Origin of the sequence: Mesorhizobium sp. (assembly GCF_017306585.1) — a bacterium.
In the GTDB taxonomy this organism is placed as follows: domain Bacteria; phylum Pseudomonadota; class Alphaproteobacteria; order Rhizobiales; family Rhizobiaceae; genus Mesorhizobium.
The window spans coordinates 1-41,108 of sequence record NZ_JAFKIC010000144.1 but is presented as its reverse complement, the minus strand read 5'-3'; the positions used below and the strand labels follow the sequence as shown (position 1 = coordinate 41,108).

33 protein-coding genes and 1 pseudogene are annotated in these 41,108 nt (G+C 64.1%); 27 read left to right on the top strand and 7 right to left on the bottom strand.

Translation table 11 applies throughout. The features are described from left to right. From J0I79_RS15615 to J0I79_RS15605, 3 genes and pseudogenes are all read right to left on the bottom strand, one after another. Window positions 1-413: pseudogene (locus tag J0I79_RS15615) on the bottom strand (spermidine/putrescine ABC transporter); the annotation flags it as partial. Window positions 414-441: 28 nt separating this feature from the next. Continuing rightward, entirely contained in the window at window positions 442-1,263 is an 822-nt protein-coding gene (locus tag J0I79_RS15610) for an ABC transporter permease (RefSeq protein ID WP_292860206.1), read from the bottom strand. Continuing rightward, a complete protein-coding gene (locus J0I79_RS15605) occupies window positions 1,260-2,144 on the bottom strand; it encodes an ABC transporter permease (protein WP_292860203.1) in 885 nt (294 codons plus the stop codon). The genes J0I79_RS15610 and J0I79_RS15605 overlap by 4 nt, the downstream gene beginning before the upstream one ends. A gap of 317 nt (window positions 2,145-2,461) precedes the next feature. Here J0I79_RS15605 and J0I79_RS15600 point away from each other — a divergent pair, with 317 nt between their 5' ends. From J0I79_RS15600 to J0I79_RS15570, 7 genes are all read left to right on the top strand, one after another. After that, entirely contained in the window at window positions 2,462-3,622 is a 1,161-nt protein-coding gene (locus J0I79_RS15600; protein WP_292860200.1) for a fumarylacetoacetate hydrolase family protein, read from the top strand. Between the two features lie 115 nt (window positions 3,623-3,737). Then, on the top strand, window positions 3,738-5,267 hold the full coding sequence (locus J0I79_RS15595) for a sugar ABC transporter ATP-binding protein (RefSeq protein ID WP_292860197.1): 1,530 nt from the start codon (window positions 3,738-3,740) through the stop codon (window positions 5,265-5,267). Next, complete coding sequence (locus tag J0I79_RS15590; protein WP_292860194.1) at window positions 5,264-6,298, top strand: ABC transporter permease; 1,035 nt, start codon at window positions 5,264-5,266, stop codon at window positions 6,296-6,298. The genes J0I79_RS15595 and J0I79_RS15590 overlap by 4 nt, the downstream gene beginning before the upstream one ends. Before the next feature lie 225 nt (window positions 6,299-6,523). Beyond that, entirely contained in the window at window positions 6,524-7,459 is a 936-nt protein-coding gene (locus J0I79_RS15585) for a substrate-binding domain-containing protein (protein ID WP_292860191.1), read from the top strand. Window positions 7,460-7,573: 114 nt separating this feature from the next. Next, a complete protein-coding gene (locus J0I79_RS15580; protein WP_292860211.1) occupies window positions 7,574-8,560 on the top strand; it encodes an ABC transporter permease in 987 nt (328 codons plus the stop codon). 3 nt (window positions 8,561-8,563) lie between these two features. Further along, window positions 8,564-9,355 (top strand): ATP-binding cassette domain-containing protein, encoded by a 792-nt coding sequence (locus J0I79_RS15575; RefSeq protein ID WP_292860188.1) that lies wholly within the window; start codon window positions 8,564-8,566, stop codon window positions 9,353-9,355. Between the two features lie 125 nt (window positions 9,356-9,480). Further along, window positions 9,481-10,503 (top strand): LacI family DNA-binding transcriptional regulator, encoded by a 1,023-nt coding sequence (locus J0I79_RS15570; RefSeq protein WP_292860185.1) that lies wholly within the window; start codon window positions 9,481-9,483, stop codon window positions 10,501-10,503. 309 nt (window positions 10,504-10,812) lie between these two features. Here the strand turns inward: J0I79_RS15570 and J0I79_RS15565 are convergent, their stop codons facing one another. Continuing rightward, window positions 10,813-11,403: a TetR/AcrR family transcriptional regulator gene (locus tag J0I79_RS15565; RefSeq protein WP_292860182.1), complete on the bottom strand. Its 591-nt coding sequence runs from the start codon at window positions 11,401-11,403 to the stop codon at window positions 10,813-10,815. Between the two features lie 245 nt (window positions 11,404-11,648). Between J0I79_RS15565 and J0I79_RS15560 the strand changes: the two genes are divergently transcribed. Genes J0I79_RS15560 through J0I79_RS15550 form a run of 3 tightly spaced genes read left to right on the top strand, consistent with a single transcriptional unit; the run spans window position 11,649 to window position 16,240 of the window. Beyond that, window positions 11,649-11,897 carry a hypothetical protein gene (locus J0I79_RS15560; protein WP_292860179.1) on the top strand — a complete coding sequence of 83 codons (249 nt, stop codon included), beginning with the start codon at window positions 11,649-11,651 and terminating at the stop codon, window positions 11,895-11,897. Then, window positions 11,882-15,067: a multidrug efflux RND transporter permease subunit gene (locus J0I79_RS15555; RefSeq protein WP_292860176.1), complete on the top strand. Its 3,186-nt coding sequence runs from the start codon at window positions 11,882-11,884 to the stop codon at window positions 15,065-15,067. Before J0I79_RS15560 ends, J0I79_RS15555 begins: the two co-directional genes overlap by 16 nt. A 15-nt stretch (window positions 15,068-15,082) precedes the next feature. Next, a complete protein-coding gene (locus tag J0I79_RS15550; protein WP_292860173.1) occupies window positions 15,083-16,240 on the top strand; it encodes an efflux RND transporter periplasmic adaptor subunit in 1,158 nt (385 codons plus the stop codon). Between the two features lie 21 nt (window positions 16,241-16,261). Here the strand turns inward: J0I79_RS15550 and J0I79_RS15545 are convergent, their stop codons facing one another. Beyond that, the gene (locus J0I79_RS15545) at window positions 16,262-17,194 is read right to left on the bottom strand and encodes a LysR substrate-binding domain-containing protein (RefSeq protein WP_292860170.1); all 933 of its coding nucleotides are present in this window, start codon (window positions 17,192-17,194) and stop codon (window positions 16,262-16,264) included. Window positions 17,195-17,294: 100 nt separating this feature from the next. Here J0I79_RS15545 and J0I79_RS15540 point away from each other — a divergent pair, with 100 nt between their 5' ends. The 9 genes from J0I79_RS15540 (at window position 17,295) to J0I79_RS15500 (ending at window position 29,504) form a co-directional block, all read left to right on the top strand. Further along, complete coding sequence (locus tag J0I79_RS15540; protein ID WP_292860167.1) at window positions 17,295-18,083, top strand: 2OG-Fe(II) oxygenase; 789 nt, start codon at window positions 17,295-17,297, stop codon at window positions 18,081-18,083. A 112-nt stretch (window positions 18,084-18,195) separates the two neighbouring features. Beyond that, complete coding sequence (locus J0I79_RS15535) at window positions 18,196-18,888, top strand: GntR family transcriptional regulator (RefSeq protein ID WP_292860164.1); 693 nt, start codon at window positions 18,196-18,198, stop codon at window positions 18,886-18,888. Window positions 18,889-18,921: 33 nt separating this feature from the next. Continuing rightward, the gene (locus J0I79_RS15530) at window positions 18,922-20,028 is read left to right on the top strand and encodes a mandelate racemase/muconate lactonizing enzyme family protein (protein ID WP_292860161.1); all 1,107 of its coding nucleotides are present in this window, start codon (window positions 18,922-18,924) and stop codon (window positions 20,026-20,028) included. Between the two features lies 1 nt (window position 20,029). Further along, the gene (locus J0I79_RS15525) at window positions 20,030-21,214 is read left to right on the top strand and encodes a mandelate racemase/muconate lactonizing enzyme family protein (RefSeq protein WP_292860158.1); all 1,185 of its coding nucleotides are present in this window, start codon (window positions 20,030-20,032) and stop codon (window positions 21,212-21,214) included. 240 nt (window positions 21,215-21,454) lie between these two features. Next, window positions 21,455-23,116, top strand: coding sequence for an ABC transporter substrate-binding protein (locus tag J0I79_RS15520; RefSeq protein WP_292860155.1), 1,662 nt, complete (start codon window positions 21,455-21,457; stop codon window positions 23,114-23,116). Window positions 23,117-23,250: 134 nt separating this feature from the next. Beyond that, entirely contained in the window at window positions 23,251-25,611 is a 2,361-nt protein-coding gene (locus J0I79_RS15515) for a molybdopterin guanine dinucleotide-containing S/N-oxide reductase (RefSeq protein ID WP_292860152.1), read from the top strand. Between the two features lie 2 nt (window positions 25,612-25,613). Next, the gene (locus J0I79_RS15510) at window positions 25,614-26,567 is read left to right on the top strand and encodes an ABC transporter permease (protein ID WP_137934112.1); all 954 of its coding nucleotides are present in this window, start codon (window positions 25,614-25,616) and stop codon (window positions 26,565-26,567) included. Continuing rightward, on the top strand, window positions 26,564-27,439 hold the full coding sequence (locus J0I79_RS15505; RefSeq protein WP_292860149.1) for an ABC transporter permease: 876 nt from the start codon (window positions 26,564-26,566) through the stop codon (window positions 27,437-27,439). The genes J0I79_RS15510 and J0I79_RS15505 overlap by 4 nt, the downstream gene beginning before the upstream one ends. After that, window positions 27,432-29,504 (top strand): ABC transporter ATP-binding protein, encoded by a 2,073-nt coding sequence (locus J0I79_RS15500; protein WP_292860146.1) that lies wholly within the window; start codon window positions 27,432-27,434, stop codon window positions 29,502-29,504. The genes J0I79_RS15505 and J0I79_RS15500 overlap by 8 nt, the downstream gene beginning before the upstream one ends. 27 nt (window positions 29,505-29,531) lie before the next feature. Here J0I79_RS15500 and J0I79_RS15495 read toward each other — a convergent pair whose 3' ends face one another. After that, window positions 29,532-30,434, bottom strand: a complete 903-nt coding sequence (locus J0I79_RS15495) for a LysR family transcriptional regulator (protein ID WP_292860143.1) — start codon at window positions 30,432-30,434, stop codon at window positions 29,532-29,534. A gap of 113 nt (window positions 30,435-30,547) precedes the next feature. Between J0I79_RS15495 and J0I79_RS15490 the strand changes: the two genes are divergently transcribed. The 7 genes from J0I79_RS15490 to J0I79_RS15460 all read left to right on the top strand — a co-directional run bounded on the left by J0I79_RS15490 (window position 30,548) and on the right by J0I79_RS15460 (window position 38,948). Beyond that, on the top strand, window positions 30,548-32,203 hold the full coding sequence (locus tag J0I79_RS15490; protein WP_292860141.1) for an ABC transporter substrate-binding protein: 1,656 nt from the start codon (window positions 30,548-30,550) through the stop codon (window positions 32,201-32,203). Between the two features lie 2 nt (window positions 32,204-32,205). Next, complete coding sequence (locus tag J0I79_RS15485; RefSeq protein WP_292860139.1) at window positions 32,206-33,096, top strand: DUF427 domain-containing protein; 891 nt, start codon at window positions 32,206-32,208, stop codon at window positions 33,094-33,096. A 445-nt stretch (window positions 33,097-33,541) separates the two neighbouring features. Next, window positions 33,542-34,516, top strand: a complete 975-nt coding sequence (locus tag J0I79_RS15480; protein ID WP_292860137.1) for an ABC transporter substrate-binding protein — start codon at window positions 33,542-33,544, stop codon at window positions 34,514-34,516. Between the two features lie 77 nt (window positions 34,517-34,593). Next, window positions 34,594-35,679, top strand: a complete 1,086-nt coding sequence (locus J0I79_RS15475; protein WP_292860135.1) for a glycine betaine/L-proline ABC transporter ATP-binding protein — start codon at window positions 34,594-34,596, stop codon at window positions 35,677-35,679. Further along, entirely contained in the window at window positions 35,676-37,655 is a 1,980-nt protein-coding gene (locus tag J0I79_RS15470) for an ABC transporter permease subunit (protein ID WP_292860133.1), read from the top strand. Before J0I79_RS15475 ends, J0I79_RS15470 begins: the two co-directional genes overlap by 4 nt. 77 nt (window positions 37,656-37,732) lie before the next feature. Further along, window positions 37,733-38,533 (top strand): hypothetical protein, encoded by an 801-nt coding sequence (locus J0I79_RS15465; protein ID WP_292860131.1) that lies wholly within the window; start codon window positions 37,733-37,735, stop codon window positions 38,531-38,533. Between the two features lie 37 nt (window positions 38,534-38,570). Continuing rightward, entirely contained in the window at window positions 38,571-38,948 is a 378-nt protein-coding gene (locus tag J0I79_RS15460; protein ID WP_292860129.1) for a GFA family protein, read from the top strand. Window positions 38,949-38,963: 15 nt separating this feature from the next. Here J0I79_RS15460 and J0I79_RS15455 read toward each other — a convergent pair whose 3' ends face one another. Further along, complete coding sequence (locus J0I79_RS15455; protein WP_292860127.1) at window positions 38,964-40,322, bottom strand: NAD(P)/FAD-dependent oxidoreductase; 1,359 nt, start codon at window positions 40,320-40,322, stop codon at window positions 38,964-38,966. A gap of 261 nt (window positions 40,323-40,583) precedes the next feature. Here J0I79_RS15455 and J0I79_RS15450 point away from each other — a divergent pair. Continuing rightward, window positions 40,584-41,108 (top strand): helix-turn-helix transcriptional regulator (locus J0I79_RS15450; protein ID WP_292860125.1); only part of this gene is annotated, 525 nt, incomplete at its 3' end.

The following is a 41,108-nucleotide window of genomic DNA, read 5'->3' as shown; positions in this document are numbered from 1 at the left end:
CAGTCCCACGGCACCATCCAGACCTTGCCGTCGCCGGCCTGCAGGTCGGGCAGGTTCTTGAACACCGGGAAGATCGAATCCCAGTTCTTGATGCGCTTGGTGTCGATCGGCTGCAGCAGGCCTTCCTTGTTCCAGCGCGCCACCTTGTCGTAGCAGGGATGCGCGATATCGGGGCGGAAGCCGGCCTTGACCTTGGTGAAGGCGTCGTCGTCATCACCGAAGATCGAGGCCTCGACGCCATCGGGGTGAGCTGCGAGGAAACTCTTGTTGAAGTCCGGCAGTTCGTAGCCCGACCAGGTGAAATACTGCAGCTTTTCAGCCGCAAGCGCCACGGTCGACGACAGCGCGAGCGCCAGCGCGGCGAGCCCGGCCCGGGCCCCTTTCCCGGTGAGCGATTTCAGATGCAATGTCATTTCGGTTCTCCTCTTTCTTTGTTGTGGTTCAGGCTGAAACGCGGCGCGCGGCGCCGAGCCCGCGATGACGCAGGATCTCGGCGGAGCCGGCGATGATGAAGGACACGGCCAGGATTACCGTCCCCAGGGCCATGACGGTCGGCAGCGAGCGGGGAAAGCGCAGCTGACTCCAGATGTAGAGCGGCAGCGTCGGCTCGGTGCCGGCGAGGAAGAAGACGACGATGAACTCGTCGAAGGAAATCAGGAAGGCGAGCATGAAGGCCGACAGCACGGCCGGCAGGCTGAGCGGCAGCATGACACGCCGGAACGTCGTCCAGTCGGAGGCGCCGAGATCGAGCGCCGCCTCGCGCACCGTTCTGGGAATGGCGGCGAAGCGGCTTCGCATCACGACCACGGTGGTCGGCAGCGCCACCAGTATATGTCCGAACACGATGGCGACGCGCGACGGACCGAGCCCGACGAGATTGACCAGGATCAAAAGGGATATGCCGACGATGACGCCCGGAATGAGGATCGGCAGCCGCGCGATGGTGCTGATGGCGGTGGCCAGCGGCGAGCGCCCATAGAGGTCCATATAGGAGACGGTGATGCCGCACAGCGTAGCGCCTGACGCCGCGATGATGCCGATGACGAGACTGTTGGCAAGCGCGCCCGACAGCGCCGGATTGCCATAGAGCGTGGCGTACCATTGCAGCGTGAAGCCCTGCAGCGGAAACGCCGCCTGGATGGAATCGTTGAAGGAAAACAGTGGGATCAACAGAACGGGAAGATAAAGGAAGACCAGATAGCCAAGCACGTAGAGGCCGAGCCAGCTTCCATCCCTGTTCATGCCGGCGCGCTCGGCTTTCATGTGCGGCTGCCAAACCGGCGGTCGGCGCCGCGCGCGACCAGCACCACCAGAAGGATGACCAGCATGACGCAGACCGAAAGCGCAGCCCCGAACGGCCAGTCATTGGCCTTGCCGAACTGCGACTGGATCAGCGTGCCGATCATGGTGCTGGCCGGGCCGCCGACCATGGCCGGGGTTACGTAGTCGCCGACGGTCGGCACGAACACGACGAGGGCGGCTGCAAGAACGCCCGGCATCGAATTGGGCAGCACGACACGACGGAACGCGGTGAACGGACGCGCGCCGAGATCGGATGCGGCCTCCAGCAGCGATTTCGGGATCGTGTCCAGCGCCACATAGATCGGCAGGATGGCGAAGGGCGCGTAGGCGTGGGCGAGTGTCACAACCACCGCCGCCGGCGTGTTGAGGAAGGCCAGCGTCGGCTCCGACCAGATGCCGCTTTCGATCAGGGCCGAATTCAGTACGCCATTATAGGCGAGGACGATTTTCCAGGCGAAAACGCGCAGGAGATAGCTGGTCCAGAACGGCAGCGTCACCAGGAACAGCAGCAGCCCGCGCCGCCGCCCGGCGTGGAAGGCCAGGTAGTAGGCGACGGGATAGGCGGTGACGACCGTGGCCAGCGTGACCAGGCCGGCGATGATCAGTGAGCGCAGCGTCACTGTCCAGTAGAGCGGGTCGGACACGACGGTGAGGAAATTCGCCAGGCTGAAACCGGCGCCGAGCAGCGAGCCGTCGTTGGCGCGGAAGGCGAGAAAGAGCACCAGGCCAAGGGCGAACAGGATCAGCAGGAAGGTGACCAGCGCGCCCGGCAACAGCATGACAAACCGGAAGCCCGATGAAGACCGGGCTTCGGGCGCTTGTGCTGCGATCAGGGTCGACATCGACCAGCCTGCCAGAATTTTGAAATTGGCTGAGATTTTTTCATATTCGTGAAACTGTCAAGCGGAATCCCGCTGTTGGGACTGGTTTTGAGCGGCGCCGTGTCCTCAATGGCTGCTGAGACAGCATCCGGCCAAGCCGCATGAAAATCATGTCCGGGATTTCACACCTTTGAAAGCCTTCCCTTGAGGCTTGTTGGTGGGCCACAGACGAGCCGGAAGACAACACTTGGGATCGCGGGATAGACGTTTCATCGGAATCCGGTGAAAGTGCCGCGCCGAACCGGCAACCGCATCTCGCTGACCAGAGGATCTCAGACATGACCAACCCGACGCATCTGCCCGCCGAAGGCCTGTTTGTCGGGCGCGCCAGAAGCGGCGAGGCCTCGCATCCCCTGGTGGTCACGGTCCGCGACGGCACCGTCTTCGACATCACGTCGAGCGCGGCACCGACCGTGCGCGACCTCTGCGAGATGAAGGATCCGGCCGGACATGCGCGCGCGGCCAGGGGCAAGCCGATCGGTTCGCTCGACGACATCGCCGCCAACAGTTTCGAAGCCAAGCGCGATCCGGCGAAGCCTTATCTGCTCTCGCCGGTCGACCTGCAGGCGGTCAAGGCGTCGGGCGTGACCTTTGTCGTCAGCCTGCTCGAGCGGGTGATCGAGGAGCAGGCGCGCGGCTCGGCGGAAAAGGCCGATGCCATCCGCGCCGACATTGCCGGGCTGATCGGCCATGACCTGTCCAAACTCAAGCCAGGTTCGCCGGAAGCCATGGAAATCAAGGCCAAGCTGATTTCACGCGGCGCCTGGTCGCAATATCTGGAAGTGGGCATCGGCCCGGATGCCGAGATCTTCACCAAGTGCCAGCCGATGGCGTCGGTCGGCTTCGGCGCCGATGTCGGCCTGCACCCCGTGTCGACCTGGAACAATCCGGAACCCGAAATCGCCATGATCGCCGCCAGCACCGGCAATATCGTCGGCGCCACCATCGGCAACGACGTCAATCTGCGCGACGTCGAAGGGCGTTCGGCGCTGTTGCTCGGCAAGGCCAAGGACAACAACGCCTCGGCATCGCTCGGGCCTTTCATCCGCCTGTTCGACGACACGTTCTCGATCGACGACGTAAAGCAGGCCGTCGTGCGGCTGAAAGTCGAGGGCGATGACGGGTTCTCGCTCGAGGGCGCAAGCTCGATGGCCGAGATCAGCCGCTCGCCGGAAGAACTGGTCGCCGCCGCCATGGGGCCGCATCATCAGTATCCGGACGGGCTGGCGCTCTATCTCGGCACCATGTTCGTGCCGTCCAAGGATCGCGGCGAAAAGGGCAAGGGTTTTACGCACAAGGTCGGCGACATCGTCATCATCTCGTCGGAAAAGTTCGGCGCGCTGGTCAACAGGGTACGGCTGTCGCCGGATTGCCCGCACTGGACCTACGGCGCCAGCCATCTGATGCGCGACCTCGCCAGGGCTGGCCTGCTCCAGTGATCCCTTGAAGCTGCCTTTGCGCCGAAGGCCGCCATCAACACAATTTTATGTGGAATCCGGGTGACTGCGGACGCAATCCGCTTCAAGATCGCAGCGCGGTCGGGGGGCCGTTGCGATGTCCGATTCGCCGATATTGTTCGTGCGCACGGTCGCCAAGCGCTTTGGCGGCACGGTTGTGCTCGAAGACATGAACCTCATGGTCGAGCGTGGCTCGATCCACGCCTTGGTCGGCGAAAGTGGCGCCGGCAAATCGACGCTGGTCAAGGTGCTGGCGGGAATCGTGCGGCCAGACGGCGCCACCATCGAGTTCGACGGCAAGAAAGCGATCATCGACAGCCCTAGCGCCGCGCGAAAACTGGGCATCAGCGTGGTCCTGCAGCAGCCCGGGCAGTTTCCTGAGCGACCGGTCCTCGCCAATCTGTTCGTCAACCGTGAACCGGTTCATAACGGGCTGATCTCCCGGCGCGAGATGGAGGCGCGCAGCCGTGACCTGCTTCGGCAGCTTGGTCTCGCCGCCAATGTCCATGCTCCTCTCGGCGAGCTCGGGCCGGGCGACCGGCAGCTTGTCGCGATCGCCCGCGCGCTGCTGGAAAGCCCGAGACTACTCATCCTCGACGACCCTAATTCAGGACTCGACCAGCAGCAGAACGAGCGGCTGTCCTTGGCCCTGCGGGGGCTGAGGGCCAGGGGGATGAGCGTGCTCTACGCTTCGAACCGGCTGCAGGATGCGCTCGCCATTGCCGACCAGTTGACAGTGATGCGCAACGGCCGCGACGTGCTGACCAAGGCGCGGCAGGACCTGACGGCCTCCGAGGAAGCGATGATCGGGCAGTTGCGCCAGTCGCTGTTCCCGCTGCCGCTGCGGGCCTTGTCGCAGCATGCAGGCACGTTGCGGCCGCAGATCACCATTGATGGGCTCGGCGGCGGCCAGCTTTCCGGTGCCAGCTTCATCGCCCGTGCGGGCGAAATTCTTGGTATTGCCGGCGCCGGAGCGCAGGATCTGCTTGCCCTGCTGTTCGGGCTGAAAAAACCGCGCCAGGGCAAGGTGCGTTTTCCCGACGGAGACGGCTTGCCGAGGGCGCGGGTGGAAGCGGCCCAGCGCAACATCTGCATGATATCGGGCGATCGCGGCAACGGGCTGATGCCGGAAAAGTCCATCGCCTTCAACATGGCCAACGTCGTCGTCGGCGCGCGCAGCTGGGGCCCGCGCTGGTATTCGCAGAGATCGGCGATCGACCGCGCCGCGCGGCAGATCGAGGCGCTGCGCATCAGGAGCACGCCGGAGATGCCCGCGGGCTCGCTTTCGGCCGGTGGTCAGCAGAAGGTCGCCATCGGCAAATGGCTGGAAATCGGCCCGCAAGTGATGCTGCTCGACGAGCCGGCCCGTGGCGTCGACATCGGCAGCAAGCAGGAGATCTACGCCTTGATCCGCCAGATGGCGGCCAGTGGCTGCATCGTCATCCTGCATTCAAGCGAGCTGTCCGAACTGACAGGACTTTGCGATCGGATTCTTGCTTTCCACCAGGGCAGGCTGGCCGGTGAAATGGCCGGAGAGCACATGGACGCAGGCAAGCTGCAGAAGCTGCTCGCGGCGGGAAAGACCGCCGGCGATGAACGCCAGGCCAGCCGGGAGAGCGCGGCATGACCAAGACCGATGCCGCACCTTCGCTTGCCGGGTCGGCGAGCCATCAAACCGGGCACCGTATCCGGCTGCCGGCGGAGACCGGCGCCGTGATCGCGCTCGCCATACTGGTGGCGATGCTTGGCTGGCTGAGCCCCTCCTTCCTCGAACCAGCCAATCTGCTTTCGATGCTCGGGCAGGCCGCCCTGCCCGGCCTGCTGGCGATCGGCATGGTGTTCGTGCTTGCTGCCCGCCAGATCGACCTTTCGGCAGGTGCGGCCTTCCATCTTTCGGCGACCTTCGCGGCGCTGCTGATGGTCGACGGAATGGACCCATGGCCCGCCGCGCTGGCCGGCGTGGCGGCCGGAGCCTGCCTTGGCCTCATCAATGGCCTGCTGGCGATCACGCTGCGCCTTCCGGCCCTGGTGGTAACACTCGGTACGTGGTGGATGATCCAGGGTCTGTCGCTGGTTGCCGGCAAGGGCCAGGCAGTCGTGCCGCCCAAGGCGGATGGAAACTTCTTTGCGGGTCTGTCGGGCAAAGCATTTGTCATTGTGCCGGTAGTCGCCATCGTCTTCGTCGCGCTGGCGCTGGTCATGCATGTCGTGCTTCACCGCACCCGCTTCGGCTACCGGGTCCAGGCCGTGGGCAGCAACCCACAGGCCGCCGACTATGCCGGCATCCCTACGGGCACGGTAAGGCTGCTGACGTTGATGCTGATGGGCGCGATGGCGGGACTTGCCGGCGTCATCCATGTCGGCGCTCACGGCACGATCGCTCCCGGGGATGGCAGCACGTTCACGCTGCTGGCGATCGCCGCCGCCATCATCGGCGGTACTGCTCTTTCGGGTGGCCGTGGCAGCGTTGTCGGCGCTGCGATCGGAATGCTGATCCTTCAGCTGATCCTGAGCGCCATGGCCCTGTTCGGCGTGGATCCCGTCTGGAACAGCTTCGCGACAGGCGCGCTGCTGGTGCTTGCCCTGGCGGTCGACCGGCTGGGCCGGTGGTGGCGCAACCGGGACGGCGCGCGCACCGGAGACAATCCTGTCGGCTGAGCCTCGAAGCCCATCATCCGGCTGCCCGGAAAATCACCGCAACTGATGCAATCTGATGGACCCACTGATGGCGCTGCATCGGGCGCCAACTACATCTGCATATGGAGGCTTGCCATCCGTCGAAAAAGGGAATGCTCTTGGGCATCCGAGCGGCGCTGGCAAAAGACGCAATCCGGCGGAGGCCGGAACAAGGGACGGATCATCTTTCAACCGGGAGGAAATCAAATGCTGACAAGACTGAGACTTGTACTCTACGGCCTGCTGGTCGCGCTGACCGTCATTCCGGCGGCGGCGCAGGCCAAGACCTTCTACTGGGTTTCGCATGGCGGGCCGGCCGACCCGGTCTGGACCTATTTCCTGGCTGGCGCCAAGCAATGGGCCAAGGACACCGGCAACACCGTCAACACCTCTTTCCACAATGGCGACGTCGCCTCGCAGCAGGAGGCTGTCCGCGCGGCCATCTCGGCCAAGGCCGACGGCATCGTCACCACCAGCCCCGATCCGGGCAGCCTGGTCGAGATCGTCAAGGAAGCCCGCGCGGCCAACATCCCGATCATCAACTTCAACACGCCCGATCCCAAGGCCAATTTCAACGCCTATGTCGGCGGCGACAATGTCACCTTCGGCAAGCACTGGGCGCAGTATCTGGTCGACAAGGGTCTGGTGAAGAAGGGCGACTTCGTCTGGATGCCGGTCGAGATTCCCGGCGCCACCTATGGCGTGCAGGAAGAAGAAGGCATCAAGAGCGTCTTCGGCCCGCTCGGCATCACCTATGAGGTTACCGAAGCGACGCTCGACCAGGCCGAAGTGATCAACCGTATGGTCGACTACCTCACCGCCCATAAGGGCAAGGTCAACGCCATCATCGGGCTCGGCGATCTCGTCACCGGTTCGATCAAGCGCGTGTTCGACCAGGTCGGCGTCAAGCCGGGCGAAATCCCTGTCGTCGGCTGGGGCAACTCGCTCGACACCACGCAGGAAGTGCTGAACGGCTACGTCAATGCCGGCCAGTGGCAGGACCCGCAGGCGACCAGCTATGTGGCGCTGTCGCTCGCCAACATGGCGGCCAGCGGCATCCCTCCGGGCTTCAACGTCATCACCGGCGCGCTCTATGAGAAGGACACCGCCGGCATCTACGACAAGATCCTGTCCGGCAAATAATCCGCGATCCCTGGCGCCGCGCATTGTCGCGCGGCGCCAGACATTTTCTTGCGCCGCGACCAGTCCGCCGATGCGGTGGAGATCGTGGCCTGCTCCAACCATGTCGCGGGTTCAATGGAAAACCGTTCGCTCATCCAACGCCTGATCGGCCGGCCGGAATTCGGTCCGCTGGTGCTGCTCATCATCGAGCTCGCCGTCTTCTGGGGCATCAACCCCGATTTTCTGTCGCCGCAGAACATCTCCAACATCCTCGCCTTCACCGTCGAGCTCGGGCTGATCGCGCTGGCGATGACGCTTTTGATGACATCGGGTGAATTCGACCTCTCGGTCGGTTCGCTGTTCGGCTTCTCGCCGGTGCTGATGTGGACGCTTTTCAACGCCGGCGTCACCTCGCTGGAGGTGGGCCTGCTTGTCGCGCTGGTGGTCGCGGCGATCATCGGACTGGTCAATGGCTGGTTTGTCACCCAGCTCAAGATTCCATCCTTCCTGGTCACACTCGGCATGCTGCTCGTGGTGCGCGGCAGCGCCCTGTTCATCACCGACGGCTTTCCGCAGCGCACATGGAGCGCGGAAGGCAGCTGGCTGGCGAACCTTTTGGTCGGCGATTTCTACATCGGACCGTTCCGCGTCTATGCCTCGCTGTTCTGGTTCATCGGCGCGGCGATCGTGCTCGGCTATGTGCTGACGCAGAGCCGCACCGGCAACTGGATCCAGGCGGCCGGCGGCAATCCGCTCGCCGCGCGCGCCCGCGGCGTCAATGTCAGCCGCGTCAAGATCGGCCTGTTCGTCCTGTCTTCGGTGATGGCTTCGCTTGCCGGCGTCATCTCCTCGCTGCGTACGTCCGCCGCCAACCCCAACAGCGGCACGGGCTACGAGCTCGAGGTCATCGCCATGGTGGTCATCGGCGGCACGGCGCTGACCGGCGGGCGCGGCACCATCATCGGCACCGTGCTCGGCATCCTGATCCTGCGCGTGATGCGCAACGGCATCGTGCTGATCGGCGTGCCGGGACTGGCCTACAACATCTTCATCGGCGCCATCATCCTTGGCATGATGGCCTTGCATTCATGGCTGGAACGCCGGCACCAGGCAGGGACTTGAACCATGGCCGAGCCATTGATCCGCATGCAGAACATCCGCAAGTCCTACGGGCGCGTGCAGGCGCTGGTGGACGCAAATTTCCATGTCAACGAGAAGGAAATCGTCGGCCTGCTCGGCGACAACGGCGCCGGCAAGTCGACGCTGATCAAGGTTCTCTCGGGCGCCGTGCCGCTGACCAACGGCGACATCTTCATCCGCGGCAAGAAGGTGACGCTGCGCTCGACCAGCGACGCCATCGCGCACGGCATCGAGACGATCTATCAGGACTCCGCGCTGGTCACGCAATTGTCGATCGCCCGCAATCTGTTTCTCGGGCGCGAGCCGATCAAGCCGCCGCGCTTCCTCAACCGCATGGATCAGGAAGCGATGAACACGGTTGCCCGTGATCTGCTGAAAGAGGTCGGCATCTCGAAGAACATCCCGCCGACGACGCCGATCGGCTCGCTGTCGGGCGGCGAGCGGCAGGCGGTGGCGATCGCACGCGCCATGCATTTCGACAGCGACCTCATCATCCTCGACGAGCCGACCAACAATCTCGGTGTCGCCGAGACACAAGGGGTGCTGAGTTTCGTGCGCAACGCCCGCGATTCCGGCCATTCCTGCATCTTCATCGCCCACAACATCCATCACGTCTTCCAGGTGGTCGACCGCATCGTCGTCATGCGCCGGGGCAAGGTGGTCGCCGACGACATCGATCCCAAGAAGACCACCGTGTCGGAAGTCGAACGCATCATCACCGGCATGTCGGACAAGGAAATCCGCGACGCGGTCGCCGACGGCAAGCCGGCCCATTGAACACGGACGGAATCCATCTTGTCGACGCAAGCTGATGCCGATTGCGATGACGGGTTTCGATCAGCCGTCACCCGGATCACATCAGTTCCGTGGCGTGGCGTCGCATCGACGGATAGGGTCGCGGCATGAAGGCCACGGTCTCTGATATCGCCAGGAATTGCGGACTGTCGACCGCGACGGTCGACAGGGTGCTCAACAACCGGCCGGGCGCGAGCGCCGCCAACCGGCAGCGGGTGCTGGAAGCCGCCAAGCAGCTCGGCTATCTGCCGGTCGCCGACCAGGTGACGCTTCCCTCCAAGCCGGCAAACCTCGAATTCTTCCTGCCTATCGGTCGCAATGTCTTCATGCACGACCTCGCCAAGCATATCGAGGACTATGCTTCGCGCCTGCCGCTGGTGGCCTCCTGCCGGATTCACAATCTGGCGGGCATCTCGCCGAACGCGCTGCAGATGGCGGTTGAAAAACTGTCGCTGCGGGCCAACGGCGTCGGCGTCATCGCCGTCGATCATCCCAGGACACGCAACATCCTGCGCGACATCGTCGACGCCGGCATCCGCCTGGTGACGCTGGTGTCGGACATTCCGGCCGCGCCGCGCTCGGCCTATGTCGGCATAGACAACCGGGTGGCGGGACGGACGGCGGCGCTGTTGATGGGGCGCTTCCTCGGCGGACGCGAAGGCCGCCTGGCGATGGTCGTCGGCTCCCGCTCCTATCGCGGCCATGAGGAGCGCGAGATGGGCTTTCGCTCCGTGCTCGGCGAGGAGTTTCCCAACCTCACCGTCAGCAGCGCCGTCGAGATCAATGACGAGCCCGATGCCAGCTATGCCGAAACCATGAAGGCTCTGCGCAACGAGCCGGAACTGCTCGGCATCTACTGCGTCGGCGCCGGGCGCTCCGGCGTCGCCAGGGCGATCCGGGAAGCCAGGCCCAACCGCAAGCCGGTCTTCATCTGCCATGACCTGACCAGGGAAACGCGCGGCTATCTCGTCGATGACCTTGCCGATGTCGTCATCGACCAGAACGCCAGGCTGATCGCCGAGCAGTCGGTCATCCAGTTGCTCGGCTCGATCGCCTCATCGGCGCCCTATCTGACGCGCAAGTTCATCGAGCCGCGCCTGATCTTCAGGGAAAACGTGCCGGTCCAGTGAGGCGGTATTTCGCGGGTTTTCACGGCGACACGGCAAATCTGCACAGCTGCCATGCACAATTCATCGTTGCCGAATCATTGGGCAACCCGTAGCTTCTGGGTGTCGGCCATCTACTCCTCCCAGATGCGATGCCGGCCCTGAATGGGGTGCACCTCCTCCCGCGCCACATTCGAAATCGAGCCCGCTGCCACCTCCTCCCGGCAGCGGGCTTTTTTCGTTCAGCCTCGGGAATGGCGATATTCGCGGCACGCCGAAAATGGCGCGCTGGACGTTACCTCAGATGGGCCGCGCAGATAGAAGCGGGCAGATTTAACCAGCCGCGCTGCCGCGGAAGGAGACGATCAAACCCTCGGCCATGCGCACGAACTGCGTGCTGGGGCCTTCGGCGCCCACGGTCTGCACGCTGACGCGCGCGCCCTCGAACAGCAGCGACAGCGTGTCGGCAAGAAGCTCGGCCTGGCCGATGCCGGCATCCCGGCACAAACCCACCAGCCGCTCGCGCTGGGCTTCCTTGAGTTCCTTGATCACGCGCCTTGCCGGATGGTCGGGTTCGGTCAGTTCAGCGGCGGCGTTGGCCATGTCGCAGCCGCGGCCGTCCGTGTTGAGCATGGCGGCCGCCTTGCGAACCCAGGCATGAAGCTGCGCGAGCTTGTCGCCGGGGAATTCAGCTTCGAAGGTGTCCCACATCGCGCCGGCCTTGGCGGCATTGGCGCGCAGGCACTCGACGATGAGATCGTCCTTGGATTCGAAGTGACGATAGAGCGTCATCTTGTTCGTGCCGGCGGCTTCGGTGATGGCATCGACGCCGACACCCTTGATGCCGTGCTTGTGGAACATGTCGCGCGCTGTCTCCAGGATCCGATCCCGGGGACGAGAGCGCTCCACGACGCCGTCTGTCATCATGATCTCCTTTCGTTTCCAAAAAACCCTCGGCCACCTCTTGACTAGGGTGTTACCGGTCTGTAACTTCCAGAATGTTACTTACTGGTAACACCTATATCATCCGTCGTCAATAACAAGGCCGTGAACTGGTCCTGCCAGATCGAGACGGGTGAGAAAACTGCCAATCATGCGGCCTCGGCCGGTGAAGAGATGAAAACGGTTCGCGAGCAAGGGCTGCGAATCGACAGACAAGGAGCCGGCCAATGCCACAGCGCCGCGATCTTACCATAGATGAGGCCGTCCGGGATCCGATGATCCGGCTGGTCATGAAAGCAGATGGGGTCGACCCCCGCGCCTTCGAGAAAATGCTTCGCTCGCTTGCCGAGGAGCGTCGCGAGGTGCCGCTGCTTCGTTCAGGCGAGCAATCGCCTGACGGGCACGGCCAGTTGTCCAAGGTTGCCAGCGCCTTCGGGCGGGCAAGAGCAGCCGGCGAGGCATGCGTGTCGTGGTAAACTTCTTCATCCACCGTCCGATCTTCGCCTCGGCGATCGCCATCATCATGGTGCTCGCCGGGACGATTTGTTATTTCCTGCTGCCGGTCTCGCAATTCCCCGACATCACGCCGCCCCAGGTCGTGGTCAGCGCCCACTATCCAGGCGCCAGCGCGCAAGTGGTGGCGGACACGGTGACGACGCCGCTGGAACAGCAGATCAACGGCGTGCAGGGCATGACCTACATGTCGTCGACGAGCTCCAATGACGGCTCCTCGACCATCACCATCACCTTCGATGTAGGCTATTCCCTGAGTACCGCCGCCGTCGACGTGCAGAACCGCGTCAGCCAGGCGGCATCCTCGCTGCCGGCGATCGTCAACCAGGGCGGGGTGACGATCAAGAAGCAGAATCCGAACTTCGTCCTGATCGTCAACCTCACCTCGCCCGACAATTCCGTCGATCCGGTGGCGCTTTCGAACCTTGCCTATCTGCAGGTCGTTGACCCGCTGAAGCGACTGCAGGGCGTCGGCGACGTGCAGATCTTCGGCGAGCGCCGCTATTCGATGCGCGTCTGGCTCGATCCGGACAAGCTCGCCAATCTCGGCATCACCGCCGTCGATGTCCAGAACGCCATCGCCGAACAGAACGTCCAGGTGGCGGCCGGCAAGATCGGCCAGTCGCCGGCCCCCGCCGGCACCGCCTTCGAAATGCAGGTCAATGCCGTCGGCCGCCTGAGCGACCCGAAGGAATTCGGCGACATCGTCGTACGCGCCAACACGGCGACCGGTTCGCTGGTCAAGTTGCGCGACGTCGCGCGCATCGAGCTCGGCGCACTGCAATATTCCTCCTCCGCCTTCTTCGGCAAGGACCCGACCGTGGTGCTGGCCGTCTACCAGATGCCCGGGTCCAACGCGCTCGACCTCCAGCAGCGCGTCAAGGACAAGATGCAGGAACTGTCGACGCGCTTCCCCAAGGGCGTGTCCTACGCCATGCACTATGACACGACGCGTTTCGTTTCGGCGTCGATGCACGACGTGCTGATCACGCTCGGCGAAGCGCTGGTGCTGGTCGTGGCGGTGGTGTTCATCTTCCTGCAGAGCTGGCGCACGACCATCATCCCGACCATCGCCATTCCGGTGTCGCTGGTGGCGACGCTCGTCGTCATGGAGATGATGGGTTTCTCCCTCAACATGCTGTCCCTGCTCGGCATGGTGCTGGCGATCGGCCTCGTCGTCGACGACGCGATCGTGGTGGTCGAGAATGTCGAGCGACAGCTCGAAGCCGGGCTGAAACCATTGGCTGCTACCAAGGCGGCCATGGCGGAGGTCACCGGCCCGATCATCGCCACGACCGCCGTGCTGATGGCGGTGTTCATACCGGTCGCCTTCATTCCCGGCGTGTCGGGGCGGCTCTACAATCAGTTCGCGCTGACGGTGGCGATCTCGGTCGGCATCTCGGCCTTCAACTCGCTGACGCTGAGCCCGGCGCTGAGCGCCGCCTTCCTGCGCCATCGCCATGGCGAGCAGTTCGTGCTGTTCCGCTGGTTCAACACGGGGTTCGACAAGCTGTCGCATGCCTACGCCCATGGCGTGCGCTTCCTCATCCGCCTGCGGTGGATCATGCTCGGCCTGTTCGCGGCCGGGCTGGTCGCCACCTATTTCGTCTGGCAGAAGCTGCCCTCGACCTTCCTCCCCGTCGAGGACCAGGGTTATTTCTTTGTCGTCATCCAGTTGCCCGACGGCGCCTCGCTGGAGCGCACCGACGCGGTGGCCCAGAAGGCGCGCGACATCCTGCAGGCGACGCCCGGCGTCGACATCGTCGGCTCGATCAGCGGCCTGAACTTCCTGACCAGCGCCGCGCAGTCGAATTCCGCGGTCGAATTCGCCATCCTCAAACCATGGGAAGAGCGCGGGCCCGACCAGAGCGCCTCGAAGCTCGTCGCCGACGTGCGCGGCAAGCTGATGCAGATCCCGGAAGCCTTCGCGCTTTCGTTCGATCCGCCGTCCATCCCGGGCATCGGCACGACGGGCGGCTTCGAATTCGTCGTCGAGGATCTGACCGGCCGCGGCAGCACGGCGCTGAACGACGCCACGCAAGCCGTGATCGCCGAGGCGCGCAAGCAGCCCGAGATCAATCCGCAGCAATTGTTCTCGCCCTTCTCGACCTCGACGCCGCAGTTCAACTACGACCTCGACCGGGCCAAGGCGAAGCTGCTCGGGCTCAACCTGCCCGACGTCTTCAACACGCTGCAGATCTATCTCGGCTCGCTCTACGTCAACGACTTCAACCTGTTCGGCCGCACCTTCCGGGTGACCATCCAGGCCGACAAGGACGCTCGTGCCGGGGCCGCCGACATCTCGCGGCTTTATGTGCGCAATGCTTCCGGCGGCATGGTGCCGCTCTCGACGCTGGGCAAGCTCGTGCCGTTCGTCGGCCCGGAAACCGTGCCGCACTACAACAACAACGCCTCGGCCACCATCAATGGCGGCGCCGCGCCCGGCTTCTCCTCGGGCCAGGCCGTTGCCGCGATGGAGCGGGCCGCGGCGACCGCGCTGCCCAGGGATTTCGGCTTCGAATGGACCGGCATCACCTTCCAGGAACTCAAGGCGGGGTCGATCGCCTCGGTGGTCTTTGCGCTCGCCATCGTCTTCGTCTTCCTGATCCTGGCGGCGCAGTATGAGAGCTGGGCCATGCCGTTCATGGTGCTGCTGGCGGTGCCGCTCGCTCTGTTCGGCGCGTTCGCGGCACTTTGGGCGCGCGGCATGCAGATCGACGTCTACTCGCAGATCGGCTTCGTGATGCTGATCGGCCTGGCGGCCAAGAATGCGATCCTGATCGTCGAGTTCGCACGGCGGCGGCGCGAGGAAGGCCTCAGCATCATCGAGGCGGCGATGGAAGCCGCACGGCTTAGACTGCGGCCGATCCTGATGACAGCTTTCGCCTTCATCCTCGGCGTGCTGCCGCTGATGTTCGCCACCGGCGCCGGCGCCGCCAGCCGCCAGTCGATCGGCACCACCGTGTTTGGCGGCATGGTCGCCGCGACCATCCTGTCGCTGGTGTTCGTGCCGGTCTTCTACGCGGTCATCGAACAGCTGCGGGAGCGCCGCCAAGGCGGCGAACCCGCCTCCCAACATATCGAACCAACAGCCGAACCCGCCCTCCCTCCCCTGGCGCAGGCGGCTGAATAGGATTGGAGACTGATCATGCGTAAATGGAAAATCGCCTTGGGTACGGCTGTCGCGCTGGGCGCGATCTCGGTGGCGAGCGTCCACCTGCTCGACATGGGCAACCTTCGGCTGAGCGGCTCCACGGCTGGGGCGGCGACACCGGCTCCTGCCGCGTTCGTCATGCCGGTGCCGGTGGCGAGCGTCGTCAAGAAGACGATCCCGATCTACCTCGACTACGCCGCACGGACCGAACCGATCCGCAGCATCACGCTGCAGGCGCGCGTGCCCGGCTATCTGCAGGAACAGACGGCGCAGGACGGCGCCGATGTCCGCCAGGGCGACCTTCTCTACAAGATCTCGCCGGACGACTTCCAGGCCGCGCTCGACCAGGCAAAGGCTCAGGTACAGCGCGACACGGCGACGCTCGACTATGCACGTTCCAACCTCGGCCGCGGCACCGAACTCGCCAAGAGCGGCTATCTGGCCAAGGACGGCTTCGACCAGCGCACCAGCACTTTGCGCGAGGCCGAGGCGTCGCTGGCGTTGAACCAGGCGGCGGTGCGCACCGCAGAACTCAATCTGGGCTATTCCCAGATCCATGCCCCGTTCACCGGGCGGCTCGGCCGCAACCAGGCCTCGGTCGGAACGCTGGTCAGTGTCGCCGGCACCGTGCTCAACACGCTGGTGCAGCTCGACCCGATCTATGTCACCTTCAACCCCAGCGAAACGGATCTGGCCGACATAGAGCAGGCCCGCGCCAACGGCCCGATCGAGGTCGAGGTGCTGCTTCCGGGTGAGACCGGGGCCAGCCAGAAGGGCGAGCTCACCTTCATGGACAACACGGTCGACCACTCGACCGGCACGATCACGGCGCGCGCCACAATCGGCAACGGCAAGTTCACGCTGCTGCCTGGCCAGTATGTGCGCGTGCGGCTGCACATCAAGCAGCAGCCGGATGCGCTGATGGTGCCGCAGACGGCGCTGGGATCGAGCCAGCTCGGCAAATATCTCTACGTCGTCGGCAAGGGCAATACGGTCGACCAGCGGCTGGTTTCGCTTGGACCGACCAGCGGCGATCTGGTGGCCATTCTGAGCGGCGTCTCGGAAGGCGACCAGGTGATCACGGGCAATCTGCAGAAGATCGGGCCCGGAATGCCGATTTCCCCATTGCCCCAACAGAAACCGGCTAGCTGATACCCCCCATCGGAACCGGTTTCAGTGCGGCGCCCCGACCCTTCCACGGGTCGCGGGCGCCGTTTTCGTCAAGAGGTCGACAAGGGCGGCCACGTCGGCTCGGTCGGCCTTCGCCGCAGGCATGAAGGCGCAATAGGGGTGCCCGAGCCGCACGGATAAAGAGGAAGGCGCGATCAGCCGGCCTGCGTCAAGATCGGCCTGGGCCATCACTCGCTGGCCAAGCGCGATGCCCAGCCCCAGCCTCGCCGAGGCGATCGCCAGGCTGGACAGGCCGACGCGGCGGCCGTGCGAGGGATCGGGTGCGCGCGAGCCGCCCGAAGCCGCGAACCAGTCCGTCCAGGTCGGGTGCGAGGCATAGTTCGGACCCCAGTTGGTGTGGATGAACTGGCTCTCGTGCAGACCCGCCAGCGCCGGATCGCCGTTTCCGTGCAGGCGCCAGAAGTCGGGCGAGCAGACCGGCAAGACCTCGTCATGGACGAGGCGGACCATCCGCAGGCCCGGATAATGATAGTCGCCATAGCTGATGCGCAGATCGACATTCCAGCGCATCAGATCGATCGGATCATCCTCTGCCCGAACGTCGATCGCCATGTGCGGGAAACTGTCGAGCAGGAGGGCAAGCCTTGGCGCCAGCCAAAGCTCCGCAAGCGAGAACGGCACGCTGACGACAAGTCGGGTCCTCAAGCCGCCTTCGAGCATGCGCTGGCCGATGGCCGCGATGTCGCCGAGCGCACGCGCGGTCTGCGGATAGATCGCATGGCCGGCATCGGTCAGCGTGATCCGGTTGCCCGTGCGTACGAACAACTGCTTGCCGAACCAGCTTTCGAGGTTGCGTATCTGCTGGCTGACCGCCGCCGAGGAGACGCCAAGCTCACTCGCGGCCAGGGTGAAGCTGCCGGTGCGCGCGGCGACCTCGAAGGCCTTGATGGCATTCAGCGGCGGCAGCCGATCCATACGAGCTTCCCCAAGTTTTTCTTGGCCAATCCTAATTATTTTGCCCGTTGAGAGAAAGAATTTTTTGCCGTCTTCTGTGCCCGACCCTGGAGGACACGACATGAAAGACATTCTCGATCTCGACCGCTATCCGATCGACCGCGAAGGCAGCCCCGAATGGCATCGCCTCGTGGACGAATCCAAGGCCGCGCTCGCGGCGAACGGCATGTTCAACCTGGAAGCGTTCCTGCGCCCTGGTGTCGCCGAGCGGGCCGTCACCGAAATCCGGCCGGTCATGGACACGAACTCCCATATCCATAAACGGCTGCACAACATCTACTTCAAGCCGTCGATCCCGGAACTGGCGCCGGATCATCCGGCGCTGCGCAAGGTCGAAACGATAAGCCACACGGTATGCGCGGACCAGATCCCCGACAGCACCGTGCTGTCGATCTATGAATACGAACCGCTGGTGCGCTTCCTCGCGGCGACGATGGACAAGCCCAACCTCTACGTGATGCAGGACCCCCTCGCCCGCGCCAACGTCATGGGCTATCGCGCCGGCGAGGCGCTCAACTGGCATTTCGACCGCTCGGAATTCACCACGACGCTTTTGCTGCAGGCGCCCGAAATCGGCGGCGACTTCGAGTATCGCACCGACCTGCGCTCCGAGAGCGACCCGAACTATGACGGCGTGGCAAAGCTGCTCGAGGGGCGCGATCCCGAAGCGAAGATCCTGCGCATCAAGGCCGGCACGCTGAATGTTTTCCGCGGCAAGAACACGGCCCATCGGGTCACCACGGTCGAGGGCAACCGCGAACGCATGATCGCGGTGTTTTCCTACTACGAACGTCCAGGCGTCATGTTCACCGAGGAGGAGCGCGTCGGCTTCTATGGCCGCGCGGCCTGACGTCGCCGGCATTCACGGGCGCAAGACCGGTCAACCAGCAGAAATCCAAAATAGCGCCTTGTTAGATTGTCGACAATCTGCTTCTCTGTCTTCGGTTCCCTGGAGTGGCCGAATGGCAAAGCTGGATTTCAGCCCGATCGCGGATACGACGCGCCGCGCCGAGATCGTCGCGCTGTTGCGGCGCGCGATCCTGACCGGACAGCTGGAGCCGGGGCAAAAGCTCAACGAGCTTCGCATCTCGGAACAGATGCGCGTCAGCCGCGCGCCCTTGCGCGAGGCGATGCGCGAACTGGTGCAGGAAGGCATCCTGACCAGCATTCCCTATGCCGGCACCTTCGTCATCGATGTCACCGCCAAGGACATCGATGACGCCTATTCGCTGAACAAGGTGCTCGACGAATTCGCCATCGAGCTGATGTGGAAGCTGCGCGACCAGCGCTTCTTCGACGAACTCGACCGCCGCCATGAGGCCGTCAAGCAGGCGACGCGCGACCGCGACACCACGCGCCAGATCGAAACCGCGCTGCAACTGCACGGCCTGATCCATGAATGGGCCGACAATTCGGTGCTTCTGGAAACATGGCAGCGGCTGACCAGCCGGCTGCAGATGTACTTCGCCCTGCACCAGCAGGCGCGCAAGGAAGTCGTGCCGGCCGAAGACGTCCATGAAACCTATGTGGCGCTGCTCAAGGGCAACGACATGCGTGCCGCCCAGCGCCATGCCCGCGAACATATCGACCTCGATTTCGAAGAGCTTCTTGCCTATGCGCGCGGCCTCGAACGGCGGCCGTCGAAAGGCGCCTGACCCCTCTCACCATCGCTGACAACGGATACCAACGTGCAGATCGAAACCATCAAAGCCTATCACGTCGTGCAGCCCTTCGTGGACGGCCCCTACCGCATGTCGAAGGGGCGGGTCGCCGACTGCTTCGACGCCGTCATCGTCTCGATTACCTCCGACAGCGGCGTGACCGGCTGGGGTGAGATGGCGCCGCTCGGCAATTTCTACTCGGCCGCCTTTCCCGCCGGCACCCGCGCCGGCGTGCCCGAGATCGCGCCGCACCTGATCGGCCAGGATCCGCGCGGGCTGGCGAGCATCGGCCGGCTCATGGACACGGTGTTCAAGGGCCATCCCTACATCAAGTCGGCGCTCGACATGGCCTGCTGGGATCTCGCGGCGCGCGACGCCGGTGTGCCGCTGGTGACGATGCTGGGCGGTCGCGAGAGCGATATGGCGGAAACCTACAGGGTCGTCACCCACGGCACGCTCGACCAGATGGCGGCGCTCGCCAAGCGGATCATCGCCGAGGGCTGCCGCCGCCTGCAGGTCAAGGTCGGCGGCAATGTGCACGAGGACATCGAGCGCGTCGGCACGGTCGCGGCGGCTGTGCCGAAAGGCACGGTGATCTTCTGCGACGCCAATGCCGGCTGGACGCCCTATCAGGCGCGTCAGTTCGCCGACGCCACGCGCTCCATCGATTACACATTCGAGCAGCCCTGCACAACGATCGAGGAGAACATGTCGGTGCGCCGCATGCTCGACAAGCCGATGGTGCTGGATGAATCCGTCACCTCGCTGGAACAGATGCTGGAGATTCATCGCCAGGGAGCGGCCGACGGGCTGACGCTGAAGATCTCGCGGCTCGGCGGTGTCAGTAAGACCCGGCTGATCCGCGACGTGGCCGTCGACCTCGGCTTCATGATCACGGTCGAGGACACCGGCGGCGCCGAGATCGACACCGCGGCGATGGCGCATCTGTCGCTGTCGACGCCCGAGGAGCGGCGGTTGCACGCCATCGCCTTCCACGAATGGGTGACGGTGCGTACGGCCACCAACGCGCCACCGGTGACCGGCAGCCATATGGGCGTTCCCGATGGCCCCGGCCTTGGCATCGACGTGGATCCCGGCCTGCTCGGCGCGCCCTTCTTCGAGATCGGCCGTTAAGATGAAGATCCGCAGCATCAAGGCAACGCCGATCAACCTTCGCCTCGAAGCGCCCTACGCCTGGGTGTTCGGCGAACTGGACGGGTTCTCGCCGACCATCGTCGAGGTCGAGACCGAGGATGGACTGATCGGCCTTGGCGAGGCGCCGACCCCGGCGGCGGCGGCGATCATCAACGATGTCCTGGCTCCGCGCCTGATCGGGCGGGATGCGTTCGACATTGCCGGCGCCGAACATGTCTGCCTGCCCTTCTGGACCGGGGTGCAATCGATCAACGACCGCACCCGCATCATGGCCTTCGGCGCCATCGAGGTGGCGCTGTGGGACCTGCGCGGCAAGGCCTGGAACCAGCCGCTCTACCAGTTGCTTGGTGGCGCGGTGCGCAAGGATATCCCCTTCACCGACTATTTCTCGCTGCGCGGTGACGGGCCCAAGGTCAAAGGCGAGACGACGCCGGAAGAAGTCGCGGATTATTGTGTCGAACTGCACCAGATGCACGGCACGACCTTCTTCGAAGGCAAGTTCTCGACCGACGATCCGAAAATCTCGCTCCGGATGGTCGAGCTCATCCGTAAAAAGCTCGGCGATGATGTGATGATCCGCATCGATTCCAACCAGGCTTATTCGCTCGCCACGGCCCGGCGGCTGGCGCGACCGCTGGAGGAACTCGGTGTTCGCAACTGGGAGGATCCGGTGGCGACGATCGAGGAGATGCGCGAGCTGCGCCGCCATTGCTCGATCCCGTTCTCGACCCACAATATCGACATTGCGCGCGCTTTCGACCTCAAGGTGCCCGATGCCTTCGTGGGCAACCCGACGGCGCATGGCGGCATCGGTCGCATGCTGCGCTTCGTCGGCGCCTGCGAGCATGCCGGTATCGACTTCTGGTGCTACAGCGGCGACAGCGGTGTCGGCAGCGCCGCCTATCTGCATCTGTGCGCGGCGCTCGGCTGGATCCGGGAGCCCAACCAGTCGCTGTTTCGAATGCAGCCGATGGACATCACCGAGGAAGGGCCGTTTTCGCCGAAGGGCAATGTCGTGCGCGTTCCGGAGGGCCCCGGTCTCGGCGTCACGTTGTCGCGGGAAAACCTCGCGGCCTGCCATCGCGATTTCGTGCAGAACGGTCCCTGCAACAAATATCACGACCCGGCGAACCCCGGGACATATCGCCGTTTGCCGCTGAATTAGGAGGATGTCGAAAAGCAAGCAGGATTTATCGAGAAAAGGGCGGCCATGGGTCGCCTGGCCGACAGACAAGTCATCGCGAAAATCTGACTTTTCCATTCCAACGAGTGGGTGGACCAGTCGGAACCGCATGCTACAGTCCGTCGACAAATATTGATGAGGGTCGGGAACAGGAGAACTCCCGGGACTCGTCAGTCGGAATGAATTCGCCAACCACAACAACTGGGGAAAGGGTTTAAACCCATGAAAAACTATCGCCTTCTCGATCTTATCCGGCGCGGCCGCTCGCCGCTCGAAAACCATCTCATCGACGGCCTCGTCGACGGGCGCGTCAGCCGCCGCGACTTCGTGCGCCATGGCAGCCTGCTCGGCCTGTCGCTGCCGCTGCTCGGCCGCATCGGCATGGCCGCCGGCTTCGGCGCAGCCCCCTCGCTCGCTCGCGCCGCCGGCGCGCCGGGCGCCACCATCCGCGTCGCCAGCAGCGTGCCGGCGGCGGCTATCGACCCGGTCACCATCGCGGACGCAGGCGGCCTGCTCATCATGCAGCAGGTTGCGGAATTCCTCTGCGTCGACGGTCCGGACCTGGTGCTGAAGCCGGCACTGGCCGAAAGCTGGGCGCCCAACACCGACGGCACGGTGTGGACCTTCAAGCTGCGCAAGGGCGTGAAATTCCACTCGGGCGGCGAGATGAAGGCCGAGGACGTGGTGGCCAGCATCGACCGCCTCGCCGATCCGGCAAACTCCTCCAACGCGCTGTCGGTGTTCACCGGCATTCTGTCGAAGGGCGCCTCGAAGAAGGTCGACGACTACACGGTGGAATTCCACCTCGACGCGCCGAACGGCAACTTCCCCTACATGCTGTCGTCCGACAACTACAACGCCGTCATCATCCCGGCGAGCTACAAGGGCGAATACGAGAAGAGCTTCGACGGCACCGGGCCGTTCAAGGTCGAGAAATACACGCCGAAGGTCGGCGCCTCGTTCGTGCGCAACGACGACTATTGGGGTGAGAAGGCGCTGCCCGACCGCACAGAATTCACCTTCTTCGCCGACATGCAGCCGATGATCCTGGCGCTGCAGGGCGGGCAGGTAGACATCATCAACCAGATGCCGGTTCTGTCCGGCGTGGCGCTGCTCAACGATCCCAATGTCGACATCATCAGCCTGAAGTCGTCCGCCCACCAGCAACTGCACATGCATTGCGACGAAGGCCCGACCAAGGACGCCCGCGTGCGTCGCGCCATCGCGCTCTGCATCGACCGCGAGAAACTCGCCGCCGGCCTGATGAAGGGTCGCTCGGCACTCGGCAATGACAGCCCGTTCGCCGCCGTCTACCCCTCGACCGACACCAGCGTGCCGCAGCGCAAGCAGGATATCGCCCAGGCAAAGCAGTTGATGGAGGCAGCCGGCCTCGCTCAGGGCTTCAAGATGACGCTCACCACCGAGCGCTATCTGGAGATCCCGGAATACGCCCAGCTCATCCAGAACTGGGTCAAAGAAATCGGCATCCAGCTCGATCTCAACATCCTCGACCAGAGCGCCTATTACGGGGACGCCGTATTCGGCAAGTCGAACTGGCTGGACTCGGCGATGGGCATCACCGACTACGGCCACCGCGGCGTGCCCAATGTCTATCTCGCGGCTCCCTTGAAGAGCGACGGCACCTGGAATGCCGCGCACTTCAAGAACAAGGACTACGATACGCTGGCAGCCAGCTATATCGGCGCCCTCGATCTCGAGGCCCAGAAGGCGGATGCGGGCAAGATCCAGAAGCTGCTGCTCGAGGAAACGCCGGTGATCTTCGGCTATTTCTACGACTACCTGACGGCAACGGCCAAGGGCGTGGCAGGCGTCCAGCCGACCGCCATGTCGCAGCTGTTCCTCGAAAAGGCGTCGAAGGCCTAAGCGGAAGCAGATACGCCAAACCGCAACTGCCAGTCCCCTGCAGGGGACTGGCGCTTTCGTCGTCGGTCGAGGCAAGCGTCGCCCGCCTGCCGTAGACCTTCGTGCTGCGGAACGATCCACCATTGGCACGTCCCATGGAGTCCGAAACCCTGCTCACCACCATGCATTGGGGGACCTACGAAGTCAGCGCCAGGAATGGCCGGCTCGTCAGCGTCGAGCCATGGAGCGGCGACCCCGATCCTTCGCCGATCGGCAGGTCCATGCTGGGCACGGTGCAAGGTGACCTGGGCGTTTCCCGTCCGGCCGTCAGGCGCGGTTGGCTGGAGGGGGACAGGTCAGGCGTCAACGGCAGGCGGGGCGGCGAACCCTTCGTCGAAGTCTCCTGGGAAACCGCACTGGATATGGTGGCCGCCGAACTGAACCGCGTCCGCGCCGGACACGGCAACAGCGCGATCTATGCGGGCTCCTACGGATGGGCGAGCGCGGGCCGCTTCCACCATGCGCAAAGCCAGGTTCACCGTTTCCTCAACACCATCGGCGGCTATACGAGCTCTGTTCTGAGCTATTCCTATGGCGCGGCCGAGATCATTCTGCCGCATGTGCTCGGCAGCACCGACGGCCTCACCGGCAATCACTCCACCTGGGACGGCATCGAAGCGCATAGCGAACTGATCGTCGCCTTTGGTGGCCTGCCCTGGCGCAACGCCCAGATACAGGGCGGCGGCGCAGCGCGCCACGAAGCGATGGCCGCGCTGCAGAAAGCCGTGGGCAACGGCGCGCGGCTGATCAACATCTCGCCCGTGCGCGACGACGCGCCGCGCGAGGTCAAGACCGAATGGCTGCCGCTTCGGCCGAACAGCGACACCGCCCTGATGTTGGCCCTGTGCTATGTGCTCATCAGCGAAGGCTTCCACGATGAAGCATTCCTGGCGCGGTACTGCACCGGCTTCGAGGCGGTCAGGGCCTATATCATGGGCGAGACCGACGGCCAGCCGAAAACCCCGGCATGGGCCGCCGGCCTGGCCGGCATAGCCGAGGACGAGATCGTCGCACTGGCCGGGGCAATGGCCACCAAGCGCACCATGCTGATGGTGAGCTGGTCGCTTCAACGCGCCGACCATGGCGAACAGCCCTATTGGGCGGCGATCACGCTGGCCGCCCTGCTCGGCCAGATCGGATTGCCGGGGGGCGGGCTCGGCTTCGGCTATTCCTCGACGAACGGCGCCGGACGGCCGGAAATGGGTTTCCGCTGGTCGTCGCTGCCGCAGGGCAGGAATCCGGTGAAGGACTTCATTCCCGTCGCGCGCATGGCCGACATGCTGCTCAATCCCGGCAGCTCCTTCGACTTCAACGGCGCCGCGATGATTTACCCTGATATCAGGTTGGTCTATTGGGCCGGCGGCAATCCGTTCCACCATCACCAGGATCTGAACCGCCTCGTCGAGGCCTGGCAGCGCCCTGAAACGATCATCGTTCACGAGCCCTTCTGGACCGCGACGGCGCGCCATGCCGACATCGTGCTGCCCATCACCACGCCACTGGAGCGAAACGACCTCGCCTTCTCGAACCGCGAGAACCTCGTGGTCGCCATGAAGCAGGCGATCGATCCCGTCGGAGAGGCTCGCGACGATTTCGGCATTTTCGCCGATCTGTCGGCGCGCCTCGGCACCAGCGGGGCCTTCACCGAAGGGCGCGATGCCGACGAATGGATCCGGCTGCTCTATGAGCAAGCCAGGGACAATGCCGACACGGCAGGGGTCGAGATGCCGTCCTTCGACCGCTTCTGGCAGGACGGTCACGCCGATCTCGTGCGCCAAGTCATGTCGCAGACCCTGCTGGGCGCCTTCCGCGCCGACCCGGAGCACCATCGGCTCGCGACCCCTTCGGGCCGCATAGAGTTGTTCTCCGCCACGATAGAGTCCTTCGGCTATGACGACTGTCCCGGCCATGCGGTATGGCGAGAGCCGAGGGAATGGCTGGGCAGCGATCTTGCCAGCAGGTTCCCGCTGCATCTCCTGTCGCCGCAGCCCGCCGACAAGCTGCACAGCCAGTATGATCACGGCTCGGTCAGTCGCGCCGGCAAGGTGTCGGGCCGCGCGCCATTGTGGATCAATCCACAGGACGCGGCCGCTCGCGGCATTGCCGACGGAACGATTGTGCGCGTGTTCAACGACCGCGGCGCATGCCTGGCGGGCGCGGTTCTGACGGACGGCCTCGTCCCCGGCGTCATCCAGCTGCCCACCGGCGCCTGGTTCGATCCGACCGAGCCTGGATACCCGAACAGCCTGGAAAAACACGGCAATCCGAATGTGCTGACGCCGGACCGAGGTACGTCGCGACTTGCCCAATCGCCGACCTGCAATTCGACACTGGTCGAGGTGTCGCGCTTCGAAGGAGCCATTCCACCGGTGACAGCGTTCGATCCGCCTGCCACACTGTGTTTAGCCGATGTGCCCGGCATGCCCGGTGCACAGCCCCATCACAAGGAGGCATAGCCATTCTCTCCTTCTTCGTCCGGCGTATTTCGCTGTCGCTTGTTACGCTGTTTCTGTTGAGCGTGATGGTGTTTCTGGGTGGTCAGGTTCTGCCCGGCAATGTCGGGCGCGCGATATTGGGACCGTTCGCGGACCAGCGGGCGGTGGACGCGCTCAATCACTCGCTGGGCGTCGATCGTCCGCTGCTGGTGCAGTACTGGAGTTGGATCTCCAACTTCGTCCAGGGTGACATGGGCACCTCCTACATCTTCCGCTCGCCGGTGGCGCCCTTCGTCATCGACGCGCTCGGCAATTCGCTGAAGCTGGCGGCCGTTGCCTTCGTGCTGGTGGTGCCGATCGGCATACTGGGCGGCGTGGTGGCGGCGCTCAACCTCAACCGTCCGCTCGACCGCATCATCAGCCTGGGCGGCCTGTCGGTGACGGTGCTGCCCGAATTCGTCACCGGCATCATCCTGATCCTGATCTTCGGGGTGTGGCTGCGCTGGCTGCCGATCTCGGCGGCATGGCCCAAGGATGCCGGCTTCTTCACCCAGCTCTATTACCTGATCCTGCCGGCCCTGCCGCTGTTCCTGGTGCTGTTCGGCTATATCGCGCGCATGGCTCGCTCCGGCATGATCGAGGCGCTCGATTCCGACTATACGCGAACGGCGGTGCTGAAAGGCCTGCCGTGGCGCACGGTGATCTGGCGCCATGTGCTGCGCAACGCGCTGATGCCGACCATCACCGTCATCGCCACCCAGACCGGCTATCTCATCGGCGGCCTCGTCGTCATCGAGACGCTGTTCCGCTACCAGGGCATCGGCTCGCTGATCTTCACCGCCGCGCGCGGCAAGGACTTCCCGATGCTGGAATCGGGCATCCTGACCATCGGCATCGTCTATGCGGTCGCCACGCTGATCGCCGACTTCCTCTATTCCGTGCTCAATCCGCGCATCCGGCTGGGAGCAGAACAATGAGCGCCGTGCAGACCACCTCCGCGCCGGACGACACACGCAGGCGCGGCCCGCTGGCCGAAGTCGTCTTCTCGCTGCTGCGCTCGCGAACCTTCCTGGTCGGCATCGCCATCGTGCTGTTCTGGGTCGTCTGCGCCTTCTTCGGCGAGCACTTCGCGCCTTACGATCCGCTTGCCGACGACATCATCAATGCGCTCTCGCCGCCGTCCGCCGAACACTGGTTCGGCACCGACCAGATCGGCCGCGACGTCTTCTCGCGTGTCATCGTCGGCTCGCGCGACATTCTCACCGTCGCTCCATTGGCAACATTGCTCGCCACCGTCGCCGGCACCGCGCTCGGGCTGCTCACCGGCTACTTCAGAGGCATCGTCGACGATATCGTCAGCCGCATCCTGGAAGCCTTCATGGCCATCCCCGTCGTCATCGTGGCGTTGCTGGCCATCGTCGCGCTCGGCACCTCCAAGACCACAGTCATCATCGTCATCGGCTTGAGCTTCGCGCCGATCATCGCGCGCACGGTGCGCTCGGCGGTGCTGGCCGAACGCGAACTCGACTATGTCGCCGCTGCCCAGTTGAGGCATGAAAGCGCCTTCCACACCATGTTCGTGGAGATCCTGCCCAATGTCATTCCGCCCATCCTGGTCGAGACCACGGTGCGGCTGGGCTATGCCATCTTCGCCGTCGCCACGCTCTCCTTCATGGGCTTCGGCATCCAGCCGCCATCGCCGGACTGGGGACTGTCGATCTCCTCGAATTACGGCATGATCGGCGGCGGCTTCTGGTGGACGGTGCTGTTCGACGCGCTCGCCATCGCCTCCTTGGTGATCGGCGTCAACCTGGCCGCCGACGGCGTTCATGGAGCCTTCAATGACTGAACCCGCGAAGGCCCAAGGCGCAAAGGCCCAAAACACGAAAGCAGCGAACGCGCTTGAACTCAAGGACCTCTCGGTCGCCTACCGCGTCGCCGGCCGCAACCGGGCGGTGCTGCGCAATCTCAGCCTCACCATCGGCCAGGGCGAAGCCTATGGGCTGGTCGGCGAATCCGGCTGCGGCAAGTCGACGGCGGCACTCGCCGTCGTGCGCTATCTCCCGCGCAACGGTTCGATATCGGGCGGCGCCATCTCGCTGGACGGCCAGGACGTCATGAAGCTCGATGCCGAGGCCTTGCGCCGGGCGCGCGCCGAAAGCGTCTCCATGGTCTACCAGGATCCCGGCAAGGCGCTGAACCCCTCCATCCGCATCGGCCGCCAGCTGACCGAGATCTTCGAGCTTGCCGGCGTTACCGGCAAGGCGGCGGAGGACCGCGCCATCGCCATGCTAAACCGCGTGCGCATCTCCGACCCGCCAAGCGTCATGCAGCGCTATCCCCACCAACTGTCGGGCGGCATGCAGCAGCGTGTGGCGATCGCCATGGCGCTGGCCAACGACCCTTCCATGCTGATCCTCGACGAACCGACCACCGGGCTCGATGCCACGGTGGAGGCCGAGGTGCTCGACCTCATCGCGCAGTTGAGACAGGAACTCTCGGCCTCGATCCTGTTCATCAGCCACAACCTCGCCGTGGTCTCCAACATGTGCGACCGGGTCGGCGTGCTCTATGCCGGCATGCTGGTCGAGGAAGGGCCGACCGAGGTCGTCTTCAACGATCCGCGCCATCCCTACACCGTCGCGCTGCTGCGCTGCCTGCCGCGTGGCGGCCAGCGCAAGGACCAGGGCCGGCTCGACACGATCCCCGGCTTCCTGCCCGGCATCGGCGCCGCCATCAAAGGCTGCGCCTTCGCCGACCGCTGCGCGCTCGCCGACGAGCGTTGCCGCACGGAATTGCCGCCGCTCTACGATCTCGGCGACGAACGTGGAGCAAGGCTGTCGCGCTGCCATCACCATGACAAGGCGCAGGCGCTGCCGCGCGCCACGCCGAGCGAGGTGGCGACGCCACCCAAGCCGGTTGCCCAGCCCGTGCTGCGCGTCGCTGGCCTGAACAAGACCTATGCCAGCCATGGCCATCCCCTGCGCGCGGTCAAGGATGTCTCGCTCGATCTCAAGCCTGGCGAAACGCTTGGCCTTGTCGGCGAATCCGGCTCGGGCAAGACCACCTTCGCCCGGCTGCTGCTCGGCCTTGTGCCGCCCGACGACGGCGGCACCATCGAGCTCGAGGGCAAGGCGCTGGCGCCCAAGCTGGAGAACCGGGGCGACGACCAAGTCAAGGCGATGCAGATCGTCTTCCAGAACCCGGACTCAGCACTCAACCGCTCGCATTCGATCCGCCATCTGCTGAGCCGCGCGCTCAAGCGCCTCGCCGGCCTATCGGGCAAGGCGCTGGAGACACGTCTCGAGGACCTCGTGCGCTCGGTGCGGCTGACCGACCGGCATCTGGCGGTCAAGCCGCGCCAGCTGTCGGGCGGGTTGAAGCAGCGTGTCGCCATCGCGCGCGCCTTCGCCGGCGATCCACGCATCGTGGTCTGCGACGAGCCTACCTCGGCGCTCGACGTCTCGGTGCAGGCCGCCATCCTCAACCTGCTCGCCGACCTGCAGGCCAAGGAGGATGTCAGCTACATCTTCATCTCGCACGATCTCGGCGTGGTGCGTTACCTCTCCGACAAGATCGCCGTGCTCTATCTCGGCCGCATCATGGAACTCGGCCCATCGGAAGCCGTCTTCTCCGGCCCGCATCACCCTTACACCGAGGCCCTGCTGTCGGCCGTGCCGAAACTCGACCAGACCGGGACGGCGCGCATCCGCCTCGACGGCGAGATCCCCAGCGCCGTCAACCCGCCATCGGGCTGCGTCTTCCACACACGCTGCCCGCGCAAGATCGGACCGATCTGCGAACAGCAGGAGCCGCCGCTCGCAGACGCCCAACCCGGTCACGCCATCCGATGCCATATTCCATATGCCGAACTCGCGAGGTTGCAGAAGGCCGGCGTGACTGAACTGGCCTGAGACATCGTTGATCCCTCGGCTTGCCGGTCACGTCAGGCCGGCCATGCCGAGGGATCGGTCCCCTTCCGAAAAGCCCTGATCATCGGTCCAGTCCAAGGCCAGCTTGCGCAATCCGGTCAAGGCGACGTCGAGCACATCGGAAGAGACCGGGTTCGTGGGATAGGCAAGGTAGATGGGCCGCTGGAAAACCGGTGCGTCCGCCACGCGCCTCATCTCGCCGCGCTCGATGTGGCCACTGACGGCGCTGAGCGGCAGATAGGCGGCGGCCTGCTGCGACAGCACATGCTGCAACCCGATGAAAACCAGCCCGGCCGAAAGGGCCGGCTTGAGCATGCCAGCGAAAGCGCGGTCGTGCTCGATGCGGAATTCGAGACCCCAGTCCATCAGTATATAGTTGTCCGTCCAGGACCCGGTCTGGGCGGCGTGCTGGACGAGCACGACCTGATCGACGGCGAACGTCTCATAGACGATGCCGGGATGCGGCCGTGGCAGATAAAGGATGCAGATGTCGAGCAGGCCCTCTGCAAGCTGGTCGATCGCCTGATCGGGGTAACTTCCCTCCAGCCGCAGCGCCACGTTCGGGCGCCTGGCGCGCATCCACCCGACCCATGGCGAGGTGACGCGTTCCCAGAGATAGGCCGGCGCCGTAAAGCGCAGCAGCGTCTCATAGCCATCGGGAACGGCGATATCCTGCCTCGACTGTTCCCAGGTGCGAGTGATCGAGGCGGCATGCGGCAGGAACTGCCGGCCAGCCGGCGTCAGCGTGACGCCGTCGCGGTCCCGCACGAACAGGCGGCGTCCCAACTGCTCCTCGAGACCGCGGATCCGGGCACTGACCGTCGACTGCGCCAGATTGAGCCGGTTGGCGGCGACGGTGAAGGAGCCATGCTCGGCGACCTCAAGGAAGCTGCGCAGGTTTTCGGTATCCATACGTCTCCTCCTGCATCGAAAATTTCGATGGCGGTCAGCAAAAAATATCGCTTTTCGCCGACGGTCAACAGTGGCCTAGTCAGCCAGCCCCGCGACAAGCAAGGAATGCCGCCATGCCAAAGCGTTTCAGCTTCATCGACATCGCCCGCAAGAATCTCGGCCAAATCGAAAATTCCGCTATCGACGAATTGCTGGCCGGCCGCATCGGCCGGCGCGATTTCCTGCGGCATGGCAGCGTGCTCGGCCTGTCGCTGCCTTTGCTTGGCGGCATTGCCGGAGCAGCGGGCCTGGGCATTGAGCCAGCTCGCGCCGAGGGCAAGCCGGGCGGCACGGTGCGCGCCGGCGTCGCCACGCCCGGCGGCGCCATCGATCCCGTCACCTTCTATGACAGCGGCAGCTACCAGTTGGTCTTCCAGACCGCCGAATTCCTGTGCGTGACCCAGCCGGACCTAACGCTCAAGCCGGTGCTGGCGGAAAGCTGGTCGCCGAACGAGGACGGCAGCGTGTGGACCTTCAAGCTGCGCAAGGGCGTGAAGTTCCACAATGGCGAGGACTTCAAGGCCGACGACGTCGTGGCGACCTTCGACCGGCTGGCCGACCCCAAGGGCGCGTCAAACGCGCTTTCCGTTTTCAAGGGCCTGCTGTCGAAGGGCGGCACGCGAAAGGTCGATGAGCACACCGTCGCCTTCCATCTCGATGCGCCGAACGGCAGCTTTCCCTATTCCGTGTCAATCGACAACTACAACGCCGTCATCCTGCCGGCGAGCTACAAGGGCGACTACGAGAAGACCTTCGAGGGCACCGGACCATTCCGGATGGAAAGCTACACGCCGAAGGTCGGCGCGACCTTTGTGCGCAATCCGGATTATTGGGGCGAGAAGGCGCTGCCCGACCGGCTCGAATTCAAGTTCTACGGCGACGTGCAGCCGCGCATCCTGGCGTTGCAGGCCGGCGAGGTCGACATCCTCGACGCGGTGCCGCTCGATGTCAGCCAGGTGGTGCTGAACAGTCCCGACATCACCGTGTTGCGTGTCGCCTCGACCGCGCACCGGCAGCTTCACATGCGCTGCGACATGGCGCCTTTCACCGACAAGCGCGTGCGCCAGGCGCTGGCGCTGTCGATCGACCGCTCCAAGCTGGTCGATGGCCTCTGCCGCGGCATGGCGGCGACCGGCAATGACAGCCCGTTCGCGCCTGCCTTCCCGGCGACCGACAAGTCGGTGCCGCAGCGCGTCCAGGACATCGCCAAGGCGAAGCAATTGATGGAAGCGGCGGGTTTTGCCAGCGGCTTCGATATCACGCTAACGACGCTGCGCTATTCCGACATTCCCGGCTATGCGCAATTGTTCCAGAACTTCGCCAAGGAGATCGGCGCGCGTATCTCGCTCAACATCGAGGACCAGGACAAATATTACGGGAAGGCGGTGTTCGGCCAGTCGGACTGGCTGGACAGCCCGTTGGGGATCACCGACTACGCGCATCGCAGCGTACCCAATGTCTTCCTGAAGAGCCCGCTGATCAGCGATGGCCCCTGGAACGCCGCGCATTTCAGGAACCAGGCCTATGACGGCATGGTCAACAGCTATCTGAAAGCGCTCGATATCGGCGCGCAGCGCACGGCCGCGTCCGACATCCAGAAACTGCTGCTCGACGAGACGCCGGTGATCTTCAGCTATTTCCCGGATCTTCTGGTTCCGGTGCGCAAGAATGTCAGCGGGCTGCCGCCGATCGCCGCCGGGCTGCTGCTCGACCGGGTTTCGATAGGCTGACCATGACCGCGCGCAAGAACCTGGCCGCAAACGACGAGAAGAGGACAACTACCATTCGCAAGCGTCATTTACGCGGTCGCGGACCGCATTTCCCCCTGCTCGACGCCATCGTCCAGTATGAGTCGGAGCCCGGCTATGTCGCCTTCACCATGCCGATGCAAAAGCGGCTGCGGGTCCAGGTGGGATCGATGGTCGTGGCCGACACCACCAAGGCGCTGGTGCTTTATGAATCCGACCATCTGCCGGTCTACTATTTCCCGATGAGCGATGTGCGCGAGGAGTTTCTGCTGCCGAGCACGACGACCACCGAAAGCCCGTTCAAGGGTGTTGCCACGCACTATTCCCTCAACACCGGCATCACGCTGGTCGAGGATGCCGCCTGGCGCTACCTCGATCCGGTCAAGGGGTCGCCAGACCTCTCCGGCTACATGTCCTTCTACTGGCCGAAGATGACGCACTGGTACGAAGAGGACGAAGAAATCTTCGTCCATGCCCGCGACCCGTTCCGCCGCGTCGACTGCCTGCCCTCCTCGCGTCGGGTGCAGGTGATACTCGACGGCGAGCAGGTCGCCGATTCCCGGCGCGGCGTGTTCCTGTTCGAGACCGGCCACCCGGTGCGGCACTACCTGCCGATCTCCGACACCCGGCTCGATATGTTTTCGCCCAGCCGCTACATCTCGCGCTGCCCCTACAAGGGCATCTCCAACTACTATCACGTGACAACGCCCAAGAAGCGGCACGAGAATCTCGTCTGGTATTATCCCGAACCGGTGCACGAAGCGGAACGGATCAAGGGACTGGTCTGCTTCCACCACGAACTGGTCGACAAGATCCTGGTCGACGGCGTCGAAATTCCGAAGGAAGCCACGGCCGCGTCGGATGGCTACTTCTGATTTTTTAGAAGTACTTTGCCTGCAGTCTGAAATTCCGACGACGGCCGGGCGTTAGTCGTTGCGCGGCATGAATGTTGGTATATATAATTTCATCCCATGAAACGGCGCTGGCGAGACGGGGCTTGCCAGGCTTCTAGCCGACAGCATTTCCGCCGGAATGCTCTGGATCATGGGACCTTGATGGCTCGTACCTTGCAGGACGCCGCAGGACTGGCAATTGATCCCGGGGTGATCGCCATCGCGGCGATCCGCTGGCAGCCATGAGACTTGCCGCTCCGGCAGCATCCGTCATCACCACGACCGAGCATCATCGCGCCTGCGCCGGCCCTGGCCGCGCTGGCGGCAACGGCCTTGCGTACCACCAGCCAGACCTTCCGGGACAATCAAGAAAAGACGCAAGAAGGGAACGACCAATAACAGTCACAGCTTGAAGGAGAACCAAGCAATGCCAATTCGCAGTGTGATTTCGAAAGTCTCGATTGCAGCCCTGGCCCTTGCCGCCGCAAGCGCCCTGACACCGTCGGCCCAGGCAGCGGCGCCTGAATCCAACGATCCGATCAAGATCGCGCTGTTCGACTGGACCAGCGTCAACCTCAACGCCAAGATCCTCGGCGGCATCCTGGAAAAGCTGGGCTATACCGTCGAATATCCGACCGCCGACTATCTCTCCAGCCTGACCACCGGCCTGACCAATGGCGATCTCGATGTCGGCCTCGAATTCTGGGACACCACCGCCGGCGAGGCGATGAAGGCGTCCGACGCGACCGGCCAGACCGAGCGGCTGGGCAAGCTCGGACCGAAGGCCAAGGAGGAGTGGTGGTTTCCCGAATACATGAAGGAGAAATGCCCAGGCCTGCCCAATTGGGAAGCCCTTAAGGATCCGAAATGCGCAGAGGCGTTCTCGACCGCAGAGACCGCACCGAAAGGCCGCTACCTCGGCGGACCGGTGACCTGGGAAGGCTTCGACGACGAGCGTGTCGAGGCGCTGAAACTGCCCTTTACCGTCATCCACGCAGGCACCGACGCCGCGATGTTCGCCGAGCTCGATTCCGCCTATCAGCGCAAGGCGCCGATCATGGTGTGGATCTATTCGCCGCACTGGGCGCCGGCCAAGTACAAGGGCGAATGGGTGCAATTCCCCGAATATACGCCCGAATGCTACAACGACCCGAAATGGGGCGTGAACCCGGATGCCAAATATGATTGCGGCAAACCGCATGGCGAGATCTGGAAATATGCCTGGAACGGCATGAAGGACAAATGGCCGGTCGCCTACAAGGTGGCCAAGGCCTACACGATCGACACCGACGAACTCAACAAGATGAGCGGCGAGGTCGACCTCGACGGCAAGACCCCTGAAGACGTCGCCGCCGCCTGGATCGCCGCCCACGAGGCCGACTGGAAAGCCTGGGCGCAGTGATTGTTCCGACTGGAAAATGGGACCCGGCTCTTCAATCGGCCGGGTCCCAAACCACGACATTCCAGAAGGACGCCTGAATGACGGAAGTGACTAATCCGGGGCCGGGCGCATCCGGCGCGCCAGAAAATGCCCGTCCGGTAAAACTGGCCTGCCGCAACGTCTGGAAGCTGTTCGGATCGAACGCGGCCAATTTCATCCGCGAGCGCGATGGCAAGGCAAGCATGGCCGATGTCGCGGCCGCCGGCCTCGTGGGCGCCGTGCGTGCCGTCGACCTTGAAATCCGGCAGGGCGAGATTTTCATCATCATGGGCCTGTCCGGTTCCGGCAAGTCGACCCTGGTTCGCTGCATGTCCAGGCTTGTCGAACCCAGCCACGGCAAGGTCGAGTTCGAAGGCAAGGATCTGCTCAGGATTTCCGACGCCGCGCTCATCGAACTCAGGCGTCACCGCATGGGCATGGTGTTCCAGAACTTCGCGCTGCTGCCGCATCTCAACGTGCTCGACAACATTGCCTTCCCCTTGAGCATCCAGGGGCAGGACCGGGCGACGCGCGAGGCACGGGCTCGGGAAGTCATCGACCTGGTCGGGCTGCGCGGCCGCGAGCATTTCTATCCGCGCGAACTCTCCGGCGGCCAGCAGCAGCGCGTCGGCATCGCCCGCAGCCTGGCGACCAAGCCCGAGATCTGGTTCCTCGACGAGCCGTTTTCCGCACTCGACCCGCTGATCCGCCGCGAGATGCAGGACGAGCTGATGCGGCTTCAGACCATGCTGCACAAGACCATCGTCTTCATCACCCATGATTTCGACGAGGCGATACGGCTCGCCGACCGCATCGCCATCATGAAGGACGGCGAGGTCATCCAGATCGGCTCGCCGGAGGAACTGGTGGTCAATCCGGCGACCGACTATGTCGCCGAATTCACCCGTGATGTCGACCGCGCCAAGGTGATCTCGGCAAGAAGCCTGATGCGCGCCTGCGATGGCGCCGAGCATGGCGGCACGGTGGCGCCGGAAGCCAAGATCGCGAGCTTCTCGGCCGAGATCGTTTCCAGTGGCAGACCGTTCGCGGTGGTGAACGGCACCGGCAAGCCGATCGGCGAGGTGACGCCACAGGCGGTGATCGACCTTCTGGCCGGCATCAAGCGGCCGAGGGCAGGCGCATGACGGTTACGGCCAGCGCCAGCGAGGCAAGACCGCCCGTCCAACGATGGCTTGTGGTCTGGGCGCTCGCACTCGCCGCCGTGCTGGTGACGTTCCTTTTGCAGGACAGCGTCCCATGGGCGGTGAACTATCCGGCCGGCGCCATTATCCCCGTCGCCGACTGGGTCGGCGCGGTGATGGTCTGGATCAAGTCGAACCTGTCCTGGCTGACGCGTTCGATCACCGCCGTGCTCGGCGTGCCGCTCGACTTCGCGCTCAATCTGCTGGCCAAGAATTTCAGGATCGGCCATCGCGCCGAGGCCTTCACCCTGCCACGCCTGTCATGGGTCGGCGTTTGCGCCGTCGCCTTCCTCGCCGGGCACGCCGTCGGCGGCAGGAAACTCAGCCTGCTGGTCGGCGGCTGTTTCCTCTACATCGCGCTGTTCGGGCAATGGACCAGCGCCATGCTGACCCTGGCGCTGATTTCCATCGCGGTGCCGTTCTGCATCGTCACCGGGCTGTTCGCCGGCATCTGGGCGTGGCGCAAGCCGTGGGCCGAGAGGCTGATCGTGTCCCCTGCCCTCGACCTGATGCAGACGATCCCGACCTTCGCCTATCTCATCCCGATGCTGCTCCTGTTCGGCAACAGCCCCGTCTCCGCGATGATCGCCACCGCCATTTTCGCCACGCCGCCTATGGTGCGCGCAACCATGCTGGGGCTGTCGCGCGTGCCGCTGGAGATCGGTGAGTTCAGCGACATGGCCGGCTGCACCGCGCGGCAGAAATTGTGGCGGGTGCTGTTGCCTTCGGCTCGGCCGGCGTTGATGGTCGGCGTCAACCAGGTGATCATGCTGGCGCTCAACATGGTGATCATCGCCTCGATGATCGGCGCCGGCGGCCTCGGCTACGACGTGCTTCTGGCGCTGCGGGCGCTGAAGGTCGGCGAGGCGATGGAAGCGGGCCTCGCCATCGTCGCGCTCGCCATCGCGCTCGACCGGCTGAGCCAGGCGATCGCGCACAAGCAGGCGAAGGGCAATGTCCATCGCGACCGGGAGGCCGGCTTCTGGCGGCGCTACCCCAATGTCACCCTGGCCATCGCCATTCTGGCGGCCACCACGCTGCTCGGCCTGTTCGTGCCGGCCTTCGCAACCGTGCCGAAGGCGATCACCTTCACCACCGCGCCGCTGTGGAAGGTGGCGGTGAACTGGGTGACGGTCAACTTCTTCGACCTCATCGAGGCCTTTCGCGTGGCGCTGATCCTGAATGTGCTCAATCCGCTGCGCGCCTTCTGCGAGGGGTTTCCGTGGCTGGGCGCGGTGTTCCTGCTCGGCCTTGCCGGCTACCAGCTCTCAGGCCTGCGGCTGGCGCTGCTGGTGGCCGTCCTGACTGCCTTCTGCGCCATCACCGGGCTTTGGGAAAAGACCATGGCGACCGTCTATCTCTGCGGCATCTCGGCCTTCATCGCCTGCCTGATCGGCATTCCGATCGGGCTGATGGCCGCGCGCAGTGACCGTTTCGAGAAGATCGTCACGCCCATCATCGACACGCTGCAGGTGCTGCCGTCCTTCTGCTTCATCATTCCGGTGGTGATGCTGTTTCGGGTCGGCGACGTCACCGCGATGATCGCGACGATAGCCTTCGCCGTGGTGCCGGCGATCCGCTACACCAATCACGGCATAAGGCAGGTGCCGCCTGCGCTGATCGAGGCGGCGAAGGTCTCGGGCTGCACGCCGCGCCAGACCTTCTTTCGCGTGCAATTGCCGCTGGCGCTTCCCGAGATCATGCTCGGCGTCAACCAGACGATCCTGATGGCGCTGGCAATGGTCATCATCTGCGCCATGGTCGGCACGCGCGATCTCGGCCAGGAAGTGTTCATCGCGCTGTCCAAGGCCGACCCCGGCCGCGGCATCGTCGCGGGCCTCGCCATCGCCTTCATCGGCATCGTCGCCGACCGGCTGTTCAGCGCCTGGACGGCGAAGGCGCGGGCGAGGCTTGGATAGAGCTCTTGATTTCGACGCAATTTGGGAGGGAAAACCGCCGCGCGCGGTTTCCTGAATTTGCGTTGATGCGGTGACGAATGCCTGATCCAGCCCAGCCGCCTTTTTCCGTTGTCGTCGTCGACATGGCCAAGACCGGCGAGCCAGATGACGAGCGCATCATTTCGGGCTTCGAGACACTGGACGCGGCGACGTCCTACGCCATCGCGCGTGTTCGCGCCTCGGTGGAGGAGTTGCGCAAACCCGGCATGGCGGCAGCGGAATTGCGGCAGCTCTGGCACATCTATGGCGAAGACTGCTCGGTGCTGCACGCAGATGTGCGCGGCAGCGATCTGCTCGACGAGTTCATCGCGACGCCGGCGGGGCCGACCGAATGCAACTGGGCTGTGCTTACGCCTCGGCTGCGCCGCTTCCGCGCCTCGCTGCTGATCTCCAACGAGAGGGACGAGTCCGTTTGGGCCGGCGGCTTTTTCCGCTCGACCTACCGGCTGTCGCGCGACGGCCTGCTCGCCCGCTTTCGCGACGATGCCATCGCGCTTTTCAAAGCCAAAGGCATCGCGCCCGAGAAGCCGGTTAAAATCATGGTGGCCAACTACTTCGAATTGCCCGACCCGCCCTACCCGCCGCCCGGCGCCAAACTGCGGTCCTGGAATGTTGAAGTCGGTTTCGTCTGCCACGACGTGAAGTTCGGCGGTGACGCCAGCGGGGTGTTCGCGTGGCCCGACGAGCCGGCAGACTGGGCGCTGCGCACCATGCAGTTCCTGCTGATGGCCGACATGATGGCCATGCGTGGCGACGGCCCGGACTGGGCCAATGACTGCGAGGTGCTCAGCGCCAGGGTGACGGAGACGGATGCCTACCCCGACTATCCGCTGGATTGAAGAAAGTTCAAACGTCCAACCCTTGAAGGAGACCGTGATGACAGTCCGAAGAGCTCGCTGCACCTGCGGCCAATTGCAGATCCTCTGTCCGCAAGAGCCGGCCAAGGTATCGCTCTGCCATTGTCTGGACTGTCAACGACGAACCGGCAGTCCGTTCGGGATCGCCGCTTTCTTCGACAGCGCCGCGACCGAGATCACGGGCTCATCTCGCATCTATCGACGCGATTCCGACAGCGGCTTTCCCGTCACCTTCCATTTTTGCGGAAGATGTGGTTCGACGGTCTTCTGGTATCCGTCACGCAAGCCTGCGGCAGTGGCTGTTGCCGTCGGCTGTTTCGGAGACCCATCATTCCCGGCACCGACGCAGTCCGTCTACGGCGAGAGTCGTCACGATTGGGTGGCCGTGCCAGCTTGACGGCAGGCGAGTTCGTTACTCGGCCGCGACGCCCTTCACCTCGAGATAGCTTTCCATCGAATCGTCCAGCGCCTGCAGCCAGGGCGTATGGTGCAGCGGCGCCATGGTGCCGGTCATCAGCGAGCGGTAGGCATGGTCGCGGAAGCTCATGATGTCTTCGACCTTGTGGTGTTCCCACTCCATGAAGGTCTGGTTGACCGCCTCGACATCAAAGCCGGGATAGTCGGTCTGGTCCATGAGTTCCTTGGTGTAGTCGCCCTGGAACCAGATCATCTGCTCGGCGTCTTCCAGGGTCTCCTCGCGTGCGCGCCATTTGGCGCTGTGCTCGGCCATCGCCTTTGCGGATGGCAGCTTGATGCGGCCCATGATGACGTCGCGCGCGTACCAGGCCTGCGCGTCGAACATGTTGAAGGTGTAGAACTGGTCCTGCATGCCGATGTAGAACAGCTTCGGGTTCTTCTCCCACACGACGCCCTCATAGAGGTCGAGCGGCCACATCCGGTTCGCGGTCTTGAGCTTGAGATCGTCGGTCAGGAAGGGGAAGGAGTGGAGATAGCCCGTGCACAGGATGATGGCGTCGACATCCTTGGTCGTGCCGTCCTTGAAATGCGCCGTCTTGCCGACGACTTTCTGCAGCAACGGGACTTCCTTCCAATTCTCGGGCCATTTGAAGCCCATCGGCTTGGACCGGTAGCTGGAGGTGATCGATTTGGCGCCGTATTTGTAGCACTGCGAACCGATGTCCTCGGCCGAATAGGAGCGGCCGATGATCAGGATATCCTTGCCCTTGAACTCCATCGCGTCGCGGAAATCATGGCTGTGCAGGATACGGCCGTTGAAGGTGGAAAAGCCTTCGAAATAGGGCACGTTGGGCACCGAGAAATGCCCCGATGCGACGACGACGTTGTCGAACTCTTCCGAATAGGTCACGTCGTTGGTGCGGTCATGCGCGGTGACAGTGAACTTCTTCGTCTCGTCCGAAAACGTCACCATGCGCACCGGGCTGTTGAAGCGCACCCATCTGCGCAGCCCCGATTTTTCGACGCGGCCCTTGATGTAGTCCCACAGGACGGCGCGCGGCGGATAGGAGCCGATCGGCCGGCCGAAATGCTCCTCGAACGTGTAGTCGGCGAATTCCAGGCACTCCTTCGGCCCGTTCGACCAGAGATATCGGTACATCGAGCCGTGGACCGGATCGCCATGTTCGTCGAGGCCGGTGCGCCAGGTGTAGTTCCACAGACCGCCCCAGTCCGACTGTTTCTCGAAGCAGACGATTTCGGGAATTTCGGCCCCCTTGTCGGCGGCCGATTTGAAGGCCCTGAGTTGTGCCAGACCGGACGGTCCGGCTCCGATGACGGCAACGCGAGTGTTCATTTCCGGGCCTCCACTTTTTTTGATTTCCCCAGCGAAACAAATTTCACTGACAGTGACAGTAATTGGACCTTCGGTGCTGTCAACAGACATCTGCGGGAACGGCGTTTGCGCGCAAAGGATTCCTGACGAGAAACCTGCCGAGGCCGCAAAGACCGGCTGGAGACGAGGACACAAGACGGCTTGCCGAGGCCGCCGCGCTCCTGTATCGCCACCTCTAATGTTCACCTTGAGTGAAATAAATCCGTGAAACCTGGGGGCGACATGGCGAAAGACAATTCCAAGGCCGGGCCTGGGGGCGCCAAAGCCAAGCCGCATCCGAAGGTTTCGGCCGACGGCAAGACGATCCGCGCCCCGCTGACGCAGAACCCGCATGCCATTCGCGACACCCGCGAAAAGGTGCTGGAAGTGGCGATCGGACGCGAAGTGCGGGCCTTTCGCAAGAAACTCGGCATCACCGTCGCCGATCTGGCGGTCGCGACCGACATTTCGCTGGGCATGCTGTCCAAGATCGAGAACGGCATCACGTCGCCGTCGCTGACCACGCTGCAGGCGCTGTCCAGGGCACTCGGCGTTCCCGTCACCGCCTTCTTCCGCCGCTTCGAGGAAGAGCGCAGCGCGGTCTTCGTCAAAGCCGGCGAAGGATTAGACGTCGAGCGCCGCGGCACACGCGCCGGCCACCAGTACAACCTGCTCGGCCATATCGGCTCGAACACCAGCGGCGTGGTGGTCGAACCCTATCTGATCACGCTGACCGAGGATTCGGACGTATTCCCGACCTTCCAGCAC

What these genes read in the sequence shown, in the direction of transcription:
- J0I79_RS15490 (WP_292860141.1), top strand. Translation starts at nt 30,548, where the DNA reads ATGCCAAAGCGTTTCAGCTTCATCGACATCGCCCGCAAGAATCTCGGC.
- J0I79_RS15505 (WP_292860149.1), top strand. Translation starts at nt 26,564, where the DNA reads ATGAGCGCCGTGCAGACCACCTCCGCGCCGGACGACACACGCAGGCGC.
- J0I79_RS15600 (WP_292860200.1), top strand. Translation starts at nt 2,462, where the DNA reads ATGACCAACCCGACGCATCTGCCCGCCGAAGGCCTGTTTGTCGGGCGC.
- J0I79_RS15485 (WP_292860139.1), top strand. Translation starts at nt 32,206, where the DNA reads ATGACCGCGCGCAAGAACCTGGCCGCAAACGACGAGAAGAGGACAACT.
- J0I79_RS15515 (WP_292860152.1), top strand. Translation starts at nt 23,251, where the DNA reads ATGGAGTCCGAAACCCTGCTCACCACCATGCATTGGGGGACCTACGAA.
- J0I79_RS15585 (WP_292860191.1), top strand. Translation starts at nt 6,524, where the DNA reads ATGCTGACAAGACTGAGACTTGTACTCTACGGCCTGCTGGTCGCGCTG.
- J0I79_RS15570 (WP_292860185.1), top strand. Translation starts at nt 9,481, where the DNA reads ATGAAGGCCACGGTCTCTGATATCGCCAGGAATTGCGGACTGTCGACC.
- J0I79_RS15595 (WP_292860197.1), top strand. Translation starts at nt 3,738, where the DNA reads ATGTCCGATTCGCCGATATTGTTCGTGCGCACGGTCGCCAAGCGCTTT.
- J0I79_RS15545 (WP_292860170.1), bottom strand. Translation starts at nt 17,194, where the DNA reads ATGGATCGGCTGCCGCCGCTGAATGCCATCAAGGCCTTCGAGGTCGCC.
- J0I79_RS15500 (WP_292860146.1), top strand. Translation starts at nt 27,432, where the DNA reads ATGACTGAACCCGCGAAGGCCCAAGGCGCAAAGGCCCAAAACACGAAA.
- J0I79_RS15480 (WP_292860137.1), top strand. Translation starts at nt 33,542, where the DNA reads ATGCCAATTCGCAGTGTGATTTCGAAAGTCTCGATTGCAGCCCTGGCC.
- J0I79_RS15555 (WP_292860176.1), top strand. Translation starts at nt 11,882, where the DNA reads ATGCGTGTCGTGGTAAACTTCTTCATCCACCGTCCGATCTTCGCCTCG.
- J0I79_RS15535 (WP_292860164.1), top strand. Translation starts at nt 18,196, where the DNA reads ATGGCAAAGCTGGATTTCAGCCCGATCGCGGATACGACGCGCCGCGCC.
- J0I79_RS15610 (WP_292860206.1), bottom strand. Translation starts at nt 1,263, where the DNA reads ATGAAAGCCGAGCGCGCCGGCATGAACAGGGATGGAAGCTGGCTCGGC.
- J0I79_RS15605 (WP_292860203.1), bottom strand. Translation starts at nt 2,144, where the DNA reads ATGTCGACCCTGATCGCAGCACAAGCGCCCGAAGCCCGGTCTTCATCG.
- J0I79_RS15525 (WP_292860158.1), top strand. Translation starts at nt 20,030, where the DNA reads ATGAAGATCCGCAGCATCAAGGCAACGCCGATCAACCTTCGCCTCGAA.
- J0I79_RS15560 (WP_292860179.1), top strand. Translation starts at nt 11,649, where the DNA reads ATGCCACAGCGCCGCGATCTTACCATAGATGAGGCCGTCCGGGATCCG.
- J0I79_RS15495 (WP_292860143.1), bottom strand. Translation starts at nt 30,434, where the DNA reads ATGGATACCGAAAACCTGCGCAGCTTCCTTGAGGTCGCCGAGCATGGC.
- J0I79_RS15475 (WP_292860135.1), top strand. Translation starts at nt 34,594, where the DNA reads ATGACGGAAGTGACTAATCCGGGGCCGGGCGCATCCGGCGCGCCAGAA.
- J0I79_RS15540 (WP_292860167.1), top strand. Translation starts at nt 17,295, where the DNA reads ATGAAAGACATTCTCGATCTCGACCGCTATCCGATCGACCGCGAAGGC.
- J0I79_RS15565 (WP_292860182.1), bottom strand. Translation starts at nt 11,403, where the DNA reads ATGACAGACGGCGTCGTGGAGCGCTCTCGTCCCCGGGATCGGATCCTG.
- J0I79_RS15460 (WP_292860129.1), top strand. Translation starts at nt 38,571, where the DNA reads ATGACAGTCCGAAGAGCTCGCTGCACCTGCGGCCAATTGCAGATCCTC.
- J0I79_RS15575 (WP_292860188.1), top strand. Translation starts at nt 8,564, where the DNA reads ATGGCCGAGCCATTGATCCGCATGCAGAACATCCGCAAGTCCTACGGG.
- J0I79_RS15455 (WP_292860127.1), bottom strand. Translation starts at nt 40,322, where the DNA reads ATGAACACTCGCGTTGCCGTCATCGGAGCCGGACCGTCCGGTCTGGCA.
- J0I79_RS15550 (WP_292860173.1), top strand. Translation starts at nt 15,083, where the DNA reads ATGCGTAAATGGAAAATCGCCTTGGGTACGGCTGTCGCGCTGGGCGCG.
- J0I79_RS15465 (WP_292860131.1), top strand. Translation starts at nt 37,733, where the DNA reads ATGCCTGATCCAGCCCAGCCGCCTTTTTCCGTTGTCGTCGTCGACATG.
- J0I79_RS15580 (WP_292860211.1), top strand. Translation starts at nt 7,574, where the DNA reads ATGGAAAACCGTTCGCTCATCCAACGCCTGATCGGCCGGCCGGAATTC.
- J0I79_RS15470 (WP_292860133.1), top strand. Translation starts at nt 35,676, where the DNA reads ATGACGGTTACGGCCAGCGCCAGCGAGGCAAGACCGCCCGTCCAACGA.
- J0I79_RS15590 (WP_292860194.1), top strand. Translation starts at nt 5,264, where the DNA reads ATGACCAAGACCGATGCCGCACCTTCGCTTGCCGGGTCGGCGAGCCAT.
- J0I79_RS15520 (WP_292860155.1), top strand. Translation starts at nt 21,455, where the DNA reads ATGAAAAACTATCGCCTTCTCGATCTTATCCGGCGCGGCCGCTCGCCG.